This is a genomic window from Hydrogenimonas urashimensis (assembly GCF_016593255.1).
GTDB lineage: Bacteria > Campylobacterota > Campylobacteria > Campylobacterales > Hydrogenimonadaceae > Hydrogenimonas > Hydrogenimonas urashimensis.
The window spans coordinates 1,298,645-1,352,917 of record NZ_AP023212.1; the positions used below are offsets into that span (position 1 = coordinate 1,298,645).

The window sequence follows — 54,273 nt, forward strand, 5'->3', positions numbered from 1 at the left end:
CGCCTCGAAGCGGGCACCCTCGGGTATGTGAAATCCGTTTTGCGCCAACAGGTCGTTGATGGCGTAATCGGTGGCGAGCTGCCAGAGCCACCCCTGGCGGGAGAGTTTGCGGTTTTCGTGGGAGAGAACATGGTGCATGACGCTGTTGGCCAGGGCAAACTCGACACTCTCCACGGGCACTTCGGCAATCCATTCGTCGTTGTATTGCAACACCCGTCCGTCGCTCAAAAAGGCTTCCACCTCGTCGCTGGACTCCATCTTCAAGCGGCTGGCCAGCAGACCGAACCAGGGATTTCTCACCACCAGGCGCGTCTTGGCGCGGGCAATCTTCTCTTCGGGGTTCATGTCAGCAGGTAAGCGAACTTTTGTATCCACGTTTTGAAGCGGGGCGATTTCTCAAGCAGGACCCCTTTGTGCTGCAGCTCCTTGACGATCATCACCGAAAACTCCGGCGGCAGTTCCATCAGGTAGGCCAGCAGATACTCCAGCCTCTCCTTGGGCGTGTCGGCATCGATACGCTGTAGAATCATCGAAGCGAGCACATGGAGGGCGTTTGGGTCTTCGGGAATCCCGCACGTCTCCCCCTCCAGCAGCGCCTCCACGTCCGGCAGATCCTTGGCGGCGGCCCGCCAGCTCAGAAATTCCGCCGCCAGCTCCTCCCCAATACTTCCGGCAATGAGCGGCATCAGCAGTTCCGCCTCCGGCGTCGATTTCAAAATTTTGTCCACATACTCCCAGCTTCGGGGTGTGGCGAAAGAGCGATGGGACGATGTGGCATCGAACATGAAAAGGGCGTCGGGACGGGCGGCGATGAATCCGACGATGGCGGGGTCGATCCCACGTTCCGTCGCCCATCGCCGCCACTGGGCGGGATCGCTCTGCATCCGCAGATGGACGAAACGGTTGGCCAAAGGCGCGGGCATGCGGTAGACCACCCCCCGGTCGCTCTCCCTATTGCCCGCCGCCACGATGGCCCACCCTTCGGGCAGTTCGTACTCACCGATTTTTCGATCCAGTATCAGCTGGTAGGCGCTCGCCTGCACCATCGGCGCGGCGGTATTGAGCTCGTCGAGAAACAAAATCCCCTCCGCCACGCTGCCATCGGGCAGAAAGGCGGGCGGCGCCCAGACCGCCTTGTGGGCCTGCTGGTCGAAAAAGGGAATCCCCCGCAAATCGGTGGGATCGAGCAGAGAGAGCCGCAGGTCGACAAAGCCGATCCCCTTCTCTTCGGCGATTTGCCGGACGATGGAGGATTTGCCGATACCCGGTGGCCCCCAGAGAAAGAGCGGCACCCGCTCCTCCACCAGGTGGGCGACCGCCGTTTTCGCTTCATTTGGTTTCAAGAGACAATCCTTTGAATTTCGGTGATTGGTGATTGGAGAGTTGGATGAATGGCGGTCATTGCATTCCCAGGTTTTGGCGTATATAGTCTCCGAACGCTTCGTTACGCTTGAGAATCTGGTTCAGTTCGCCATCGGTCTGGTAGGCAAGCAGAATCTCGATGGGGGTGGCCGGGTTGGCGGCCAGGGCTTTCTGGATGTCTTTCTCCTTGATTTTGGAAAAGTTGCGCAAAAGCCGCTCGGGGGTGGAGGGGTTTTGGGCCAGCGCGACATAGAGCGCTTTGTCCCGTACCCGCGTAAGTCGCTCCAATAGCGCCTTGGGCGCAGAGGGGTTGCCCGCCAGGGCACGCAGGATGGATGGCATGCGTGTCCGCTCCAACCTCTCCGGCAGCTCGACGGGCAACGCCTCGTTGGAAGCCAGGGCGACGAGAACGCTTTCGATACCGCTCTCCATCAGCTTTTCGAACGCCTCTTTTTCCAGCCGCTCGTTGGAAGCCAGGGCGCACAGTATCTCCTCCTCCTTTTCATCCACCAGCCGTTGGAGCGTCTTTGCATCGAAGGGTTGATGGGTCGCCACGGATTGGCGAACCTTCGGCGGTCCGGTTTGCATCAAGGTTTCGCGCACCGCATCCGAGAGAGAGGGGTTTCTCGCCAATCCTTCCAGTACCCACACATCCTCTTCTCTCACCAGCCGCTCCTGCATCGCTTCGGGCAGGGAAGGGTGGGCCGCGAGCAATCCCCGCAGTCTGGTCTCATCTTTTTGCAAAAAGGAAAGAAGCAGCGGTTCGGGAAGGGCGGGGTTGGAAAGCAACGCTTCATGCAGCGATCTGGGCATCCAGGCATCCTGGCTTCGCTGGGTGATTTCATAGTCGGGAATCTTGGTCAGCGCCTCCAGAAGCGCCGGATTGTCAGCCTGTGCCGCCACCAGAAAGAGCCCGACGGGCGAATACTGGATATTGTGGTTTCTCTTAATGTCAGGATAGAAACGGGCCACCACACTGCCTGCGATATCGCGGTTTTCATCGCTTTCGTAAGGCCCCAGACCTTCCCAGTCGTAGCGCTTGAGAATGTCGCAGAAGAGGTCGTCGCCGATGGCCGGGTTGTGCAGCAGATTGATCATCCGCTCTCTGTTTGGAAAAAGGGTGAGGCTGGCCAGCAGCGATTCGGCGTCGATATGGGTGGCGTACCACCGCTCCAACGCTTCCAGCGTCACCACCGGTATGCCCGCTTTTTCCTGCGCGTCGCTCCACGCCTCTTCCACCGGATTGACCAGCCGTCCAAGAACGATAAGGCCAATCTCTTCGTCCTCCATCGACTTCGCTCTTTGGGCCCCCACACGATCCAAAAAGAGTTCGATATCCTCTTCGCTCATCGTCCGGGTACGCCCCAGAAACAAAACCCGCTTCCCGGCAACCTGCGCCACAGCCTCTTCCAGTCTCACCATCTCAGAAAGGGTTCTCCATCTTCGCTTCGATCCACCGGCTCGCCCGCTCTCTACGGAGCCTTTTCGCGAAATCGGCGGCCGTCCAACCGAATTCATCCTGGGCGTAAATGTCCGCCCCGTTGGCAAAAAGGAGTTCCATCATCTCGATATAGTCGAAAGAGGCGGCCAGCATTAAAACCGTCATACCACTCTTTCGGCGTGTCGTCGCCGGATCGAGCCCTTTTTCGATGAAAAGCTCCACCAGGTCCAAGCGGTTCTTCTCCACCGCCTCATCCAGCAGGCTTACCCCCTCTTCCGTCGTCCACGTCAGGTCGGCACCCCGCGCCAGGAGCAGCTCCACCATCTTTCTGGATGCGCCGCTCTTGATGGCGACTAAAAGCAGCGGCCACCCTCTCTCATCGGTCATGTTTGCGTCAGCCGCTTCCAGCAGACGTTCGACTTCGTTTAACGCATCGGCTTTCACCGCTTCGATCAATTTATTTTTATTATCATTCATAAGAAGATTATAGCAAGAACTCTGATAGCAATTTTTCTTTTTCGGTTTTTAGTTTTTAGTTTTTAGTTTTTCACTAGGAGTGGTGACCCCGGCGCGATTCGAACGCGCGGCCTTCGGATTAGGAATCCGATGCTCTATCCTGCTGAGCTACGGGGTCTGGTTTCGAGAGTTTAAAAAGATTGAGGAGGTATGGTGCCCCAATGAGGAGCAGGGAAAGAGCAGAGCGCTCTTTCCCTTCAATTCACTGTTCCCTGTTCACAGTTGACCGGAAGACCGGAGAAATCCGGTCTTTCCATCAGCCGTTGCGCTTCTTGATGATCTCTTCGGCGACATTTTTGGGAACCTCTTCGTAATGGTCGAATTCCATCGCGTAGGTTCCGCGTCCCTGTGTGGCGGAGCGCAGGTCGGTGGAGTAGCCGAACATTTCCGCCAGAGGCACGAATGCGTTGACGATCTTGTTGCCGTGGCGGTCTTCCATGCTGTTGATCTGTCCGCGGCGGCGGTTCAGGTCGCCGATGACATCCCCCATGTACTCTTCGGGCACTTCCACTTCGACTTTCATGATGGGTTCGAGAATGACGGGATTCGCCTTCTTCGCGCCCTCTTTGAAACACATGGAACCGGCCAGTTTGAAGGCCATTTCACTGGAGTCGACGTCGTGGTAGCTACCGTCGTAGAGGGTCACTTTCACATCTTCGACAGGATAGCCGGCGAGAACGCCATTTTGCATCGCTTCCTGGACCCCTTTGTCGACGGCGGGGATATATTCGCGCGGAACGACACCACCCTTGATGGCATCGACGAATTCGTAGCCGCTGCCCGGCTCCATCGGCTCCAGTTTCAAGAAGACGTGGCCATACTGACCGCGACCGCCGGACTGCTTGGCGTACTTGTACTCCTGCTCGACCGGTGTCTTGATGGTTTCGCGGTAGGCAACCTGGGGCTGACCCACTTCCGCTTCGACCTTGAATTCGCGCATCATACGGTCGACGATGATCTCCAGGTGCAGCTCACCCATACCGGAGATGATGGTCTGGCCGCTCTCTTCGTCGGTATGGACGCGGAACGAGGGATCCTCTTCGGCCAGTTTCTGCAGAGCGATGGACATCTTCTCCTGGTCCGCTTTCGTCTTGGGCTCGACGGCAACGGAGATAACCGGATCGGGGAACTCCATCCGCTCGAGGATGACCTTCTCTTTTTCGTCGCAAAGGGTATCGCCGGTCAGGGTCGATTTCAGACCGACGCAGGCGCCGATTTCCCCGGCGTAGAGCTCTTTGATCTCTTCGCGTTTGTTGGAGTGCATCTTCAGCAGTCGTCCGATGCGCTCTTTTTTGCCTTTCGTGGAGTTGTAGACGTAGCTTCCCGCATCGATGATGCCGCGGTAGACACGGATGAAGGTGAGCTGTCCGACGAAGGGGTCGGTCATAATCTTAAACGCCAGTGCGGCGAACGGGCCGTCGTCGGTGGACTGGATTTCGATAGGATTGCCTTCCATATCTTCCCCGTGAATGTTGCGAACTTCCGTCGGCGCGGGCAGGTAGTCGACAACCGCATCCAGAAGCGGCTGAACCCCTTTGTTTTTGAAGGCGGTTCCGCAGAGCATAGGAACCATGCTCATATCGAGCGTCGCGGCTTTGATACCTTTCTTGATCTCCTCTTCGCTCAGCTCCTCGCCGCCGAAATATTTCTCCATCAGCTCTTCGCTGGTTTCCGCGACCGCTTCGATCAGCTTTTCGCGATACTCGTTGGCCTGGTCGACCAGGTCGGCGGGGATATCGGTCACTTCGAACTTCTGTCCGAAGCCCTCATCTTCCCAGATGATCGCTTTCATCGTCACGAGGTCGACGACACCCTGGAAATCGTCTTCCGCGCCGATGGGAATCTGGATCGGCACGGCATTGGATTTGAGGCGCTCTTTGATCTGGCGCTCCACTTCGAAGAAGTCGGCACCGACACGGTCCATCTTGTTGACGAAAGCCATGCGGGGAACGCCGTATTTGTTGGCCTGGCGCCATACCGTTTCAGACTGGGGCTGAACGCCACCGACCGCACAGAAGACGGCGACCGCGCCGTCGAGAACCCGCATGGAGCGCTCGACTTCGATCGTGAAGTCGACGTGGCCGGGGGTGTCGATGATGTTGATCTGATGGTTTTTCCAAAAACAGGTCGTCGCAGCCGAGGTGATCGTAATACCGCGCTCCTGCTCCTGCTCCATCCAGTCCATCGTCGCCGCGCCGTCGTGGACTTCGCCGATTTTGTGCGAGAGGCCCGTATAGAAGAGAATACGTTCCGTCGTCGTCGTTTTTCCGGCATCGATGTGGGCGGCGATACCGATGTTTCGTACACGTTCAATGGGGGTTTTTCGTGCCATCTGGTTTTCCTTTTAACGTTGGTAAAATTTGGGGGATTATAGCAAACAGTCGTTTAAAAAATTCCAAACAGGCCAAGCCTGTCTGGAGCATGTAGACAAGTAAAGGTCTGAGTCGCTTACCATCGGTAGTGGGCGAACGCTTTGTTCGCTTCTGCCATCTTGTAGGTATCTTCTTTTTTCTTGTAGGCCGCGCCGCGTTTTTCGCTCGCTTCAATCAGTTCGTTGGCAAGTCGGGCCGCCATCGTGCGTTCGTTGCGTTTGCGTGCCGCGTCGATGATCCATCGGATCGCGAGTGCCTGCTGGCGAACCGGACGGACTTCGATCGGCACCTGATAGGTGGCACCGCCGACCCGGCGGCTTTTGACTTCCATCAAAGGCTTGACGTTTTCGATCGCCTCTTCAAAAATTTCGATTCCTTTTTTGCCGGTCTTCTCTTCGGCGATCTTCAAAGCACTGTACATTACTGTTTCAGCAACGGATTTCTTTCCATCCAGCATAATTCCGTTGATAAACTTGGTGACCACTTTCGAGTTGTAAATCGGGTCAGGCATCACTTCACGAACGGGTGCTCGTCGTCTTCTCATTCTGTTTTCCTCTTGTTGAACTTGTTAATTATTTGGGGCGCTTCGCACCATACTTGGAGCGTGACACACGGCGGTTTGCGACACCGGCAGTATCGAGCGCACCGCGTACGATATGGTACTTGACACCCGGAAGGTCTTTGACACGGCCGCCGCGTACGAGTACGATGGAGTGTTCTTGCAGGTTGTGTCCCTCTCCGGGGATGTAACTGATGACCTCGAAACCGCTTGTAAGACGGACCTTCGCGACTTTACGAAGCGCCGAGTTCGGTTTTTTCGGTGTCGTGGTATAGACGCGCGTGCAGACGCCGCGTCGCTGCGGACACTTGACCAGTGCCGGAGACTTCGATTTTTTGATGACCTTTTTGCGTTCCTTGGGGACCAATTGGTTAATGGTAGGCACTCAAATTCCTTTCTTGTAGATAGATTTCTCAAAATTGATGGCAAATAATAGCCAAAGAAATATTATATTTAACTTAAATTAAGTAACTTTTAATTTTTTAGGATCCCCGGTGGGCAGAAGAGGCGGTTACGCCTCTTGCGTACCCAGCTTGACGTTCTCCTGTCTGTAAAGCCCGGTTCCGACCGGAATGAGACGCCCGATGATGACATTCTCTTTCAGATCTTCCAGCGGATCGACCTTCGCGGAGATGCTCGCTTCGGTCAGAACTTTGGTCGTATCCTGGAACGATGCGGCGGAGATGAAGCTGTCGGAACTGACCGCCGCACGGGTGATACCCACCAGTACCGGTTCGGCGATGGCCGGTTCGCCGCCCAGCTTCATGATGCGTTCGTTCTCTTCGGCAAACTGACGGCGGCTCACCAGATCTCCCGCGATGAACTTGGTATTGCCACTGTCGACAATGCGCACCTGTCGCAGCATCTGCGAATAGATGATCTCGATGTGTTTGTCGGAAATGTTGACCCCCTGTCGGCGGTAAACCTGCTGGATTTCGCTGACCATGTAGTAGTGCAGCGCCTTCTCTCCGAGAATCCGCAGAATGTCGTGGCTGCTGACGGTACCGTCGGTCAGCTTTTCGCCGGCGTGGACGAACTCTCCGTTGTGGACGAGAATCTGTCGGTTCTTGTCCACCAGATACTCGCTGGTCTGTCCGTTTTCACCGGTGATGATGATACGCTCCTTGCCACGCAGCGGTTTGCCGAAGGCGACGATGCCGTCGATCTCCGCGATCAGGGCCGGATCTTTCGGACGACGCGCTTCGAAGAGTTCGGAAACGCGCGGAAGACCTCCGGTGATGTCGCGGGACTTGGCGATCGCCTTCGGAGTCTTCGCGATGATATCCGCGATATGGACTTCCTGGCCATCCTGCACGAAAATCGCCGTTTTCGGGTCCATCGTATAGCGGATGATCTCTCCGCTCTCTGTCGCCAACACAATGGCGGGCTTGTATCCCGGCGGGGTATACTCGTTGATCTCCAGACGGGTCTGGCCCGTGATCTCGTCGAACTGTTCGCTGGCCGTGATGCCGGGAATGATATCTTCGAACGTCACTTTGCCGTTCGCTTCGGCGATGATCGGATCGGTATAGGGGTCCCACTCGGCGATGACGATATGCTCCGTGCCTGCCGGTTCCGCGATCACCGTATCGGCTGTTACCTCCGCATCGTCACCGACCTTGATGATCGACCCGCGCGCGATATAGTGGCGGTTCGCCTCGCGTCCCTGGCTGTCGGCCACGACCGCGAAGAGCCCCTTCTCCTCGATCTTGTCTCCGACATGGACCCCGCTGTAGCGCTCGAGGTAGTCGCCGCGAAGCTGGAAGTACTTCAGGGTACCGTTCTCTCCCGCCCTGATCGTCTGGGTGACCGGCGCGCCGTCCTTGACCCGCAGCTCCGCCGCATAGGGAATGCGGTTGGGGACGTTCCATCCGTCTTTGATCACCTCGACAATCGAATCGTGCTCCTCCACTTTCGTGCCGCTGCCGTAAGGCAGATAGAATTTCCCTTCGATCTTTCCGCTGACGCCGGCGAGCTCGTTGGGTTTCGCCACGTCGCTTTTTCGAAGCGCATAGCGGACCTTCTCCTCTCCGTTTTTTAGCGTCAAAATCACCTCTTCGTGGATCGTCTGGACCGTCAGTTCACCGGCAAAAGGCGCCTTGATCTTCGGTTCGACCAGCAGGATACCGGCATTTCGGCGGTTCGCCACCAGCAGCTTGCCTTCGCTGTTGGTGTAGGTTTTGAGGTTGTAATACCGGATGAAACCCTCTTTGGTGGCGACTGCCTGACGCTCCGCCTTCTCGCTGGATGCCGTACCACCGATGTGGAACGTACGGAGTGTCAGCTGCGTACCGGGTTCACCGATCGACTGGGCCGCGATGATACCGATCGCCTCGCCCACCTTGACCAGTTTGCCCTCGCCCATGTTGAGGCCGTAACATTTGGCGCAGACGCCGCTGGGCGCCTTGCAGGTGATCGGCGTGCGGATCGTCACGGCACGGACGCCGGCGTCTTTGATCAGCTGCGCCTTTTCGTCGTCGATGAGCGTGCCTTCGGCTATCAGAATCTCGTTGCTGATCGGATCGATCACGTCGTCGGCGAGGACACGGCCGTGGACGCGGTCCTCAAGCGGTTCGATCATCTCGGAACCGATCGTGATGTCGGTGATCTCCACGCCTTCGTGGGTGCCGCAGTCGTCCATCGTCACTTTCACATTCTGTGACACGTCGATCAGTTTGCGGGTCAGGTAGCCGGCGTTGGCCGTCTTGAGCGCCGTATCCGCCAGACCTTTGCGGGCACCATGGGTCGAGATGAAGTACTCCAGAACGTTCAAGCCCTCTTTGAAGTTCGAAACGATAGGCGTTTCGATGATCGAGCCGTCCGGTTTGGCCATCAGGCCGCGCATACCGGCGAGCTGTCGGATCTGCGCCGCGGAACCTCTCGCACCCGAGTCGGCCATCATGAAGATGGAGTTGAATCCCTCTTTGTCTTCGCGGATCAGCTTCATCATCGCTTCGGCGACGGCGTTGTTGGTATCGGTCCAGACATCGACGATCTTGTTGTAGCGCTCCTGCTCCGTCAGCAGACCCGCGCTGTACTGCTGCTGGATCTCGCGGACACGTTTTTTCGCATCCTCGACCAGCTTGTACTTCTCCTCCGGAATCCGGATATCGTCGGCGGAGATCGAAACACCCGCCATCGTAGCGTATTTGAAACCGAGATCCTTGAGGTTGTCGAGAAATTCGGCGGAAATCTTGAGACCGCCGAATTTATAGACATAGTCGATCAGGACGCCGATATCCTTCTTCTTGAGCACCTTGTTCCACATATGCTCGGGCACGAAATCGGGCAGGATCGACTTGAGAATCAGCCGTCCGGCCGTCGTATAGACGACACGGCCGTCGACCATTGTTCGGACACGGGCGTTGATATCAAGATGCTCCCCATCGAGTGCCGTCAGAACCTCTTTGACGTTGGCGAAGAGCTTGTTGGAGCCCTTCACATCCTTGCGCTCCAGCGAAAGGTAGTACAGACCCAGAATCATATCCTGGCTCGGTACCGTGATCGCCTTGCCACTCGCGGGCAGAAGAATATTCATGGAGCTGAGCATCAACAGTTTGCACTCGGCGATCGCCTCCTGGCTCAGCGGCACGTGGACCGCCATCTGGTCCCCGTCGAAGTCGGCGTTGAAGGCGGCGCAGACCAGCGGGTGGAGCTGAATCGCCTTGCCGTCGACCAGAACCGGATGGAAGGCCTGGATCGAGAGTTTGTGCAGTGTCGGCGCACGGTTGAGCATCACCGGGTACTCGTCGACGATCTCCTGCAGGCACTCCCACACTTCGTTGGTTTTCTTCTCGATCATGTTTTTCGCCGCTTTGAGGGTCGTGGCGTACCCTTTCTCCTCCAGTTTCGCGAGCAGGTGCGGTTTGAAAAGCTCGAGGGCCATGTTTTTGGGAAGTCCGCACTGATCCATGCGCAGGTTCGGGCCGACGACAATGACGGAACGTCCCGAAAAGTCGACACGTTTACCCAGAAGGTTCTGGCGGAAGCGTCCCTGTTTTCCCTTGATCACTTCGCTCAGTGATTTCAGAGGGCGCTTGTTGGCTCCCTTGACGGCGTTGCCCCGGCGGCCGTTGTCAAAAAGCGCATCGACCGCCTCCTGAAGCATCCGCTTTTCGTTGCGGACGATGATCTCCGGCGCATCGAGCTCCATCAGGCGTTTGAGACGCTGGTTGCGGTTGATGACGCGGCGGTAGAGATCGTTGACGTCGCTGACCGCGAACTTGCCGCCATCCAGCGCCACGAGGGGACGAAGATCGGGCGGAAGGACGGGAAGGACGTCGAGCATCATCCATTCGGGGCGGTTGTTGGAATTGAGGAACGACTCGATCACCTTGAGGCGCTTGATCAGAGTTTTGCGTTTCGCTTCGCTTCCGGTTTTCTCCACCTCCTCCTTGAGGGCGTGGAAAAGCTCCATGAGGTCCAGATCGGCCAGCAGACGCTTGATGACTTCTCCGCCCATCTCGGCATGGAAGCCGCTGTCGGCGAATCGGGTATAGAGCGACTGGAACTGCTCCTCGTTGAGAATGTCGTATTTCAGAACCGGCGATTTGCCTTCGTTGTCGTAGCTCGCCTCGCCGGGATTCTCCACGATATAGGCTTCGTAGTAGAGAACCCTCTCGAGATCCTTCATTTTTACCCCAAGCAGCGTACCGATGCGGCTCGGCAGGGAGTTGACATACCAGATATGGGCGACGGGCGTCACAAGATCGATGTGCCCCATGCGGTATCGGCGCACTTTGGATGTGGTCACCTCGACGCCGCACTTTTCGCACACGACGCCCTTGTAGCGCATCTTCTTGTATTTGCCGCAAAGGCACTCGTAGTCGCGGACCGGTCCGAAGATTTTTGCACAGAAGAGTCCGTCACGTTCCGGTTTCAGTGTGCGGTAATTGATCGTTTCGGGCTTTTTGACTTCGCCAAAACTCCAGGAGAGAATCTTCTCGGGGCTTGCGAGTCGAAGCTGAATCGCCTTGATATCTTTCGGGCGATTCTCTTCCGTTACTTCGATGGGTACCAGTTTCTTCATTGCTCTTCTTCCTCTTCTTTTTCATCTAAAAGCTCGACGTCGAGTGCAAGCGACTGCAGCTCTTTGGCCAGTACGAACAGTGTTTCCGGAATTCCTGCGGGCGGCACGTTCTCGCCGCGGGTGATCGCCTTGTAGGCGCGCACACGTCCGTCGACGTCGTCCGATTTGATCGTCAGCATCTCTTTGAGGACGTTGGCGGCGCCGTAGGCTTCCAGCGCCCACACTTCCATCTCGCCGAAGCGCTGTCCGCCGAAGAGCGCCTTGCCGCCCACCGGCTGCTGGGTCACCAGACTGTAGGGGCCGGTGGAGCGGGCATGCATCTTCTCGTCGACGAGGTGGTGCAGTTTGAGCATATACATGTAGCCGACATTGACGCGCTCTTTCATGCGCTCGCCCGTCTTGCCGTCATACAGCACACATTTGCCGTCGCTGTCGATTTTCGCCATTTCGAAAAGTTTCGCGAACTCTTCGGCGTTGACGCTTTCGAAAACGGGGGTCGCGAACCGCACCCCTTTGCTCCAGTCGCGGGCGTATTTGACAAGCTCCTCGTCACTCATGCCATCGAGCATCTCTTTGGCATTCATCAGTTTCGCCACGTCGGCGATCTCCTCCATCTTCTGCCGCAGCTCTTTGACGAAATTCTCTTTCTTTTCGTCGAAAATCGCCTGAATCTGATCGCCGAGACGCTTGCCGACGAGTCCCAGGTGGACTTCCAGAATCTGCCCGATGTTCATACGCGAAGGGACACCCAGCGGATTGAGAATGATCTCGACCGGCGTACCGTCCTCGAGGTAGGGCATATCCATTTCGGGGACGATGTTGGAGACGATACCCTTGTTACCGTGGCGTCCCGCCATCTTGTCGCCCACTTTGAGTTTCCGCTTGGTGGCGATGTAGACTTTGACAAGTTTTGTGACGCCGTTGGGGAGGATGTCATCTTTTTCGAGAATATGGAGTTTCTCTTCGTGCTCCTCACGTAGTTTGCGTTTTTCTTTCTGGAAGTGGTTTTTCAGCGATTCGTATTTGTGCTGAATCTCTTCGTCGAAATGTTTGGCGATGGCGCTGAGCGCGAAGCGGTTCACCTGCTCCAGCTCCTCCTTGCCGATCTTCTCGCCCGCTTTGAATGTTTTGCCGTTGATTTCCACGTCGCTCTCAAGAACTGCATTGCCAAGAAGCGAATGGATACGGAGCATCTCCTCACGGTCGAGCATCAGCAGTTTGTCGTGGTGCTCGCGATCGAGTTCCGCCTTCTCCTCTTCGTAGGCGCGGATGGCGCGCTGATCCTTCTCGTACCCCTTTTTCGTGAAGATTTTGACATCGACGACAATTCCTTCCATCGAGGGCGGGCAGTAGAGCGATTTGTTGACGACGTGGCCCGCTTTCTCCCCGAAAATGGCACGCAGCAGACGCTCTTCGGGTGTCGGCTTGACCTCCCCTTTGGGGGAGACCTTGCCGACCATGATCATGCCCGGCTTGATATAGGTGCCGATCTTGACGATACCACTCTCGTCAAGATGCGCGATATCCTCTTCCCGCACGTTGGGAATGTCGCGGGTGATCTCCTCGATTCCGTGCTTCAGTTCACGCGCCTCGACCTCTTTCTCGTAGATATGGACCGACGTGAACGTATCCTCTCGGATAAGCTTCTCGCTGACGACGATCGCGTCCTCGAAGTTGTATCCGTTCCACGGCATGAAGGCGACCATGATGTTCTTTCCGATGGCGAGTTCGCCCTGATCCATGTTCGGCCCGTCGGCGATGACCTGGCCCGCTTCGACCTTGTCGCCTTTCCTGACGATAGGGCGCTGGGTGAAGGTGGTGTTCTGGTTGGTGCGCATATTTTTCTGCAGCGAGTAGTGGTCGATGAATGCACCCTCTTCGTCCTCGCCCATGATGTAGATGTTTTTGGAATCGATCTTCTCGACGATGCCCCCGCGCCTGGCCTTGATGCTGACCCAGGCATCCCGGGCAATCAGTTTCTCCACACCCGTGCCGACGATCGGCGCGTCGGAGACGAGCAGGGGCACGCCCTGTCGCTGCATGTTCGATCCCATCAGGGCACGGTTCGCGTCGTCGTGCTCCAGGAACGGGATGAGGCTCGCTGCCACACCGACGACCATCAGAGGACTGAGGTCGATGTAATCGACTTCGTCGCGGTCGACGAGAATGATCTCTCCGTCGCGTCGCGCTTCGATCAGGTCCTCGAGGATGTTGCCCTCCTCGTCGAGTTTCGTACTCGCCGGAGCGATCGTCAAACCCTCTTCCTGGGTCGCCGTCATATAGACCACCTCGTTGGTGACACGCCCCTGTGATACTTTTTTGTAGGGGGATTCGATGAATCCGAGATCGTTGACCTTCGCGTAGGAGGCGAGCGTGTTGATCAGACCGATGTTCTGGCCTTCCGGGGTTTCGATCGGACAGATACGGCCGTAATGGGTCGGGTGAACGTCGCGGACCTCGAAGCCCGCGCGCTCTTTGACGAGACCTCCCTCGCCCAGTGCCAAAAGACGCCGTTTGTGGGTCACTTCCGAAAGCGGGTTGGTCTGGTCCATGAACTGGCTGAGCTGTCCGCTGGTGAAGAACTCCAGGATCGTGTTGGTGATCATCTTGGAATTGATCAGGTCGTGGGGCATCAGTTCGTCCAGGTTGCCGCTCATCGTGCTCATCTTGTCGCGGATCGCCTTCTGCATCTTGATGAGGCCCGATTGCAACTCGTTGCCAAGCAGCTCGCCGATGGCCCGTATCCGGCGGTTGCCAAGGTGATCACGATCGTCGATGTGGCCGCGGCCGTTTTTCACACGGATCAGGTACTGGACCGTCTTGATAATGTCCTCGTCGGTCATGACGGTAACGTATTCGGGGACTTCGACGCCCAGTTTGTGGTTCATCTTCATGCGTCCGACACGGGTGAGGTCGTAGCGTTCCGGATCGAAGAAAAGCTGTTTGACGAAAGCTTTGGCCGCATCTTTTGTCACCGGTTCGCCCGGCCGCATCACTTTGTAGATGCGGATCGCGGAAAGGTCGTTTTCGTCTTCGATCTCTTCGGTCTGTTTCAGCAGTTTCAGGCTCTCCTGGTCGGCATGGAAGGCGTTGATGATCGACTGATCCACGCCGGTGGCCAGGTCATCCGCGATAACGAATTCGTCGACACCGTTTTCAAGAATCTTCTTGAGTTTGTTTTCGTCGAGCTGAGTCAGTGTGTCGAGCAGGACTTCACCGCTCTCCTGGTCGATGATCGGCTCGGCCAGGTGGCGCTCGATCAGGACGTCGACGGGATACTCCACCCACTCGAGTCCGTCTTCGACCAGTTTCTTCGCACGCTTGGCGGAGAGGCGCTTGCCCGCAGCGATGATCAGGTTGCCGTCTTCGTCTTTGACGTCGTATTCCAGGCGTCCCGAAAAATTCTCCGGTTTGAAAGGCATCAGGAATTTGTTGTTTTTGACACGGATACGCATCAGAGGATAGAAGAGTTTGAGAATGTCCTGCTTCGTGTACCCGAGAGCTCTGAACAGGATGGTCACGGGAATTTTCCGTCGCTTGTTGATGCGCACGTACAGGACATCTTTCGCATCGTATTCGAAGTAGAGCCACGATCCGCGATCGGGAATGATCTGCGCCGTATAGAGCAGTTTGCTGGTGCCGGTCGCCGCTTCCTCTTCCTTGAAGATGACACCGGGGCTTCGGTGCAGCTGGTTGACAACGACACGCTCGACACCGTTGATGATGAATGAAGTCCGTTCGGTCATCAGCGGGATATCACGGACAAAAATCGACTGCTCCTTGATATCTTTGACACCGGTTTTCTCACCTGTCTTGTCGTTGCGTTCCCACAGTGTCAGTCGAATCTTCATTTTCAAAGAGACGGCGTAGGTGAGTCCGCGCTCCATGCATTCCCGCACCGTGTATTTCGGCTTGGTGATCTCGCTGCCGATATATTCGAGTGTCAGGCGGTTCTGGGGATCATGGATGGGGAAGATAGATCGGAAAACATGTTCGATACCGCTGTTGGTTCGATCTTTTTCATTGATCATCAAAAAGTTGTCGTAACTGCTCTGTTGAAGTTGCAGGAGGTTGGGGACTTCGATCTCCTGGGGTGTCTTGGCAAAATCAACACGTAAGCGGTTTCCTGATTTAAGATTGTTAAGCATGGGCTAAGACCTCATTCAGTAGTGTGTTGCATAGGAAGTACCTGGATTCGGTACGAAAGTTAAGCGTAAAGCTAATAGTGTAGTGCAAAACGGATAAAGGGAAGGTTGTGCCTTCCCTTTATATATCTGTTTTAAAATGTTATTTAACTTCGACAGTCGCGCCAGCTTCTTCGAATTTGGTTTTGAGCTCTTCGGCCTCTTCTTTGCTGACACCTTCTTTGATGGTTGTCGGTGCATTGTCCACAGCCTCTTTCGCCTCTTTGAGTCCAAGACCAGTCACTTCGCGGACCACTTTGATGACGTTGATCTTCTTGGCGCCCGGGCTGGTCAGGACCACGTCGAATTCGGTCTTCTCTTCTGCCGCGCCGCCCGCTTCGCCGCCGGCCGCGCCGGCTACGACCATCGGAGTTGCGGAAACGCCGAAACGCTCTTCAAACTCTTTGACGAGCTCGTTGAGCTCGAGAACAGACAAACCTTCAATGTATTCAAACAATTCTTCTTTCGTAATTGCCATCGTTATCTCCTCTAATAGATAATATTTTCCGGCGGCCAGACCGCCGTTTTACGCTGCGATCAGGCAGCCTCTTCTTCTTTTTTCTTCGCCAGGTTGTCGAGTCCGGCCGCCAGGTTGCGCAGTGGCGCAGTCCAGACAGACAGCAGCATGCCGAGAAGCTCTTCGCGCCCCGCCAGTTTGCTGTACTCGTCGATCTTTGCCGCATCGACGGGCTGCTTGTCGATGACGCCGCTTTTGATGACGAATTTGTCGTTCTCTTTCGCGTATTTCGCGACAGCTTTGGCGGTAGCGATCGGGTCTTCTCCCCAGACAGCCATGTTCGTATCGATCAGTTCCACCCCTTCGATACCCGCATTTTTGAATGCGATGTTCGCCAGTGTGTTTTTGATGACACGCGCACCCAGTCCGGCTTCGTATCCGATTTTACGGAACTCTTCCATCTCCTTGACCGTCATCCCTTTGAAATCGACGATGACAACGCAGTTGGCCTGTCCGAACGCATCGGAAAGTTCCGCTACCAGCTGTTCTTTTTCGCTTCGGGTCATGTTTCCTCCTTTCCGACCGAGACTTCAAGAAGGGCGGCGTAATGCCGTTTAAGCTTTCGCCCCTAACTATCTCCAGTCTAAGATAAAGCGCACCGGGCGCTTACTTGATCTCCATCAGCTCGTTGGTGTCGAGTTTGACCGAGGGACTCATCGTCAGTGAGAGCGCAGCGTTTTGGATGTAGCGTCCTTTCGCTGCCGCGGGTTTTTGCCTGTTGATCGCCGCGACGAATGCTTTGAGGTTCTCGGCGAGCTTTTCGGCATCGAAGCTCGCTTTGCCGATACCGGCATGGATGTTTCCCTTCTTGTCGACGCGGAAGTTGACCTGTCCGCCTTTGGCATTTTTGACACCCTGGGCAACATCCATCGTGACGGTGCCGGTCTTGGGGTTCGGCATCAACCCTTTGGGCCCGAGGATACGGCCTATTTTACCGACCTGTCCCATCATATCGGGGGTTGCAATGACAATATCGAAATCGAGGTTGCCGTTTTGGATCTCTTCGACAAGATCCTCCGCTCCGACGACGTCGGCACCCGCCTCTTTCGCTTCGTCGGCTTTCGCACCCTTCGCGAAGACGGCGACACGGACGGTTTTGCCTGTTCCGTGGGGAAGGACGACGGCACCGCGGACCATCTGGTCCGCATGGCGGGGGTCGACGTTCAGGCGCAGTGCCAGTTCGACCGTTTCATCGAACTTCGCAGATTTGAGATCTTTGACGAGTTTTGTCGCCTCCTCGACCGAGTAGGTTTTGTTGGTATCGATTTTTTCGAGCAGTTTCTGGACTCGTTTGGAAAGTTTCTTGGACATTATCTATTCTCCGCAAATGTATTTTTTGCTACCGCATCTTTTCGATCTGGCGGTGAAGATCGTTTAGTCGACAACCTCGACACCCATGCTTCGGCAGCTTCCTTCGATAATCTTGGCGGCCGCTTCCTCATCGTGAGCGTTCAGGTCATCCATTTTCGTTTTAACGATGTTCATGATCTGTTCGCGAGTGATTTTTCCGACTTTGTTCTTCAGCGGATTGTCACTGCCCTTCTGCAGACCGATCTCTTTTTTGATCAGGTCGGTGACCGGAGGCTTCTTCGTCACGAAAGTGAAACTTCTGTCGGAATAGACGGTGATGACGACGGGGATGTTGTATCCCATCATATCTTTCGTCTTTTCGTTGAACGCTTTGCAGAACTCCATGATGTTCACACCGCGTTGTCCCAGTGCGGGTCCTACCGGAGGAGACGGGTTCGCCTTCCCGGCAGGAATCTGCAACTTGAATTCATCAACAACTTTTTTTGCCATTGCGTATCCCTTCTATATGAGTTTGATATTCAGATGATTTTTTCGACCTGCGAGTAGAGGATCTCTACCGGCGTGCTACGTCCGAAGATCGAGACGTTGAGCTTCAGCTTACCGTGTTCAAGATCGTACTCCTCCACCATTCCGGTGAAGTTGGCGAAAGGACCCTCGATGATCCGGACCATTTCGCCCGGCTCGAAAGAGATTTTCGGTTTCGGAGCCGCTCTGTTTTGAATTTTGTCCAGAATGTTTTTGACATCTTTCTCGCTCAGGGGCGTCGGTTTTTTCGACTCACCGATAAAGCGAGAAACACGCGGCAGCGACTGGATCTTGTGCCACAAGTCGGTGTCAAGATCCATTTTCGCGAAAACGTATCCCGGATAGAGCGACCGTTCGGTGATCTTCTTTTTTCCGTTTTTGACTTCGATCACATCCTCTGTCGGAACGACGATCTCTTCGATCTTGTCCTCGATGCCCAATTGCTTGGCCATCGTTTCGATAGCGTTTTTCACGCTTCTTTCGCTTCCCGCATAGGTCTGTATTGCGTACCATTTTGCTGCCATCGTGTCTCCTTAGATCAACGCAGAGAGAGATGCAGACATGATCAGATCGATCAGCGCCAGGAAAAGCGATACGACTGTCACGACGACGAAGACGGCGAAAAATGCCTGTCGAACCTGCATTTTGGTTGGAAAAATGACTTTGGATAGTTCTATTTTTGCATGGTTGACATAGTTTATCAATTTTTCCATGATTTCATTTCCTTAACGTGGCAGGGCAGGAGGGACTCGAACCCACAACCTACGGTTTTGGAGACCGTTGCTCTACCATTGGAGCTACTGCCCTAGAACAAAGCGAAACCCGCTCGGGGTTTAGCTTTTGAGTTTGACTTCTTTATGAAGTGTGTGTTTGTTGCAGCGCGGACAATATTTCTTTGTCTCGAACTTTTCCGTATGGGTCTTCGAGTTCTTCGTGGTCGTGTAGTTGATTTCACCACACTCGCTGCATTTGAGTCCTATATTGATTCTCATTGATTTTATCCTTCGGGTTGAGGGCACCCTTTCCGGGATGCCCCCATGGGTTCATTATGCGAGGATCTTGGAAACAACACCTGCACCGACAGTACGTCCACCTTCGCGGATCGCGAAGCGTGTACCTTCTTCGAGTGCGATCGGAGCGATAAGCTCAGCAGTGATCTTGACGTTGTCGCCAGGCATAACCATTTCCGTTCCCTCAGGCAGGGTGATGGCACCGGTTACGTCCGTTGTACGTACGTAGAACTGCGGGCGGTATCCGTTGAAGAACGGAGTGTGGCGTCCGCCTTCCTCTTTTGTAAGAACATAGATTTCCGCTTCGAATTTCGTATGCGGAGTGATGGAACCGGGCTTACAGAGAACCATACCGCGCTCGACTTCCTCTTTTTTCGTACCGCGAAGAAGAACACCGCAGTTGTCGCCGGCTTCACCGCAATCCATCTCTTTGCGGAACATTTCGACGCCGGTGACAGTTGTTTTCTGCGTATCGCGGATACCGACGATTTCGATCTCGTCGCCGACACAGACTTTGCCGCGCTCGATACGTCCGGTAACGACGGTACCGCGTCCGGAGATGGAGAATACGTCTTCGATCGGCATCAGGAAATCTTTGTCTGTTTCACGCTCAGGAGTCGGAATGTACTCATCGATCGCGTCCATCAGCTCAAGAATTTTTTGGCTCCATTCGCCGAGTTGGCCGCTTTTTGCCTCTTCGAGCGCTTTGAGAGCGGAACCGATAATGACCGGAGTGTCGTCACCCGGGAAATCGTACTCGTTAAGAAGTTCGCGAACTTCCATTTCAACAAGCTCAAGAAGCTCTTCATCGTCAACCATATCCGCTTTGTTCAGGAATACAACGATGTACGGAACGCCAACCTGTCGGGCAAGAAGGATGTGCTCGCGAGTCTGGGGCATCGGACCGTCCGCCGCAGAAACAACGAGGATCGCACCGTCCATCTGAGCGGCACCTGTAATCATGTTCTTGACGTAGTCGGCGTGACCCGGGCAGTCGACGTGCGCGTAGTGGCGCTTGTCGGTTTCGTACTCGACGTGGGATGTCGCGATGGTGATACCGCGCTCACGCTCTTCCGGCGCGTTGTCGATCTGATCGTAATCCATCAGTTCCGCTTCACCTTTTGTCGCGAGAACCGCAGTGATCGCTGCAGTGAGTGTAGTTTTGCCATGGTCGACGTGACCGATGGTACCGATGTTGACGTGCGGCTTGGTTCGTTCGAATTTTTCCTTAGCCATATGTTCCTCCATAAAGAATTTAAAATAGGGTACCTCTGCAAATTGGCCGACAAAGTCAATTTACAGAGGCACCCTGCCAAATGTGCGCCGTATTATACCAAAAAAACTGTCAATATGTGCTTGCACGCTCCAGCACTTTTCTTCAGGCCCGATTTCATCGGTATTAAGAAAGCGTGGAGCCCAGAAGCGGGATTGAACCGCCGACCTCTTCCTTACCAAGGAAGTGCTCTGCCACTGAGCTATCTGGGCATTTTGTACCAGGAGTTGAAGTCTACGGGGTCCGTGGTTTTCTTTTTCGCGAATTTGTCGAAAAAGTCAAATGGACCACTCTTCGATTGCAAGAATCAAAAAAATTCAGCTCCCAGAATCATGGAGCGGGAAACGGGACTCGAACCCGCGACCCTCAGCTTGGAAGGCTGATGCTCTAGCCAACTGAGCTACTCCCGCGCATTGAAAGACAAAGCCGTGGTGGTGGGAGGAGGATTCGAACCTCCGAAGGCGAAAGCCAGCAGATTTACAGTCTGCCCTCGTTGGCCACTTGAGTATCCCACCAGCTGTCTTTTCTGGTACAAACACTGACAATAAAAAGAATGGAGCCGGTGATGGGACTCGAACCCGCGACCTGCTGATTACAAATCAGCTGCTCTAGCCAACTGAGCTACACCGGCATGTAAAAATGGAGTGCAATTGTAATATCTTTTCTATCGCTTGTCAAGAGTTTTTTGAATTTTCTTCAAAAATCGTCGTCGCGGGATCGGTGGCGCTCTTTGCGGCTGTAGCTCTTTTTCCGCTTCGATTTGCGGATCTGATTGGCTTCGTGCAGCAGCAAAGCGCGTATCTCGTCACTCTCGCTCCCGCTCTCGCACAGCCGGTTGGTCTTTTCGATGAATTGCTCCAGCTTCTCGAAATAGTCGTTGTAGAGGGGAACTTTCTGAACGTGCGAGAGTTTTTCGTTCGCACTCTTGACGAAAGCGTCGAACTCGTCGGTTTTGAAAGTCTCCTTCTGCACGAAGTTGACGATGCGGTTGAGATAGCGCTCGAGTTCGCGCTTGTAACGGGTCAGAAGATACTTCTCCCTGCGCTTCTCTTCCAAGGCCGCTACCTGCTTCTGCGTTGGGATGGATGGACATGCTTCACGACGGCGATCTCCTCGGCGTGCCACAGCTTTTTGACGATGGCGTCCGAGGCTTTGGCGTACCCTTCCTTCCGTGCCACATCCATCCACGGTCTCTGGCCGAAAGCCTCGAGAATCTCTTCTGCACTCTTGCTTGGGTCCAGGTCTGCATCAAGGCCGCTCTCCCGTTTTGCCAGGAAAAAGAGCTCGATGAAACTCTCCTCGAAACGGTTGAGAACGTTGATTGTAAACGCTTCGAAATCCTCCAGGCCGCTCTTGGCGTACTCCTCGACGAGCAGCGAAACCATCCGGTTCATTTCGTCCACCGGAATCGTGCGGAAAACCACTTCGGCGGTACGCTTTCCGCCGGTATATTCGCACCCCAGAAAGATACGGGCCGATTTGTCGTTTCTGCCGAATTTGCTGTTGCGCAATCCCACGATGCCGATATCGGCGTGCTTGTGGCGCCCGCACCCTTTCATGCACCCCGAAAAACCAACTTTGATGTCATGCGCCATCAGTTGCTCCACCGGAAGGTAGTGGGCCTCCTCCTTGATGCTCCAGTAGGAGAAGGGGCAGTATTCGCTGCCGGCGCAGGCGACGACGGTGGGGGAGGTGTCGCGCTGCGGAAAAGGGGCCGCAGGCTCTTTGATGCCCAGAATATAGAGCTGCTGGTCGATGCCGATGCGCAGCTCCGCGCCCTCTTTTTGAACGAAATCGGCAATCCGCACGATTTCGTCCGATTGGATGAGGCCGTAATCGGTATGGTAGCGGTATCCCCAGCTGCCGTCTGCCAGCTCTTCCCAGTCACCGAAATGGCGCTTTTTCAGCAGGGATTCGCCGGCGCTTCGCCACGGCTTTTGGTAAAACTCCGCGATAAAAGCCTTCACCTGTTCCATCCCGTAGTGTTCTATCATATGGAAAAGGCGGCTCTTCATCCGTTTCTCCCGCAGGCCGTAACGGTTGAAGGCGGCGATGACCGCCATGGCGAAATCGACGACCTCCTCTTTGCCCACGAAGATGTCGGCGCTTTTGGAGATTTCGGTGTTCTTGCCTCCCATATAGACGTTGAACCCCTTTTCTGTCTCCTTCCGGGCCAGGCCGAAAAAGAGGTCGTTGGAAAAGAGCGGCCAGCTGTTTTCGCGCATGCCTGTCATCCCGATGGAGATACGCCGCGGCAGCATTCCGACAAGATCGGGGTGTTTCAGAAAACGCTTGTGAAGTTCGTCGATGAAGGGGAAAGCTTCGATCTCGCAGCTTTTGCCCCGCCCGTCGAAAGGGTCGGTCACCACATTGCGGACATTGTCTCCGAATGTCTGCCAGGTACTGAGCCCCTCCATGGCGTTGACCTCTTTAAACACCTCCAGGACGTTGTGCGATTCCAGCCCGTGCAGCTGCATCCCCGATCGTGCCGTCAGGATCAGAGCGAGGTCCTCGTTTTCGACGATCTCGGCGATGCGCCTAAAATGCTCAGCCCGGATGCGTCCGCCGGGCACACGCACCCGCAGCATGAAGGTCTCCTCTTCGATTTCGGAGTTGAAGATACCGTAATCCTGCAGGTAGATACGGTCGCCTACGCCCAGGTTGTCGAAATCGAGTTCGTCGATCTGGGCGAAAAAGTCATAGGGGCGGATGGCGGCCTTGTACTTTTCGTACCGCTTTTCCACCAGATGTTCGGGGGCAAGATACATACGCAATCCTAAAAACGGGAAAATTCGAGTGCTCTATCGAGGGATGCTTCGTCAACCCCCAGGCGTTGATAAACCGCATCCTTCGCGAAACGAAAATCCACCCCCCTGCTGGGCAATGAATCTTCTTGACTCGCAACTCCCTTTGATGTCCTGTTTCTTAAAGTATGCCAGAATTTCAATCTCTCCGCTGCGCAGACGCTTCTTGGGCTCTTTCGCAACGGGGCAGATGCGTGGAAATGGCGACCCGGCATAGACTTTTACTCCATGCCGAACAACTCGACGGGGACCGCTCTTTTTTCAGCGTATCGCACTCCACAAACATCTTTCTGGTCGCCTTCGTCGCAGAAATTATAACACACCCAATTTACGGCAAAAACGCCGACGGATCGACATAGACTCCATCGATCAACACCCCGAAATGAAGATGTGGTCCGGTGGCCCTGCCGGTACGGCCCACATAGCCGACCACCTCCCCTTTTTGTACCTTCTCTCCCGGTTTGACAACTATGCGTTTCAGGTGAGCATAAAGTGTCATCAGTCCCTGGCCGTGCTCAATGAAAAGCAGATTGCCGCTGAAGAAAAAATCGCCCGCATCGACTACCACACCTTCCTCGGAAGCGCGCACCGGCGCCCCTTCGGGAGCGGCAATATCAAGCCCCCGATGGGGGGCGCGGGGCTGGCCGTTAAAGAAGCGGCGCAGCCCGAAGGGACTGCTGATCTTTCCTTTCGCCGGCCAGAGGAAATCGACTTTTGGCGGCCTTTCGCTCCGAAAGGTTTTGTCCCTGCGCTTCCGGATGGCCTCTCTTTCGATCCGTCGCATATCCCGAAACTCCGGATTGACCTTGCGCCGCTCTCTTAGCACCAGATGCTGTTCGGCATAATCCTTCCGTGCGATCTCCACCGGCAGATCGACTGGTTTCGCCCTCTCCCTTTTCAGCCGTATGGCGTATCTTCCCTTCCGTGTTCCCAGCGGTACGGGAACGATCGCGTACCGCTCTTTTTCTTCAATGCAGAAGATGCCGCGATGGCCCATCAGGGAGACTTCGGTATACCTGTCCGCACCATCGAGCGGAACGACCACGATACCCCCCGGTACCGGAAGGGAGCGAGGCTCCGCCGGCAGGGAGAGGATAATCAGCATGAGCGATAAAAACGGTTTCATACGGGGATTATAGCAGTTCGCAACCGATCCCGTCCATCTTTTCAAAAAAGGCGTGCTACCATAGGAGAAACGATACGATGCAAGGAGTCCTCGTGAAAAGTCTGTCGACCGTTCTTCTTCTGCTTTCGCTCACCACATTCAGCCACGCCTCGCTGACACTCTCAGAAACTTCCGAAAAACCTGCCGAAAACCTGGCGCACTACCTTAACGGCCTGCTGGATGAGGGTATCGACCTGCAATGCATCCGGTCGGCTTCGGGTTTTCAATGTCTCAAGGAGGATTTCACCGTCGTCAAAACCGACGAAGAGAATGTCACGGCCCGCACCCATTTCGACAGACTCGAACTGCTCTTTCGAAAAGAGATCGCACCCTATTTCGAAAAAAACCGGTTCGATGCGGCGATGCGGGAATACCGACGAGCCGAAAAGGCGAGGCAAACACGGAAGCGTTCGGGTAGAGGAGCCGCCAAACCCGTTCCCACTCCCCAAAAGGACGCGATGGACAGGGCACTGTGGCGCACGCTCGACCGCATGGTTCTGAAAAACCTTCGGATAGACGTATCGCATCCGGCGACCCGGACTTTTGTGAAAGAGGTCGTTTTCGAAAACCGTATGACGAACCTGGGCGGGAAAACGGTCTATTCCGACAGAATTTTCGGCACACTGTCACTGCGCTACAGGGATTTTGTCCTCGATACCAACGCCACGTCCGATTCGGCCTACACGACGATGACAAGACGGCTGGAACGCTGGCTGGAGACGAACGATACAAAGCGGGCGGAGTATGTCGCCAAAAAACTCCGGCAGCTTTCTGCGAAACGGATGAAATCTCCCACATCGGGAAAGTTCGTTCTCAAAACCCGCTATATCGGCAACGACAGCCTCTCCCTGCGCTTTCTTGCCGCAAGCCGCGACGGCATCGGCGATCGGAGCGATTTTTCATTCGACGGCGAGGTTCACCATCTTCGCTCAATGTTCAACCCCAAAGAAAAGGAGGTGCAGGTAGGCGCTCCCGATTTTCTCTTCCTTTCGATGCATCTGCAAACCGATACGAACAATACGACCTATCGCCATCTGCTGGCCCACGACAGACGCTTTCACCGCTATATAGCGGACTACGACGATCTCATCCGTGCCCGATATGACGAAAAGATGAAAAGATACGCCAAAAATCCGGTCGTTGCGGGATGGTTGAAACAGGCGAAAAAGGCTTTCTCGAAAGTGTTGAGGGGGGAAGCGAAAAGCATTGTGCTTTCTGTGAAAAACAGAACGGGCGCGACCGCCATGCAGTTGGTCGGCGCCGTTATCGCTCAGCTCTCTGTCATGCCGCAGAAAGGCGAAAAACCCGACCGGGAGAAGCTCATCCTCGACACGGCAGCAGCGAATCTCGATGTCCGCATCGAAGCGGAATAGGAAAGGCTCATGCGCGGTCTCTTCGCTTGAATCCGCCGCCGCGGTGCGTGCCGGAAGCGTTTTTGGCCGGAGCGCCGTGATGGCTGCCGAAACTGCCGCGGCGTCGATTCCCGCCCCTTTTTTTGACCGGTTCCGCCTTGATCGAGGGATCGGGGTGGTATCCCTCCACCAGAATCTTCTCGATGCGGTTGCCCGTGAGCTTTTCGATGCGATGGAGCAGATGTTTCTCGTCGATGCAGACCAGCGAAAAAGCTTCCCCCGCATTGCCGGCGCGGCCGGTGCGGCCGATGCGGTGCACATAATCTTCCGCCACTTCCGGCAGATCGAAGTTGACCACCTGCCCCAATCTGTCGATATCGATGCCCCGCGCCGCCACATCGGTGGCGACCAGAACGCGCACGCGCCCCTCTTTGAAGGCTTTGAGCGCTTTCATCCGCGCCGCCTGGGTCTTGTTGCCGTGGATCGATGTGCTGGGCAGACCGTCCTGGCTGAGGCGTCTTGAGAGTTTGTCTGCACCGTGTTTTGTACGGGTGAACACCAGCACCTGCTGCCAGTTGTTGGCACCGATCAGATAACTAAGAAGATCCGCTTTCTTCGCTTTGTCCACCGGGTGGATGGTCTGCTTGATGCGATCGGCCGTCGTATTGTCGGCAGCCACTTTGATCATCTTCGGATCTTTGAGGATGCTCTGGCTAAGCCGTCTTATCTCGGCCGAAAAGGTGGCGGAGAAGAGGAGTGTCTGACGATGGTGCGGCGTCATGGCGATGATCTTCTTGATGTCGTGGATGAAACCCATGTCGAGCATTCTGTCGGCTTCGTCGAGCACCAGAACCTCCACGTGACCAAGATCGAGATGCCCCTGATTGATGTGATCGAGAAGTCGTCCCGGCGTGGCGACGAGAATGTCCATGCCGCTTCGCAGCGCTTTGGTCTGGGGATAGATGTTGACCCCACCGTAGATCTCGGCACTTTTTAGCTTGAGAAATTTGCCGTAGGTGCGCACCTGGGCATGCACCTGGGCCGCCAGTTCACGAGTCGGTGCGAGCACGAGGGCGCGGACATGGCGTTTGCCTTCGTGTTTGTGACGGGAGAGTTTTTCGAGCATCGGCAGAGTGAACGCCGCCGTTTTACCTGTTCCGGTCTGTGCCGCCGCCAGGAGGTCGTGGCCCGCCAGCACGGCGGGAATCGCTTCGGCCTGGATCGGCGTGGGCTCGGTGTAGCCGGTCGCGTCGACGGCTTTGAGGATGTGGTGGTTGAGTTGAAGGTCATGAAATGTCATGAAAATACTTTCTTAAGGGCCCTTTTAAAAGTGCCCTTATTGCAATCCGCACGGCAAATGGTCGCCTTCCGGTCCGGATGACAATGGGTTTGAATTTTTTGTGAGTAGAGACTAAAGGGGAAATAGGAATGTGAAGTTCTGTTTCTGTTTTAGCATTACTCGCTCCGTAGAGCACATAAAGAGAGACCGTGTCTCTAAAGATGGCCGGAGTATAGCTGAAGTCGGGGCAAAGGTCAAGGGGAACGCTGAAAGAGGAGCGGATTTGGAATTTTTGCTATGATTGCTTCCATGAAAAGCGTACCGTTTGAAAACGAAACCGTCGTCCCATCCAAAATCGTCTGTGTGGGACGCAACTATGTGGAGCACATCGAGGAGCTAGGCAACGAGGTACCCGAGAGAATGGTCCTTTTTTGCAAGCCCAACTCGGCCATCTCCGATGCGTTCGGCTATTTCACGCCCGATACCCGCTTCGAAGGGGAGATCTGCCTGCTGATGGGATCGGAAGGTATCGAAGGCATCGGTTTCGGTTTCGATCTGACCCATGCCCATATCCAGAACGAACTGAAGCGAAAGGGGCTGCCGTGGGAGCGGGCGAAAGCATTCGACGGATCGGCCGTATTCTCCGATTTTGTCCGAGCGCCCGACGATCTTTCAAGCATCGGCTTCAGGCTCCGGCGAAACGGTATCCTCGTTCAGGAGGCCCGCTACGACCATATGATCTACAAACCTGAAACCGTCATCGAAGAGATTCGGCGTTTCATGACGCTGGAGAAGGGGGATATCGTCATGACCGGCACGCCCAAAGGGGTTTCGCCCTACGCAAAAGGCGACCGTTTCCGGGTCGAACTTTTCGACGGGGATGCTATACTGCTGCAAAAAGAGTGGAGCGTGAAAGCATGATCGACAAGTCAAAACTGCCGACCGTCTCCTATGAGGGCATGAACGCCATGCACTACGAAGAGGTGGCTCGGATCAACGGCCTTCTCGAGAAACTGGACAAAGGTGCCGCCGTGTCCGAAATCACCGAAGCGGTGGAAGCGCTGCTCGAGCACATGCAGGAGCATTTCGACTACGAAGAGGGAATGCTTCAAAACAGGGGATTTGGCATGTTCGACATCCACCGAAGCGATCACAACCGCATCATGGGAGAGACCCGCATGGCCTATATGAACTGGCGAAACTTCAAGGACAGGGAGGCTTTGAAGGCGTTCATGGAAGAGGAGTTCATCGAGTGGCTGAACCTGCATATCCAGGCGATGGACAGTGTCGCCGCCGATTTTCTGAACCGATTGGAGAGAGACGATGACGATTCTTTTCGCCCCCAGTGAAGGGAAACGTCCCGGCGGAAAGCTGCCGCCGGTGGACACGTCGGCTTTTTGCTTTCCGGAGCTCTACGGCTTCCGTAAAGAGGCGATGGAGAGATACGGCACATTCGTAAAAAACGCTCCTCTCGACGCGCTTAAAAAGCTCTTCGGCATCAAAGACGAAAAGCTCATCGAACGCTACCGCACCGATCTCTTCGATGCACCGACCATGAAAGCCGTGGAGCGTTACGACGGGGTGGCCTACGACTACCTGGATTACGCCTCTTTGCCGCAAAGAGCGCAGCGATACGTCGATGAACACCTGATCATATTCAGCAATCTGCTCGGGCCCGTCTGCGCTTCGGACCGCGTTCCGGACTACAAGCTGAAGCAGGGGGAATCCATCGGCGGTTTCATCCCCGAGAAATTCTACAAAGCGCATTTCAGCCATGCGCTGGATGCCTATCTTGAAGCCAATGGCCCCATCGTGGACCTTCGGGCCGGTTTTTACGAGAAATTCTACAAAATCTCCCTTCCATACATCACGATGAAGTTTCTCAAAAACGGCAAAACGGTAAGCCACTGGGCCAAAGCGTACCGGGGCACCGTCTTGAAAGAGATGGCAAAGCATGCTATTATGGAAGAGAAGGATTTGCTGGCCATGGATGTGGAAGGATTGAACATCCTGGAGATCAAAACCCTCAACAACAAAAAAGAGATCGTTTACGACATCGTGACATGAATATAGAACAAAACAGCGAACACACCATCGACTTCTGCATGCTTGACTACCAGTGCAGCTATCTGCCGGATAGGAAGACAAGGATGTTCTACCGCTATATGCGCCATGCGAGCAAGGATCTTGTCAGCGAATTGATACGGCGCGGATGGCGGCGGTTCGGATGCTATTTCTTCCACCCCATCTGCGCCGGATGCACCGGATGCAAGAGCCTTCGTATCGACGCGCAACGGTTCACTCTCTCCAAATCGCAGAAGCGGGTCATGAAGAAAAACCGGCAGACGATGCTCTATATCCGAAAGCCGGGCATGACGCAGGAGCACCTGGATCTTTACAACCGCTTCCACAAATACAAGAGCGAGACAAGCGACTGGAAATATACCCCCGTCAACCCCCACCTCTACTACGAAAATTTCGTCGACGGGGCCCACGATTTCGGCAAAGAAGTTCTCTACTTCATCGACGACAAACTGGTGGGCGTCGATCTGATCGACATGACGACAGACGGCATCAGCTCCATCTACTTCTTCTACGACCCCGACTATGCGAAATATTCGCTGGGCACCTACTCGCTGCTGATGCAGATACATTTCGCCAAACAGATGGGATTGCGCTGGATCTACCTGGGATACTGGGTCCATGGGTGCAGAAGCTTCGCCTACAAAACCGCTTTCAAGCCCCTTGAGGTGCTCGACGGGTTTCCCCCTCTCACCGAAGAGCCGGAGTGGGTCCCTTTCGACGAGAAAAAAGCGCAGGGCAACGCTTCGTGCCGCATTGCCGCTTCATCTGCCGGTTAGGAGCATGAGCTCTGACCCATTCGTTTTCGGCTCCGGAAGCTTCGCTTTTTAAATAAGAGTATTTTTGTCCTGTTTATTAAACTTCACTATTACTTGCCCGCCTTTATCGGTTTTTTCGCTCGATTCGCTAAACTCCCTCGCAATCAAAACGAGAGGAGGAAACATTCATGAAAAAGATCATCGTTGCGGCGCTTTTTGCATTGGCGACAGCGGCTTTGGCCGAAGAGACGGTTCAGTACGACGCCACAACCTACGGCCCGTCCGATACGGTTGTTCATTACGACAACGACCGTCAACAGGACGAAAACAGAAACCAGACCAACGTCCCGAACAACGACGTCTACCCTCAGACAGACAAATAGTCTGTTTCCTTTTTCGGAGGCCTCGCCGCCTCCTCCGACTCAAACTCTCCTTCCACACCAACCAACAGAGCTGCGAAAGTTGTCAAAATCAACATCGTGCGCTGCACCCCGGTCACAGCGTGCATGCGCTTTTGATACTGTATCGGGACAACTCCTTTCCTTTCGTATCGACGACATGGACGGCACACGCCAGGCAGGGATCGAAGGAGTGGATGATGCGGAGCACTTCCAGCGGCTTTGCTGGATCGGCGAGACGAACACCTATCAGCGACTCCTCGTAGGGTCCTCTTGTCTTGCCGGCATCTTTCGGGGAGGCGTTCCAGGTCGTCGGGGCCACCACCTGATAGTTGTGTATCCTGGCATCTTCGATCCCGACAAAATGGGAGAGTACGCCACGGGGCACTTCATGGATTCCCCTCCCCTTCGCCGATTTCGGCAACGCTTCGAAATCGTATCGGCTCCAGGTCTCCTCGTCGTAATATTTGATGTTTTCGATCAGGTCGCTGCAGAAATCGAAAATGACATCGCAGCAGATCTGCGCTTCAACAGCCCGCGCGGCGTTCCTGCCCACACTCGATGAGAAGTCGATGAGCTCCATGCCCGTTTCGCTCATGAAACGCTCCACGACGGGCCGGATGATGCCCGACCCCTTCAGGTAGCCGATGATCATCCGTGCCGCGGGCCCCACCTCCATCGGCTGCCCTTTGTACCGTGGCGCCTTCACCCAGCTGTATTTGCCCTCCGTTCTCAGCGTGCCGTCCTCGTTGAGATCGGTGTATTGGGGGACGGTGGACCCTTCGTAGGGAGATTTTCCGCCACTGCGGTCATACCAGGCCCTCGACACCTCTTCGGTGATATGGCCATCGTCGAAAGGTTCGACACGGTCGAAATCGTGCCCGTAAACGACACCGCTTTCAAAAAGATCCCTGCCGTTGGCAAAACGGTAGCCTCCTGATGCCATGAAGTTGCCATGCCCGCGGCCCACCCCCTCTTTCATCTCCTCTCCGTAGGCCTCCACGAGCAGTTTCATATCGGGTATGTAGGCGCGTTCGATGAAGTCGCGGGTATCTTTGATGATGAACATGAAATCGTTCAGACGTTGGGGATTGAGCATGTCCGCGACACTCGTGACCCCGCCGACAACGAGATTCTGGGGATGGGGCGTCTTGCCCGCGAAAATGGCGATCGCCTTGCTCAGAATTCTCTGGACGCGAAGCGCCTCGAAATAGTGGTTGATGAGCACCAGATTCTCCTCCGGCGAGAGGCGGTAGGCGTCGTGCCCCCAGTATCCGTTGGCGAAGAGTCCCAGGCGCCCCGCCCTGACGAACGAAGCCAGCTTCTCCTTCAAAGAGGAGAAGTGCCCCACGGAGCTTCGGTAGGGGTAGTCGTGATACCGCTTGGCGACCTGCTCCGCCCTGGCGACATCCGCATCGAGCGCACGCACGATATCGACGTAATCGAGCGAGTGGAGGTGGTAGAAATGGATGATATGGTCCTGCACGAAAAGAGAGAGGGTGATGAGATTGCGTACAATGAGCGCGTTGGGCGGGGGTACGATGCCGTAGGCATCCTCGACGGCGGCTATCGAGGCGCGGTAATGGACATTGGTGCAGACACCGCAGATGCGCTGGGCGATGAGTCCCGCATCCCTGGGATCGCGGCCCTGAAGAATGATTTCGATTCCGCGGAAAAGCTGTCCCGACGCCCACGCTTCTGTCACCACGTTGTTTTCGTCGATTTCCACTTCGATGCGCAGATGCCCTTCGATTCGGGTGACCGGATCGATCACGATTTTTCTACCCATGATTTTCCTCCTCGCCCAAAGGCCTCTCGTTGGCATAAAGATCGAACGCCACCTTCCCCTCGCCGCATGCGATGCAGCCGTGCCCCGCCTGAACCGGCCAGCTCGTGCCTTCGTTGAACTTCACCTGGGGGCAGTTGAGATCGGCGTAGGGCCCTTTGCATCCCATTTTGAAAAGGCACCACCCCTTCTTCGCCCCCTCGTCGCCCCACTCGAGCACGAACTCTTCGAGATCGTAGTGGCCGCGACGCTCGCAGTTGTCGTGAATGCGGTAGCTGTAGGCCCATTTCGGCCGCCTCTTCTCATCGAGCTCGGGCACTTCGTCGAACATGATGTAGTAGATGAGCGTGCCTACGACATTGGCCGGATTGACGGGGCATCCGGGCAGGTTGATCACGTCATCGCGTCCCAGCGCTTCCGATACGCCGACGGCGCCCGTCGGGTTGGGTGCCGCCGCCACGACGCCGCCATCGAACGCGCACGTGCCTACGGCAAACACCGCCGCGGCGCCCTTCGCCACCCTTTTCAGGAAGTCCGCGCCGGTTTCGCCTTTGGGCCCGATGCGCAAGAACTTGCCCTCCATTGCCAGGGGTACGGCGCCCTCCACGATCAGCACGTACCCATTTTCATCCTCTTTGATGACCGATTCGAGCGCACTCTCGCTCTGCTCCCCCGCCGCCGCCATCAGCAGTTCGTGATAATCGAGCGAAATGTAGTTGAGGATCAGATCGGTGATTTTTGGCTGAGCCGTTTTGATGAATGCCGTCGAATTCCCGGTACAATCGGCCAGTTCGAGCCATACGATCGGGATCTTGTTGAGCTGCCTGAGAGCCTGGTCGACCAGCTCTTCGTGCGCGGGAGAAAGACGCATGCTCGCCGTGATCATCGAGACCCAGCGGTTGTATTCCCGGTTCATGTCGAGCGCTTTGATCGCCTCTTCGAGGTTCTCGCTCGTGATTTTGTTTCTCGGATGCAGGCGGTTGAATTTTTCGATCCGCTTACGGATCCGCTCCATTTCGGCCGCCTCCTCCGCCGCTTTTTTGGCCGCCCGGATTCTGGCCGCCTCTTTCGGATCGACCTTTGTTTGGCGTATGAGATCGACGATATCCTGTTTGCAGCGGCCGCATACCCTGCCCGCTTCGGTCAAACCCTTCAGATCAGCAAAACAGGTGACGGCGTTTTCCCTGATGATGTCGACGAGATCCTTTTCGTAGGTTCCGGTACAGCTGCATACGAGCCGGCCCCTCTCTCCGACCTTTCGGCTCTGATAGAAAAAAGCGGGATCGATCGGCTCGTTCTTCTCCATAAGCCGTTTGAGACTCATGAGATCCACATTGGAATTGAGACCGATGAAACGACGCAGAAGATCATGGTTGACGATGTACTGATCGATCCGCTTCTCTTTTTTCGACTCGATGATGATATCTTCATTCTCTTCGTCGCGCCGATCGTAGAGAGGCGACGTGACGTCGGCAAAATGGAATGACCCGACTTTCAGCCCGTCGATGGAGGGTTCGCGTTCGAACACCCTCTTTTTGAGGCCCAGCAGATTGTCGACAGCGATGTCGGCTTCCCGGGTGCACTCCCTGACCCTTCCAGGAATGAATCCGCTCTCGCGAATCTGCGCGGCCTCCCCGACGGCGTAGATGTCCGGGTCGCTGGTGCGCATCGTTTCGTCGACCAATATACCCCGGTCGGTTTCGAGTGCCTCTTTCGCGAAATCGATGTTGGGCTCGATCCCGATGCCGAAGACAAGAAAAGGATCGTCGATCGAGTGATGTTTCGTCCGTATGCGTTCCAGCCGATTTCTTGCAATCTTTTTGTCGACAATTTCGTCGTGATAGGAGATCTTCACCCTCGGGTCAGTTTCGAAGGTCTTCGCGATCCACTCCACTGCCGTGGGATTGAGCGCACGGTCGTAAAGGTGGGAGCCCCGTGAAAGAAGATAGATCCCTTTGGGATCGGGCAGTTTTATCAACGTATCCAGAAGTTCCAGTCCGATCGGCCCGACACCGACGATGACGGCATTGCGCCCTTTCAATCCCTTGGCAATCTTGAAGGCATCGTCGGCGCTGCGGAACGTCGCCGCGTTTTCAAGCGAGGTAATATCGAAAAGCTCTTTCGGTTTCGATCCGGTGGCTATGAGGAGTCTGTCGTAGCCGAAGGAGGCGTTTTTTGAAAAGACCCTCTTTCTTTTCGTATCGATGGAGACGATACGCTGATCGAGTTCGATCCTCACGCCCGGATGGATATCAAGACGGATATCCTCCACTCTCGCGCGGCCCTCCACGAGCCGGCACAGATGGATGCGGTCGTAGGGCGGGTACTTTTCCGCCGACACGATCAGAACATCGTGCCCCTTCTGCCGCTCCATGATCGCATTGGCGGCATACGCCGCCGCTATGCCGCCTCCCACGATGACGATTCGCATGACATCTGCTCCGTTTCCTTCTCAATTCCAAAAAACCTTCCGGTCTCCGCCGCATTTGCCGTTGTCGACTATTTTACCACTTTTGTGAAAAGCGACGATTAGAGTATGAACCATTATTAATGCAGATTCTTCATATCATAATCAATCGATATAATACTCCCGCAAAACACTACCATACGAAGAAGGAAAATCATGTTGAAACGAGTCATGCTGCTCAGCGCGGTCGGCGCTTCACTGCTCTGGGCCACCAACGGAGACGAGCTCATGGGTATCGGCGCCAAATCACGTGCCATGGGGGGTGTGGGTATCGCGCTGGACCTGGGTGCGGAAAACGGATTGAACAACCCGGCGTTCATCGAGACCGGCGGCAGGCAGGAATTCCTGCTGGGAGGCACCCTGTTCATGCCCGACGTCTCCTATGACGGAGGAGACGGGTACAAAAAGAGCGACGCCGATCTGAGCGTCATTCCGGCTGCCGCCCTGGCCGGTCGGATCAACGAGCGTTTCAGCTACGGTGTCGGCATGTTCGGAACCGCCGGTATGGGGGTCGACTACAGGGATGACGAAAGCGAATCGACGATGCAGATGGTCACGGCCCTGCAGATCATGAAGTTCGCCGTACCGCTCTGCTACAAATTCGGCAATTTCCGTATCGGCTACACGCCCTATGTCCAGTACAGTTCCCTGGACATCAACTACAAGGAGCCGACACTTCTTGGCCGCCACAGGGGAGCCGGTGTCGCGCAGGACCTGGGAATCGGCCATATTTTCGGCGCCGGATACGTGTTCGACGGCAAACCTGTCGGCGGGATCACGCTCGATGGCCTGAAAATCGGTCTCGTCTACAAAACGTCGGTCGATATGGATTTCAAAGACCAGCTCCAGCAGGCCACGGAACTCTTCACCCTGCTTGGATACCTGGAAGATATGGGTGATACCCTGGAGCAGCCTTCCCAGTTCGGCGCCGGTCTCTCCTACGCTTTCGGGGCCCACCATACCGTCGCTTTCGACTGGAAACATATCAACTGGAGCGATGCTAAAGGGTACAAGGTTCTCAAATGGAAGGATCAGGACGTTTTTGCGATCGGCTACGAGTATGCGGAAGAGACCTGGTCGCTGCGTGCCGGTTACAACTACGCCTCCATGCCGTTTGCGGAGAAAGACGGCACCACGGCGCAAGGCGCCACGATCAACCTCTTCAACCTGCTCGGTTTCCCGGCGACAGTCGAACAGCACTTCACGTTCGGGGGAGAGTACCGGGTGAATGAACACCTGAGTTTCAACGGCGCTTTTGTCTATGCTCCCGAGACCACGACCACTTACGATACCTCGGGGATCAATCCGGAAATTCCTCTTCTGCCCCATATCATCAACGACACGGCGAGCGTCAGACACCAGCAGTCGAGTCTGACGTTCACGCTCAATTACAGCTACTGATTCTCCAAAGAGCGATGGCTACTCTCTCATCGCTCTTTCGATCAGCGAGAAAATTTCAGACCACTCGCTTTCCGCGATTTTTCCGCTGGCGGCATAGAGTACTCTGCCATCTTTTGATACGAGGAGAAAATTGGCTTCGTCGTCGGCAACACCCCACACCCGCACCCCTTTTTTCCTCCTGTCTCTGACATAGAGGGTGTCGGGATATTTTTTCTGCTTCGATTTCAAAGCGGCGGCGATGGCGAAGTCGGGCAGCCATGTGGCCGCCATGTTGACGACGGCGACCGACCGGTATCGGCTTCGGTCGAAACGTTTCGCTTTGAGCGCTTCGGTGAAGGGTTCGTTGAGGCTCTTTTTGTCGGGATCGACATAGAAGATGACAGTCACTTTGCCATGCAGCCTCTTTGAGTCGAAGGGCGAGCCGTCCACCCGGCCGCCCTCTTTGCCCGAAAGCTGCAGTCTGGGCAGCGGTTTCCCCACTTCGGCCGCCACCAGAGGCAGTATCAGCAAAAAAGAGGCAAGGACTCTTTTCATCGTCCCAGCAGGGCTTTGACCCGCTCGACGACACTGGTAATCGTGAATCCGAAATGTTTGAAAAGATCGCCTGCCTTCCCGCTGGCACCGAATGAATGCATGCCCAGCACATCGTCCGCGAAGCGGTACCACTCGCTGCCGCTGGCCGCTTCGATCGCCAGCACTTTGGTGTCGGGGTCGATGATGGCGTCGATATACTCCCGGGGCTGTTCACACAGCAGCTCGTAACAGGGAACACTCACCACATTGGCCATGATGCCCTGCTCCTCCAGGTGGCAGCCGCTCTGCAGTGCCAGCATCACTTCGGATCCGCTGGCGATCAGGGTGACGGTGGCGTTTTCGCGGCGTTTGACGAGATATCCGCCGTTTTCGACACTGCCGTAATCGACCTTCTCCTTGAGCACTTTGAGTTTCTGGCGGCTGCAGACGAAAGCGGAAGGTTTTTGCATCTTCAGTGCGATTTTCCAGCAGGCGACGTTTTCGCTGGCATCGGCGGGGCGGAAGGTGTAGAAGTCGGGCAGCGCCCTGAACTGGCTCAGATGCTCGATGGGCTGGTGGGTGGGGCCGTCTTCGCCCACGCCGATGCTGTCGTGCGTCCAGACGAAGAAGTGGCGCAGACCGCTGAGCGCCGCGATGCGAACCGCCGGCTTCATGTAGTCGCTGAAGACGAAGAAGGTGGCGCTGAAAGGCAGCAGCGGCCCGTAGGCGGCGATGCCGTTGGTGATGGCCGCCATCGCGTGTTCGCGGATGCCGTAATGGACATTTTTCCCTAAAGGAAAATCGCCCATATCTTTCAGTTCGGTTTTGTTGGACGGGGCCAGGTCGGCGCTGCCGCCGAAAAATCCGGGTACCGCCTTGGCGATGGCGTTGAGGATTTTTCCGTTGGAATCCCGTGTCGCCACTTCGCTTCCCGGCTCGAACACGGGCCACTCGATCGTATCGAAATCGGGATTCAAAAGCCGATCGAGTGCTTCGTTCTGTTCGATATAGGGGGTCTGCTTGAGCAGATGGTTCCACTCACGCTCCGCCAGTTCGCCCTCTTCGACCGCGCACCGGAAACGCACGAGCACGTCGTCGGGAATATAGAATTTCTTCTGCGGATCGAATCCCGCCACCTCTTTGGCACGGGCGATCAGATCCTCACCCAGCGGCGCCCCGTGGCTGTTGTGGTCGCCGGCCATCTCCAGCGCGCCTTTGGCGATGATCGAATGGGCGATGATCAGAACCGGGCGGTCCGCCGTTTTCGCCAGTCGGAGCGTCTCGTCGATCTGCTGGTAGTTGTGGCCGTCGGTCTCCAGGACCTTCCAGTCCTGCGCTTCGAACCTCAGCCGCACATCCTCCGTCCACGCCAGCGAGGTGTCCCCCTCGATCGTGATGCGGTTGGAATCGTAGATCATGATGAGATTGTCCAGCTGCTGCCTGCCCGCAACGGCGCACGCTTCGTAGCTGATCCCCTCCATCAGGTCGCCGTCGCCGCAGAGGCAGTAGACCGTATGGTCGATAATCTTGGCCGTTTCGGAGTTGACGATATTGGCGCAGTATCGGCTCGCCATCGCCATGCCCACGGCATTGGCCACACCCTGGCCGAGGGGACCTGTGGTGATCTCCACACCCGGCGTATGGCCGTATTCGGGATGCCCGGGGGTTTTGCTTCCGAGCTGTCGAAAATTTTTGAGATCTTCCATCGAAAGGTCGTATCCCCACAGATGAAGGAGCGAGTAGATGAGCCCGGTGGCGTGTCCGCCGCTGAAAACCAGCCTATCGCGGTTGAGCCATTTCGGGTTTTTCGGATTGTGTTTCAAATGGTTCGACAAAACGACGGCGATGTCCGCCAGTCCCATCGCTGCGCCGGGATGCCCGCTGTTGGCCTTCTGGATCATGTCGGCCGCGAGAAAACGGATCGTATCGGCCATCTTCTTCATCATCTGGTTGTCCATAAAAAATTTCCTTTTTCTATTTGGTTTTGTGTCGTGCGAGGTAGGGTTTTAAAAGCGCTTCGAGGCTCCTGCGCAAAGGGGCATCGAAGGATGCGAGCCTTTCGCCGATCCGGGCGGCGAGCGCGTCGGCCCTTTCGCAGGAGCCTTCCAGGCCGAAATGGTTGATATAGCTGTTCTTGTCTTCGTCGTTTCCCGTCGTCTTGCCCGCCGTTTCGCTGCTCTCGGTCGCATCGATGATATCGTCTTGAATCTGGAACAAGAGTCCCACGTCGAGTCCGAAATCGAAAAGCTCCCGCTGCATTTTCTCATCGAGACCGGCGATGATCGCTCCCATCTTCAGGCTGGCGGCGATCAGCCGGCCCGTTTTGTATTCGTGGAGAAAATCGACCTGTTCGGGCGTCAGCTTCTCTCCTTCGAACCAGCAGTCGATCGCCTGGCCCAGCACCATGCCCCCGATGCCTCCGCTGTAGGCCAGCTCCTGCACCAGCGCGACCTTCGCGTCGTTGTGAAGGGGCGCATTCGCGATCAGGTAGAACGCATGGGTGTTGAGGGCATCGCCAACCAGAACCGCCGTCACCTCGTCGTAGCGTTTGTGCAGCGTCGGTTCGCCCCGCCGCAGGTCGGCATTGTCCATGACGGGCAGATCGTCGTGTACCAGCGAATAGGTATGAAACATCTCCAGTGCCATCGCCACGGGATAGGCGCTCTCTCTCAGCAACGGGGTGTAGGCATCGACAACCGCCAGAAGCAAACGGGGCCGGAAACGTTTCCCTCCCGCCAGAAGCATCGCCTGCAGGGCTTCGTTGAAGACCGGATGAAAGCTGGGCGCCTCCGGCAGGTTTGTCATCAGATACTCTTCAAATGCGTCCATGGTCCATCTTTGAAATTTTGGGAATTATATCTCAGGTAGCGGCAAAAAAAACTGAAATGCATCGCGTTCCCAAAGCATCCTTTCAGGGACGCTCTTTCCGGCGGCGTATCGGGTCAGAATCTTTCGGACATCCTCTTCGTCGCCAACCCTCTCTCCGTCGATGGCAAGCAGTCTGTCACCCCGGCGCAGCCCCCTGCGGTAGGCCGCTCCTTCGGGATCGATTTCCGTGATCACGAGGCCCTTTGCGAACCGGAGCCCGAACCTTTCGAGGAAGGTGTCGGAGACCTTCCCGCCGCCGAATCGCTCGAAACAAAGAAGGTTCTCTCTCCTCTTTCGGCCGCCGTTTTCGAAAACAAGGACCAACTTTCCGCCCGCTCGGCAGCCATCGATCGCTTCGGCGAGGCGTCTGGGTGTCGGATGTCGGGTATCGCCTACGGCGAGCACCCTCTCTTTGGGACGGACCGACAGGCCAGCGAAAGGATCGACAGCCGAGACGACCGGCACCCCCTTCCGCTTTCCAAAGCGCAGGCCGATATCGCCGTGATAGGTCTTTTTTCGAAGCAGTTTTCTTATCGCCTCGCTGTCGAACCATCGGCCTTGGGCATCCGTGATGCCTACCCATTCGCAACATTCGCCGAAAATCGCACCCTCCCGGCCGACTCCTTTCACGAGCCGGCCGGGATAGATCGCATAGGGGTAGCTGCGTATTTTCACATAGCGCATTGTGCGGGACGGGCAGAAATGAAGCGGGGGCTCGGGGTCGCCGAGATAGAAGGGATGGTTCGCGGCGTCTTCGAAAAGACAGAGCCCCTTGAGTCGGTCTTGCGCCACGATCCTTTTGCCGGCGGGGCAGCCGAATGAGACGAACCGGTCTTTCGCCACCGCATAGGCGTGATGCCCTTCGACGATTCGGTAACTTTTGGGAAAGAATTTGAAACAGGTTTCGGCAGCGAGGCCAAGGGAGGGAAGCAGAAACGTGAACAAAAAGGCGAGAAAGCGATACAGCATCAGTTCTGGCCGCTGCCTCCGGCAAAGGGGTTGACTCCGCCGAACATGCTCATCGCGGTGCTTTTCTTGTTGTCTTCCACCATTTTGATCACGTCGTTGACGGCGGAGATCAGAAGAATCTGGAGCGCCTCCTTGTCCTCCAGAAGCGAATCGTCGATATCGATATCGATGATCTCTCCCTTTCCGTTGGCGGTCACCTTCACCAGACCGCCCCCGCTTTTGGCGGTGAGTTCGACCGAGGCGCTCTTCTCTTCGAACTCTTTCGCCTTCTGCTGAACCTCTTCGAGCATTTTGCCCAGATCGCCCATGTTCAGACCTTCGAACATCCGTTACAGCTCCTCGTGGACGGCGGCGATCGTATTGCTCTGCTCGTTCATCAGTACCACGGTCGGTTTGTAGTTTTCGAGCTCCTTCTCATCGTAGGAGGCGTAGGCGACGATGATGATCTTGTCGCCCGGATGCGCCTTGCGCGCCGCCGCGCCATTGAGGCAGATATCGCCTTTTCCGCGTTCGCCCCTGATGATGTAGGTACTGAAACGTTCTCCGTTGTTGATATTGAGTATCTCGACTTTCTGCCCCACCCGCATCTTCGCAGCATCCAGCAAATCCTGGTCGATCGTGATGGAACCGACATAGTTCAGGTTCGCGTCGGTCACGGTCGCACGATGGATCTTGGAATAGAGCATTTCGATCTGCATAATCAGACGGCTCCGCTCATTTTCATCATCTGCTCGGGGCTGATGGGATCGTCCCACGCCTCTTTTTCGATCATGAACTCCTCCACCGGCTTGCCGCCGATGATATGCTCGTCGATAATCCGGTCGATCTTCTCTTTCGTCAGCTGGGCGTACATGATGTGGCCCGGCTCCACGAGCATGACCGGACCGTACTGGCAGCGGTTGAGACATCCGGTGCGGACCGGCTGGACCGTCCCGATGAGCCCCTTCTCCATCAGCCGCTGGGCCAGATGCTGGAAAAGATCCCTGTTCCCTTCACTCACGCAGCTCGGTCGCGGCATGCCCGGAGGCGAAGACTGCTCACATTTGAAAATATAGAATGCCGGTTGCGGAATACCCATTTTTCGTCCTTCCCAATTTTTGTCCAAATTATAATGTTTGTCACTTAACGTACCTTTACACTATAATTTTAGCAGAATTTACCAAAAAGAGGGATGCGTTTGACTCCTTTCCTGCCCGATGCACTTTCCGATACACTCTTTACGATCGGGGCGGAACTGCTGATCGTGCTCGCTTTTTTGCACATGATCTCCGCGCGGCGCAGCCCAAGCAGCATGATCGCCTGGACCCTTGCGATCTTCCTGGTCCCCTACGCCGCCGTCCCTTTCTATTTTCTCTTCGGCCACAGGAAGCTGATCAAACGCTACCAGAAGCTGCAGTATCTTCTCAGGCCGGTGGATCGGGGCCTCTCGCTTTGCAACCATCCCGTCGAACGGCTGCTCTACACCAACGGCATTCCCCCGGCCACCTCGCAGAACCGGTTCGGCCTCCGCGACACGCCGGAGGATGCCCGCAGGGAACTCCTCGCGCAGATCGACGGCGCGCGGCAAAGCATCGACATCTGCGTCTACGAGCTGGTCCTGGACGAGAGCACCCTTCCTTTGATGGAGCGCCTGAAGCGGCGGGCAAAAGAAGGAGTTCGCGTCCGGATCCTGATGGATTCGATCGGCTCCGCGAAACTCTATCTCCTCTCCCGGCATCTTAAAGAGTACAGAGCCTCGGGAATCGAGATCGCCTTCTTCATGCCGTTTCTGCGTTTTCCCTTCCGGAACTTCATCAACCTGCGCAACCACAGGAAGATCTACATTTTCGACCAAAAAACGGCCCTGTCGGGGGGAATGAACCTGACCGGCGAATATCTCTCGGCCGATCCGCAGGAAATTCTCTACACCGACTTTCTCTGCCTGATCGAAGGAAGAGCCGCGCACTACTACCTGCAGATATTCGAAATGGACTGGGCCTTCGCCACCCATACCCCCGCGAAACTTCCCGAAGCGGCCGACACCTCCTTCGGCACGGCCTGCATCCAGGTGGCGCCCTCGGGTCCGGACACCCCGTCCGACGGCGTCGTCGAAGCGCTCCTGAGTGCGATCTGCAACGCCTCGCGCCGCATCTGGATTTTCACCCCCTATTTCGTTCCCACGGAAGAGTTCGTCCGGGCGCTCACCATCGCCCTCCACAGAGGTGTCGAACTGAAAATCGTCATACCCGAACGCTCCGACCACCTCGTCTCCGACCTGGGACGGGGAAGCTATCTGCGGGAACTCTCCTCCAAAGGGGCCGCGATACTGCTGCATCGCGGCAAGGTGCTCCACGCCAAGGCGATGGTCTTCGACGACGACGCCGCCATTGTCGGAACGATCAACTTCGACAACAGGAGCCTCTTCTACAATTTCGAAGTGGTCAGCCTCCTCTACTCCCGAAACGAGATCGAAACGATCGTTTCGTGGGGAGAGAGGGTGATACAGGCATGCCGTCCCTACCGGCCCACCGAAACACTCTTTCAGGTCCGCATCGAAAATCTGATGCGCATGCTCTCCCCTCTGGTGTAGCCATGCGATTCTCTCTTCTTTGCTGGAATATCCAGAAGCGTTCGCTCACCCCCCGCTTCCAGTATGTTTTCGAGCATCTTCTTGAGACCTACCGAAGCGATATCGTCGCCCTCCAGGAGGTGAGACTCTCCCACGGGCACATCCCCTCCTCGTTTCGAGCCTTTACCCACGCGCTTAGCTGCAATATCGTGCGAAACAGGCACTGCTGCGGCGTCATGACCCTCTCCCGCTTCCCGCTGATCGATTCGACGCCCTATCTCTCCAAAACGAAAGAGATCGGCATCGCGACCCGCAAAAGCGGCCTGCTGACAAGACACCGGCTGCCCGACGGCGCCCCTCTTTCGCTCCTGAACCTTCATGTCATCAACTTCGTCCCCTACGGGCTCTTCGCGAAAGAGATCGAACGGATCGCGGAGCTGATCGCAGGGGTGGATGACGAGGCACTCATCGTTGCGGGAGATTTCAACACATGGAGCGGCAAAAGACAGAAACGTCTCAATGAGGTGATGGCGGAGTTCGGACTTCAAAAAGTGCTCCTGGAAAACGAGAAGAGCATCAAATCGATTCTGGGAAGTCCGCTCGACCACATCTACTGCCGCAGCCTGCGGACAAGGCACGCCCTCGTCGTCGACACCCCCGTCTCCGATCACAATCCGATCGCCGCGGAGTTCGAACTCTGATTTTTTTCAGCCGCTTTCGGCCTGACGGGCCAAAATCTGGCGGACCACTTCCCGGTCGTCAAAGGGGATTTTCCGCCCCGCGACCTCCTGCCACGTTTCATCCCCCTTGCCAAGAACAAGGAGCGCTTCACCGGGCTGCATCTCTTCGATGGCCCGGACGATCGCCTTCCGCCTGTCGACGATCTTTTCGATCTTTGTCTTGTCCTCGATTCCCGCGGCGATCTCCTCGATGATCGCCGCCGGGTCTTCGCTGCGGGGATTGTCGCTGGTGAGATAGACCTTTTTCGCGATCGAGGCGGCTGCCCGTCCCATTTTGGGGCGCTTGCTGCGGTCTCTGTCGCCACCGGCACCCAAAACGACACGAACCTCCTTCTCTTTCAGGGAATCGAGTACCTGCCTGATGCCGTCTTCGGTGTGGGCGAAATCGACGATCACGAGAGGCTTCTCGCTCACCACCTCCATGCGTCCCGCGACACCGCCGAAATTTTCCGCCGCCTCGCAAATCTCACCGAGATCCTCGTCCGTCAGTATATGCACCGCCGAGATCGCCGCCGTGATGTTGTAAAGGTTGAAATGCCCCTGCAAAGAGGTCTCGAAAGGCACGACCGTTTCAAAATGCTTCAAAACGCCGCTGACACCGCCGCCGAGGGTGTAGGCCATCACTTTGTAGGTCGCGGCGTTTTCGATGCCGTAGCTGTAGGCGTTTTTGACATTGAACTCCAAAATCTCTTCGTCGCGGTTGACAAGTTTCCTGGACTCGTCGCTGAAAAAACTGCTCTTGACGGCACGGTAGGCCTCGACGGAACCGTGGTAGTCGAGGTGGTCACTGGTGATGTTGGTATGGATTTTGAGGGAGAAATCGATCCCTTCGATCCGCTCCTGTTCGATGGCGTGGGAACTCACTTCCATGACGAAAAATTCGGCGCCGCGGCGGAAGGCTTCGAACATATGGGCGATCGTCGCAAGAGAGGGGGGTGTCGTCAGGGACTTCTCCTCCACCTTCTCGTCGTTGATGAACAGTCCCCGTGTCCCCTGCAGTGCCGCGCGGTAGCCAAGATCGAGCAGAAGCGAATAGATCGCCGCCGCCGTCGTGGTCTTTCCGTTGGTCCCGGTGATGCCGACGACCTCCAGGCCGTCCATGCCCAGGGCTTCGATCAGCTCTTTGGGCGCGATCGCTTCCGCACCCCGGTCGATCGCTTCCTTCAGATACCGCGCATTGAGTTTCGTATGCAGAAAACGCGTCCCCTTCTCTGCCGCACGACTGTCATCCGTTACACGGCCGATGCCGTTTCCAAAGTCGACCGTCACCGTTACCCTTTGATCTTGTCGATCAAATCCTGTATCTTCTCTTCACCCGGATAGGCGACGGCCGCCCCTTCGATGTAGCGCATCGCCATCTCGTTGAATCCGTTTTCGACCAACTGCTGCAGAAAGTCGAGCAGCTCCTCCTTCTCGGTGATCACGACGCGTGTGGAGAACATGATATCTTCAAAAGCGCGGCGGAAACTCCCCCGCAGCTCCACAAGCTCCTTGAAATCGCCATAGCTGATGCCGTTGACCGTCTCGTCGTTGCCGGTGAGCGATCCCTCCAGCAGATCCGATATCTTCGCAAGGGCGTCGTCGAGCGTGTCGATCATCTCTTCGATGATCCGTTCCGCCTCGTCGTTGTTTTCCTCCTTGAGCACCTGGTAGTATTCAAAAAGCGCCTGCGCCTCTTCGTCGTTTTCATGGGCCACATCGCTCAGTATCGCGCCGATACGCGCCTCGCGCAGACCGGGGTCGTCCCTCAGAAGTATGCCGTAGATCCGCATCGCTTCGTCGTATTCTCCCCGGTAAAAATGGTTTTCCGCACGTTCCAAAAATTTTTCAGTCTTTTTTCCGTTCATGGTTCCCCTGGTTTCCTAGCTGATCTTGTCCCACTGGTTTTCCATACCGACCGGGACGTTGACCACCTCGATTTCGGGATGAATATCCATCCGCATCTGCCTCTCCACCCCGTATTTGAGGGTGCTTCCGCTGCTGGCACATCCGATGCAGGCCCCCTGCAGCTGGACATACACCTTGCCGTTCTTGACGCCGAGAAGTTTGATGTCACCGCCATCCAACGCCAGCGAGGGGCGTATCTTCTCGATGACATTCTCGACGGCCGGATAGAGATCTTCATCGCTGAAAGGTATCATAACTATCGTCCTAAATCGAAGTTTGGTTATGACTCTATCATAACAAAAAAGCTATGGTTTGGCAACAGATTTTTCGGATGGAACAATGAGTTTAGAAGTTTTTAATATTGGGGGCGAAGCCCCCGGAGTTCATCGGACTCAGACCAGTTCGATGATCGCCATTTCCGCGGAGTCTCCGCGGCGCTGGCGTGTTTTGATGATACGGGTGTATCCCCCGTTGCGCTCCGCGTATTTCGGTGCGATCTCCTCAACCAGTTTCTTGGTTGCGTTCTTGTCCTGCAGTTTCGCGAAGACCGCACGGTGCGCGTTGAAATCGCCTGCTTTGGCGCGAGTGACCATCTTTTCAAAAACGCTTCGCAGCGTCTTCGCCTTGGCGAGCGTGGTTTCGATACGTCCATGCTCGATCAGGGCGATCGAAAGGTTTTTCAACAAAGCAGCGCGATGAGAAGATGTTCGGCTCAGTTTGCGATATCCATGTCGATGTCTCATCGTTGTTCCTTAATAGTTATTTTTTCGTTTCGTCGATTTTCTTTTTCAGCTGTTTCGCTGTCTCTTCGTCCAGCTCGGACCCGACGGGGAATCCCGCCTCTTCGAGTTTCGCTTTGATCTCTTCCAGCGACTTCTTGCCGAGGTTCTTGATCTCTTTGAGTTCGTTTTCTGTCATCAGTACAAGTTCACCGACATATTTGAGGCCGGCGCGCTCGAGCGAGTTGAAGCTTCTTGCACTCAGACCCAGCGTATCGAGTCCTTGCATCAGCTTCTTGACGACCGGGTTTTCCGCCGCAGGTGTCGCCGCTTCGGCTGCCACGTTGATGTCCAGAATGTTGTTGAAAACGGACATCTGGCGGTACATCACTTCGATCGTGTTTTTGAATGCCGTGACCGGATCGATCTGTCCGTCCGTTTCGATGTTGAAGACAATCTTTTCGTAATTGGGATTGTCTTCGATCAGCATGTTCTCGATCGTGTAGTTCGCCGCCCGCACAGGCGTGAAGAACGCATCGAGCCCGATGTAGCCTTCCGGCAGCGAATCCCGCAGCTCCTCGCTCGGTACGTAGCCGATCCCCTGATGGATCAGAAGCGTGAAGTTGAGCTCGGCATCCTCGTTCAGTGTCGCGAGGAAACCGTCCGGCGTCACGACTTCGACCTGCTCGTTGTTCAGGTCGGCTCCGGTGATCTCGATCGGGCCGGTGAAGCTGTAGTTCACTTCGACCTTTTTCTCGTCCCCTTTGATTTTGAAACGGAGGTTTTTGAGGTTGATGATGAAAACCGCCACATCCTCAAGCATTCCGCGTACAGAATCAAACTCGTGCGATGCCCCCTCGATTTTGACACCGATCGGAGCGTATCCGATGGTGCTGCCAAGAAGAAGACGGCGGATCGGATGCGCGAGAGAGACGGCGTATCCCGTCTCGAACGGGTAGGCCGTGATGCGCATTTTGTTCTCGCCGGTCTGCTCGATTTCGACCTCGCTCGGCATAAAGGGTGATGTTTTGATTCTTTTCATGGGCAACTCGCTTTATTATTTGCTGTAAAGCTCGACGATCAATCGCTCTTCAACAGGAATGACAACCTCTTCACGCTCGGGAATGCGTGTAAAGATCCCGAATACTTTGTCGTGATCCACATCGACCCACGGTGCGATGCCGGTCTGGCGCGTCAGCTCCATGGCGCGCTGAATCTGGGGGTTGTTTTTGCTCTTTTCGCGAATCTCGATCTTCTGTCCCGCTTTGACGCGGAAAGAAGGGATGTTGACGCGTTTGCCGTCGACCAGGACATGGCCGTGGGTGACGAGCTGGCGCGCGAACGCGCGTGTCGTGGCAAATCCCATGCGGTAGACCACATTGTCAAGGCGTCGCTCGAGAAGGGCGATCAGGTTCTCCCCCGTGTTGCCCTCCATGCGGTTCGCGTCTTTGAAAAGTCGGCGGAACTGCTTCTCCCCGACACCGTACATATATTTGGCTTTCTGCTTTTCGCGAAGCTGCAAGCCGTACTGGCTGATCTTCGTTCTGCGCTGACCGTGCTGTCCCGGTGCGTAGGGTCGCTTGTCAAGCGCGCTCTTTCCTGCAAGTCTTCGTTCGCCTTTGAGTCCGAGACTCACGCCCAGGCGACGTTCGATTTTTTCTACTGGTCCTCTATATCGTGCCATCTCGTCCCCTTATACTCGTCGTCGTTTCGGAGGTCTGCAACCGTTGTGGGGCAGCGGCGTGATGTCTTTGAACCACATCACGCGGATACCCTCGATTGCGCCTACGCTTTTGACAGCCGTCTCGCGGCCGCTGCCCGGTCCCTGTACCTTGATACCGACCTCTTTGATCCCGTGCTCCATGGCTTTCGCCATCGCATCCTCGACCGCCTGCTGTGCCGCATAAGGAGTGGACTTCTTGCTTCCCTTGAAACCAAGAGAACCCGCGCTGCTCCATGAAATCACGTTGCCCGCTTCGTCCGTTACCGTAATGACAGTGTTGTTGTATGTCGCACTGATGTAGACCACACCGCGCGCGATATTCTTTTTGACAATCTTTTTTCTTGCTGCTTTTCGTTTTGCCACTGTTTACTCCTTACTTGCTTGCCGCGCCGACAGTTTTACGCTTGCCCTTGCGTGTGCGTGCGTTTGTTTTCGTTTTCTGTCCGCGAACCGGAAGACCGCGTCGATGGCGAAGACCGCGGTAGTTGCCCAGATCCATCAGCGCTTTGATGTCCATGGCAACCTTCTTGCGAAGATCCCCTTCCACCATATAGTTTTCCTGGATCTCCTTGCGGATCGCCGCCGCTTCCTCTTCGCTGAGTTCATGCACACGCTTGTCGTAGCTGATACCGGTCGCATCGAGGATCTTTCTCGATGTGGTCAGGCCGATACCGTAGATGTATGTCAGCGCATACTCCATACGCTTCTTTTTGGGTAGATCAACACCTGCAATACGTGCCATCTTTTATCCTTGTCTCTGTTTGTGTTTTGGGTTGACACAGATGACGCGAACAATGCCTTTTCGCTTGATGATCTTGCATTTGTCGCACATCTTCTTAACCGAAGGTCTGACTTTCATTTTTGTCTCCTTGATACGTTTCGGAGGCGAAGCCCCCGAAACTACGCTAACGCTGAGTTCTCCTCAGCGGAGGGCTCACGCGCAGTTGAACCGCGCTTGGATGCCACCTTGCGTTCCCGACTTTCGCCGCGTCCGCCTTGGCAGCGGGTCCGCCACGCTGGCGTGGCTTCGCCGGCTCCCGCCGTCGGATCGCTGAAACCTTATATCGAGGCGAATGTCGATCTCAACACTCGGCACTCGACACCAAACGGACGAAGCGGGTCTCTCGCTGCGGACCCGCCATGCACTGCGACAACATTTCCGGTCTCTTCGGAAGTGTTCCCCTTGTAATATAGGTTTGGCGAGTGACGGCCAAACCGACCCTTGCATAAACAGTGCGATTTATGCAAAACTCCTTCGCGTAGATGGAAAAGGGGATGGAATAATACCTTAAGCCAACTTACAGCTTACTTATATCTGTAAGTTATGCGCCCTTTGTCCAGGCTGTAGGGTGTCAGCTCCACCTTGACCCTGTCTCCCGGAAGGATTCGGATATAGTGCATTCGCATCTTGCCTGCGATATGGCACAAAACCACATGACCGTTCTCCAGTTCGACGCGGAATGTCGCGTTCGGGAGGGCTTCGATCACCTTGCCGTCAATCTCTATGACATCATCTTTTGCCATCGTTTCTCCTTTATGGTTGCGAGAGTATCTCTGCTTTGTTTCCCACGACTGCGACCGTGTGCTCATAATGGCTGCTTCGCATGCCATCCTGACAGACCACCGACCATTTGTCGTCCAGAATTTTCGGGGTCCCGTCTTTTTGGCATATCATCGGCTCCAGACAGAAGACCATGCCGTTTTTGATTTTCGGACCGCTTTTGGGGGAGCCGTGCTCCAGGTAGTTGGGAATCTCCGGCTCCTCGTGGGGTTTGCGGCCGATGCCGTGTCCGCAGAAGTTCAGCAGAGGCGTAAATCCGCGCGATTTGATGAACTTTTCGAGTTCGTAGCTCAACTCCTTGAAACGCATCCCCGGCCGAATCATATCGATCGCATGGTAGAGGGCGTCTTTCGCGCAGGCGATGAGCCGTTCATCCGCCTCGGAAATCTTTCCGATCGGCATGGTGATGGCGGCGTCGCCGTACCACCCTTCCAGTTCCGTGCCGATGTCCAGACCGAGAATATCGCCCTCTTTCACTTTCGTGTCGTCCGGGATGCCGTGAATGATGACTTCGTTGAGGGAGGTGCAGACAGCGGCCGGAAAGCCGTAGAGGCCCTTGAAGGAGGGACGCGCGCCTTTTGAGCGCACGAAATCCTCCCCCATGGTGTCGATCTCTTTGAGTGTCATGCCGGGTTTGACATTCTCCTGCAGGTAGCGGAGTGTCTCCCCGACAATCTGGTTCGCTTTGCGTAGTTTTTCGATCTCGGCCGGCTTGCGGATCGCAATCGACATCTACAGGCCCACCGCGCTGAGCGTTTCGTACTTGCTCATATAGATCTGCGCTTCGATCTTGCGCATCGTATCGAGTGCGACCTGAACCACGATCAGAACCGCCGTACCGCCGAAATAGAAAGGCACGCCCATGCTCTTGACCAGGACCCACGGAAGGGTGGAGATGATCGCGAGATAGATGGCGCCCCAGAATGTCAGACGGCTCGCCACTTCGTTGAGGAATTCGGCCGTATGCTCACCCGGGCGCACGCCCGGGATAAATCCGCCCTGGCGCTTCAGGTTGTCGGCGATATCCTTCGCGTTGAAGACGATCGACGCATAGAAGTAGGCGAAGAAGATGACAAACAGGAACATCATGATGTTGAACGTGTAACTGTTCGGGTTCAGGAAATCGGAGATCTTCTGAACGATCGGGTTGGTGGACGCCTGCAGGATCGTGCTGGGAAACATCAGAATCGCCGAAGCGAAAATGGGCGGGATGACCCCGCTCAGGTTCACTTTGATCGGGATGTAGTTCATGACCCGCTTCTTCTGGTTCTGCATCATCACTTTGCGGGAGTAGCTGACAGGAACACGCCGCTCCCCCAGTTCCACATAGATGATGAATCCGACCGTGGCGAAGATGATCGCCAGGATCGCCAGAACCACCAGGAAGTTAAGTTCCCCGGTGTTGACCAGGTTGATCGTCCCGCTGATGGCCGTCGGTATCGAGGAGACGATGCCGGCGAAGATGATCAGCGAAATACCGTTGCCGACCCCGCGCTGCGTGATCTGTTCACCGATCCACATCAGAAGCATCGTACCCGTCAGCATCGAGAATGCCGCCATCGTCACGAATGTCGTCGTGTCGACCATGATCGCACTCTCGCCCCCTTTGCCCGTCAGGCTCTGCAGTCCGATGGAAACACCGATAGCCTGGATCAGCGTGATGGCGATCGTGGCGTAGCGGATGATCTGCATGTACTTCGTCATGCCGTCACGCTCTTTTTTCATTTTGCCGAGTTCGGGGAAAGTTGCTGCGAGAAGTTCCATGATGATGGATGCGGTGATGTAGGGCATGATGCCCAAAGAGATGATGCTCAGACGTCTGACGGCGTTGCCGCTGAACATGTTGACCATGCCGAGCGCGTTGTTGGCGTTGGAGTCGAAAAACTCTTTGATGACGTCGACGTTGACACCCGGAACCGGCACATAGGCCAGAATCCGGTATGCCAGCAAAAATCCCAACGTAATCAGGATTTTATTGACCAATGATTTGTTCATTGTTATTTTCCGCTGGTCGTGATTCGCTCGTCTTTGATTTTGGCGGCAAGCTCACGGGCCGCTTTGCCGATCAATTTAACGCGCTTGTGTTTACCTTTGATGGTATGAACACTTTGAAGTGTCTCCATGGTGATCTCCTCGAGCTCCGCGATCGCGGGAACGCGCTCGACATTGATCACGTACGGCTTTTCCACGCGGGAGCGGAAACCGATCTTCGGAAGGCGGCGCTGAATCGGCTGCTGCCCGCCCTCGAAGCCGCGTTTGCGCTTGTAGCCGGTTCGAGACTTCTGGCCCTTGTTGCCGCGTGTGGCGGTCTTTCCCATGCCGCTGCCCTGGCCGCGGCCCACACGTTTTCTGTTTTTCGTGCTTCCCTGAGCATTTGTTAAGTTGTGCAGTGACATCGCTTATCCTTTGATTCGGCTTAGCGCTTCAACAGTGGCACGAACGAGGTTGTTCGGATTGTTGGAGCCCAGTGATTTGGTCAGGATATCCTTGATACCGGCGAGCTCGATGACGGGACGTGCCGCGCCACCGGCGATGACTCCCGTACCTTCGGAGGCCGGCTTGAGCAGAATTTTGCTCGAATTGTATTTGTGCTCGATATCGTGCGCGATGGTCGAACCTTTGATATTGACCTTGACCAGGTTTTTGAACGCTTCGTCGATTCCCTTGCGGATCGCGTCCGGCACCTCTTTGGCTTTGCCCATGCCGTATCCGACCGTCCCGTTGCGGTCGCCCACAACGACAAGCGCCGTGAATCGGAAACGCCGGCCGCCCTTGACGACTTTCGTGACACGGCCGATGTTTACGATGACTTCTTCGAAATCTTCTCTGTTAATATTTTCCATCATTCTACCCTTACACCTGTATTCCGTTTTCACGCAAAGCGTCGGCGAACGCCGCGACCACACCGTGATAGATGTAACCGTTACGATCGAATACCGCCTTGTCGAGACCCTTTTCCTTCATCGCATTCGCAAGCGCTTCCGCCACTTTGACAGCCGCCTCTTTGTTCGCTTTCAATCCCATGACACGTCCGTCGGCCGCGGCGAGTGTGGCACCGGCCACATCGTCGATCGCCTGGGCGTAGAGATGCTTGTTCGAGCGGAAAATGGTAACACGCGGCTTTTCGGCCGTGCCGAAAATCTTGCCGCGTACACGGGCTTTGCGTTTTGCACGCTGTGAATTCTTTTTCAAAAGGAGTGTTCTATTCATTTTTTCAACCCTTACTTACCTGTTTTACCGGCTTTGCGGAGAATCACTTCGTCCACATATTTGACACCCTTGCCCTTGTAGGGCTCCGGCGGACGGAATGCACGGATTTCCGCGGCGACCTGTCCGACCTTCTGCTTGTCCTGGCCCTTGACGGAGATGACGTTTTTCTCGACCGCGATCTGAATCCCTTCGGGAATTTCGTAGTTGACGGGATGGGAGAATCCGAGCTGAAGCTCCAGCGTTTTGCCCTTGACGGCCGCACGGTAGCCGACCCCGTTGATCTCGAGTTTCTTCTCGAAGCCCTGTGCCAAACCGGTGATCATGTTCTGCGTCAAGGCGCGGTAGGTTCCCCAGAACGCGCTGCTGGCTTTGTCATCGCCTTTTCGGTGGAAGATGACCTGCTTGTCGGTCACCTCCACGTCGACACGGCCATGCGTATCGAGACGCTTGACATCTTTTCCTTTGGAAACGACAACTTCTGTACCCTCGACCTTGACTTCGATGCCGGCCGGGATATCAATCGGTTTCTTTCCTATACGTGACATATTCTAATTCCTTACCAGATACTGCAAAGCACTTCGCCGCCGATGCCGCGCTTGTACGCTTCATCGTTGGCAAGAACGCCCTGGGATGTGCTGACGACGATGGTGCCGTAGCCGTTTTTGAATCGCTTGATATCCTCCTTGCCCTTGTAGACGCGTCGTCCGGGCTTGGAGATACGCTTGATCTCGTTGATGACCGTGTGGCCGTTGTCGTCATATTTCAGTACGACGTTGATGCTTTTCTTGCCGTCGTTTTCGACCACTTTGTAGCTCTCGATGTAACCTTTCTCCTGAAAGATTTTCATGATCGCTTCGATCATTTTGCTGTACAGCAACGTGGTCACTTCCAAACGTCGCATTGATGCGTTTCTGATTCGTGTCAAAGAATCTGCAATCAGATCGTTCACCATGCTATCTCCTTACCAGCTTGCTTTTTTGACGCCAGGAAGCAGACCTTCGCTAGCCATTTTGCGCAGACAGATTCGGCAGATGCCGAAATCTCTGTACACAGAGTGCGGACGGCCGCAGATGCTGCAGCGCGTATAGGCACGAACTTTGAACTTGGGTTTTCGCTGTTGCTTCGCAATCATCGATTTTTTAGCCATTTTGTCGTCCTTTAGCAAAAGGCAGTCCCAGCTTCTGAAGAAGCGCGAATGCCGCTTTGTCGTTGTCGGTGGTCGTGACGATCGTGATATTCATGCCGTGCGTCTTGATGATGTTGTCATACTCGACTTCCGGGAAGATCAGCTGCTCGTCCAGACCGAAGTTGTAGTTGCCGTGTCCGTCGAATCCGTTGCGCGAAAGGCCGCGGAAGTCTTTCACGCGCGGAAGCGCGATACTGATCAGTTTGTCGAGGAAGTTGTACATCATATTGCCGCGGAGCGTCACCTTGACGCCGACGGGCATCCCCTCGCGCACCTTGAAGCCCGCGACCGATTTGCGTGCCGGAACGATGACCGCTCTTTGACCCGCGATCAGGCTGATCGTGTCGGCGATGTTCTGGATCACTTTCATGTCCTTCGCATCGTTGCCGCATCCGACGCTGATGACGATCTTCTCGAGCGCCGGGATCGTCATCGGGTTTTCGAGCCCGAGCTCCTCTTTGAGGACCGGCTTTATTTCGTTAAATTTCTCTTTGAGTCTCAACATCTTAGGCACCTTCTACTTTGCGTACGTTGGAGATGTGGATCGGCATCTCTTTGTTGACGAAACCGCCTTCGGGATTCTGCTCGGTCGGCTTGACAGCCTTTTTGACCACTTTGCATCCCGCGACGATCACGGCATCTTTGGCGGGAAGCACCTGAAGCACTTCCGCTTTCTTGCCTTTGTCATCTCCGGCGATAATTTCGACCGTATCGCCCTTTTTGATCTTGAATTTCTTAGCCATTACAGAACCTCCGGT

At 55.5% G+C, this 54,273-nt stretch carries 60 protein-coding genes and 6 tRNA genes (2 of these 66 only partly in view); 9 read left to right on the forward strand and 57 right to left on the reverse strand.

Annotation, left to right across the window (positions count from 1 at the left end; genetic code table 11):
* The 26 genes from JMG82_RS06565 to JMG82_RS06690 all read right to left on the reverse strand — a co-directional run.
* On the reverse strand, positions 1 to 345 hold the 5' end (the start) of the coding sequence (locus tag JMG82_RS06565; protein WP_201351932.1) for a vWA domain-containing protein. 831 nt of this gene lie to the left of the window's left edge; only the first 345 of its 1,176 coding nucleotides appear in the window; it begins with the start codon at positions 343 to 345; its stop codon lies beyond the left edge, outside the window.
* Complete coding sequence (locus JMG82_RS06570; protein ID WP_201351933.1) at positions 342 to 1,343, reverse strand: ATP-binding protein; 1,002 nt, start codon at positions 1,341 to 1,343, stop codon at positions 342 to 344. Before JMG82_RS06570 ends, JMG82_RS06565 begins: the two co-directional genes overlap by 4 nt.
* A 55-nt stretch (positions 1,344 to 1,398) precedes the next feature.
* Positions 1,399 to 2,784 (reverse strand): hypothetical protein, encoded by a 1,386-nt coding sequence (locus JMG82_RS06575; RefSeq protein WP_201351934.1) that lies wholly within the window; start codon positions 2,782 to 2,784, stop codon positions 1,399 to 1,401.
* Between the two features lies 1 nt (position 2,785).
* The gene (locus JMG82_RS06580) at positions 2,786 to 3,280 is read right to left on the reverse strand and encodes an ankyrin repeat domain-containing protein (RefSeq protein ID WP_201351935.1); all 495 of its coding nucleotides are present in this window, start codon (positions 3,278 to 3,280) and stop codon (positions 2,786 to 2,788) included.
* 80 nt (positions 3,281 to 3,360) lie between these two features.
* Positions 3,361 to 3,437, reverse strand: a tRNA-Arg gene (locus JMG82_RS06585).
* A gap of 138 nt (positions 3,438 to 3,575) precedes the next feature.
* Positions 3,576 to 5,651, reverse strand: a complete 2,076-nt coding sequence (fusA, locus tag JMG82_RS06590) for an elongation factor G (RefSeq protein ID WP_201351936.1) — start codon at positions 5,649 to 5,651, stop codon at positions 3,576 to 3,578.
* A 116-nt stretch (positions 5,652 to 5,767) separates the two neighbouring features.
* Entirely contained in the window at positions 5,768 to 6,235 is a 468-nt protein-coding gene (gene rpsG / locus JMG82_RS06595) for a 30S ribosomal protein S7 (protein WP_201351937.1), read from the reverse strand.
* A gap of 28 nt (positions 6,236 to 6,263) precedes the next feature.
* Positions 6,264 to 6,635, reverse strand: coding sequence for a 30S ribosomal protein S12 (gene rpsL, locus JMG82_RS06600; protein ID WP_201351938.1), 372 nt, complete (start codon positions 6,633 to 6,635; stop codon positions 6,264 to 6,266).
* Between the two features lie 126 nt (positions 6,636 to 6,761).
* Complete coding sequence (rpoC, locus tag JMG82_RS06605; RefSeq protein WP_201351939.1) at positions 6,762 to 11,279, reverse strand: DNA-directed RNA polymerase subunit beta'; 4,518 nt, start codon at positions 11,277 to 11,279, stop codon at positions 6,762 to 6,764.
* Entirely contained in the window at positions 11,276 to 15,427 is a 4,152-nt protein-coding gene (gene rpoB / locus JMG82_RS06610) for a DNA-directed RNA polymerase subunit beta (protein WP_201351940.1), read from the reverse strand. The genes rpoC and rpoB overlap by 4 nt, the downstream gene beginning before the upstream one ends.
* Positions 15,428 to 15,566: 139 nt before the next feature.
* Complete coding sequence (gene rplL / locus JMG82_RS06615) at positions 15,567 to 15,941, reverse strand: 50S ribosomal protein L7/L12 (RefSeq protein ID WP_236579110.1); 375 nt, start codon at positions 15,939 to 15,941, stop codon at positions 15,567 to 15,569.
* A gap of 59 nt (positions 15,942 to 16,000) precedes the next feature.
* Positions 16,001 to 16,486 carry a 50S ribosomal protein L10 gene (gene rplJ, locus JMG82_RS06620; RefSeq protein ID WP_201351941.1) on the reverse strand — a complete coding sequence of 162 codons (486 nt, stop codon included), beginning with the start codon at positions 16,484 to 16,486 and terminating at the stop codon, positions 16,001 to 16,003.
* Positions 16,487 to 16,586: 100 nt separating this feature from the next.
* On the reverse strand, positions 16,587 to 17,291 hold the full coding sequence (gene rplA, locus JMG82_RS06625; protein WP_201351942.1) for a 50S ribosomal protein L1: 705 nt from the start codon (positions 17,289 to 17,291) through the stop codon (positions 16,587 to 16,589).
* Between the two features lie 63 nt (positions 17,292 to 17,354).
* Positions 17,355 to 17,780, reverse strand: a complete 426-nt coding sequence (gene rplK, locus JMG82_RS06630) for a 50S ribosomal protein L11 (RefSeq protein WP_201351943.1) — start codon at positions 17,778 to 17,780, stop codon at positions 17,355 to 17,357.
* 29 nt (positions 17,781 to 17,809) lie between these two features.
* Entirely contained in the window at positions 17,810 to 18,340 is a 531-nt protein-coding gene (nusG, locus tag JMG82_RS06635) for a transcription termination/antitermination protein NusG (RefSeq protein WP_201351944.1), read from the reverse strand.
* A gap of 9 nt (positions 18,341 to 18,349) precedes the next feature.
* Entirely contained in the window at positions 18,350 to 18,529 is a 180-nt protein-coding gene (gene secE / locus JMG82_RS06640) for a preprotein translocase subunit SecE (RefSeq protein WP_201351945.1), read from the reverse strand.
* A gap of 18 nt (positions 18,530 to 18,547) precedes the next feature.
* Positions 18,548 to 18,623 (reverse strand) — tRNA-Trp (locus tag JMG82_RS06645).
* Positions 18,624 to 18,649: 26 nt separating this feature from the next.
* Complete coding sequence (gene rpmG, locus JMG82_RS06650; RefSeq protein ID WP_201351946.1) at positions 18,650 to 18,808, reverse strand: 50S ribosomal protein L33; 159 nt, start codon at positions 18,806 to 18,808, stop codon at positions 18,650 to 18,652.
* A gap of 54 nt (positions 18,809 to 18,862) precedes the next feature.
* Positions 18,863 to 20,062 (reverse strand): elongation factor Tu, encoded by a 1,200-nt coding sequence (gene tuf / locus JMG82_RS06655; RefSeq protein ID WP_201351947.1) that lies wholly within the window; start codon positions 20,060 to 20,062, stop codon positions 18,863 to 18,865.
* A 174-nt stretch (positions 20,063 to 20,236) separates the two neighbouring features.
* Positions 20,237 to 20,311, reverse strand: a tRNA-Thr gene (locus tag JMG82_RS06660).
* A 121-nt stretch (positions 20,312 to 20,432) separates the two neighbouring features.
* Positions 20,433 to 20,509, reverse strand: a tRNA-Gly gene (locus JMG82_RS06665).
* A 19-nt stretch (positions 20,510 to 20,528) separates the two neighbouring features.
* Positions 20,529 to 20,614: transfer RNA gene (locus JMG82_RS06670), tRNA-Tyr, on the reverse strand.
* 39 nt (positions 20,615 to 20,653) lie between these two features.
* A tRNA-Thr gene (locus JMG82_RS06675) sits at positions 20,654 to 20,730 on the reverse strand.
* A 65-nt stretch (positions 20,731 to 20,795) separates the two neighbouring features.
* Positions 20,796 to 21,155, reverse strand: coding sequence for a hypothetical protein (locus JMG82_RS06680; protein WP_201351948.1), 360 nt, complete (start codon positions 21,153 to 21,155; stop codon positions 20,796 to 20,798).
* A gap of 5 nt (positions 21,156 to 21,160) precedes the next feature.
* Positions 21,161 to 22,867, reverse strand: coding sequence for a nitrite/sulfite reductase (locus tag JMG82_RS06685; RefSeq protein ID WP_201351949.1), 1,707 nt, complete (start codon positions 22,865 to 22,867; stop codon positions 21,161 to 21,163).
* A gap of 364 nt (positions 22,868 to 23,231) precedes the next feature.
* Positions 23,232 to 24,029, reverse strand: coding sequence for a peptidoglycan DD-metalloendopeptidase family protein (locus JMG82_RS06690; protein WP_201351950.1), 798 nt, complete (start codon positions 24,027 to 24,029; stop codon positions 23,232 to 23,234).
* A 92-nt stretch (positions 24,030 to 24,121) separates the two neighbouring features.
* Between JMG82_RS06690 and JMG82_RS06695 the strand changes: the two genes are divergently transcribed.
* Positions 24,122 to 25,441 (forward strand): hypothetical protein, encoded by a 1,320-nt coding sequence (locus JMG82_RS06695; protein WP_201351951.1) that lies wholly within the window; start codon positions 24,122 to 24,124, stop codon positions 25,439 to 25,441.
* A 7-nt stretch (positions 25,442 to 25,448) separates the two neighbouring features.
* On the opposite strand, the gene JMG82_RS06700 is transcribed toward JMG82_RS06695, so the two are convergent.
* Positions 25,449 to 26,720, reverse strand: coding sequence for a DEAD/DEAH box helicase (locus JMG82_RS06700; RefSeq protein ID WP_201351952.1), 1,272 nt, complete (start codon positions 26,718 to 26,720; stop codon positions 25,449 to 25,451).
* Between the two features lie 288 nt (positions 26,721 to 27,008).
* On the opposite strand from JMG82_RS06700, the gene JMG82_RS06705 reads away from it, so the two are divergent.
* The 5 genes from JMG82_RS06705 (at position 27,009) to JMG82_RS06725 (ending at position 29,922) form a co-directional block, all read left to right on the forward strand.
* Positions 27,009 to 27,620, forward strand: coding sequence for a fumarylacetoacetate hydrolase family protein (locus tag JMG82_RS06705; RefSeq protein ID WP_201351953.1), 612 nt, complete (start codon positions 27,009 to 27,011; stop codon positions 27,618 to 27,620).
* Positions 27,617 to 28,048 (forward strand): bacteriohemerythrin, encoded by a 432-nt coding sequence (locus tag JMG82_RS06710; RefSeq protein WP_201351954.1) that lies wholly within the window; start codon positions 27,617 to 27,619, stop codon positions 28,046 to 28,048. The genes JMG82_RS06705 and JMG82_RS06710 overlap by 4 nt, the downstream gene beginning before the upstream one ends.
* Positions 28,023 to 28,766 (forward strand): YaaA family protein, encoded by a 744-nt coding sequence (locus JMG82_RS06715; RefSeq protein ID WP_201351955.1) that lies wholly within the window; start codon positions 28,023 to 28,025, stop codon positions 28,764 to 28,766. Before JMG82_RS06710 ends, JMG82_RS06715 begins: the two co-directional genes overlap by 26 nt.
* Positions 28,763 to 29,560: an arginyltransferase gene (locus JMG82_RS06720; protein ID WP_201351956.1), complete on the forward strand. Its 798-nt coding sequence runs from the start codon at positions 28,763 to 28,765 to the stop codon at positions 29,558 to 29,560. The genes JMG82_RS06715 and JMG82_RS06720 overlap by 4 nt, the downstream gene beginning before the upstream one ends.
* A gap of 167 nt (positions 29,561 to 29,727) precedes the next feature.
* Positions 29,728 to 29,922, forward strand: coding sequence for a hypothetical protein (locus tag JMG82_RS06725; RefSeq protein ID WP_201351957.1), 195 nt, complete (start codon positions 29,728 to 29,730; stop codon positions 29,920 to 29,922).
* 112 nt (positions 29,923 to 30,034) lie between these two features.
* Here the strand turns inward: JMG82_RS06725 and JMG82_RS06730 are convergent, their stop codons facing one another.
* Both JMG82_RS06730 and JMG82_RS06735 read right to left on the reverse strand, forming a co-directional pair.
* Positions 30,035 to 31,726, reverse strand: a complete 1,692-nt coding sequence (locus JMG82_RS06730) for a nickel-dependent hydrogenase large subunit (RefSeq protein ID WP_201351958.1) — start codon at positions 31,724 to 31,726, stop codon at positions 30,035 to 30,037.
* Positions 31,719 to 34,154 carry a hydrogenase small subunit gene (locus tag JMG82_RS06735; RefSeq protein ID WP_201351959.1) on the reverse strand — a complete coding sequence of 812 codons (2,436 nt, stop codon included), beginning with the start codon at positions 34,152 to 34,154 and terminating at the stop codon, positions 31,719 to 31,721. Before JMG82_RS06735 ends, JMG82_RS06730 begins: the two co-directional genes overlap by 8 nt.
* 192 nt (positions 34,155 to 34,346) lie before the next feature.
* Between JMG82_RS06735 and JMG82_RS06740 the strand changes: the two genes are divergently transcribed.
* Entirely contained in the window at positions 34,347 to 35,591 is a 1,245-nt protein-coding gene (locus JMG82_RS06740; protein ID WP_201351960.1) for an OmpP1/FadL family transporter, read from the forward strand.
* An 18-nt stretch (positions 35,592 to 35,609) separates the two neighbouring features.
* Here the strand turns inward: JMG82_RS06740 and JMG82_RS06745 are convergent, their stop codons facing one another.
* The 7 genes from JMG82_RS06745 to JMG82_RS06775 are packed head-to-tail and all read right to left on the reverse strand — an operon-like array spanning position 35,610 to position 41,019.
* Positions 35,610 to 36,125, reverse strand: a complete 516-nt coding sequence (locus JMG82_RS06745) for a YtfJ family protein (protein WP_201351961.1) — start codon at positions 36,123 to 36,125, stop codon at positions 35,610 to 35,612.
* Entirely contained in the window at positions 36,122 to 38,062 is a 1,941-nt protein-coding gene (gene tkt / locus JMG82_RS06750) for a transketolase (protein WP_201351962.1), read from the reverse strand. Before tkt ends, JMG82_RS06745 begins: the two co-directional genes overlap by 4 nt.
* A 16-nt stretch (positions 38,063 to 38,078) precedes the next feature.
* Positions 38,079 to 38,933 carry a polyprenyl synthetase family protein gene (locus tag JMG82_RS06755; protein WP_201351963.1) on the reverse strand — a complete coding sequence of 285 codons (855 nt, stop codon included), beginning with the start codon at positions 38,931 to 38,933 and terminating at the stop codon, positions 38,079 to 38,081.
* Positions 38,934 to 38,957: 24 nt separating this feature from the next.
* Positions 38,958 to 39,941, reverse strand: a complete 984-nt coding sequence (locus JMG82_RS06760; protein ID WP_201351964.1) for a PDZ domain-containing protein — start codon at positions 39,939 to 39,941, stop codon at positions 38,958 to 38,960.
* Positions 39,941 to 40,267 carry a YbaB/EbfC family nucleoid-associated protein gene (locus tag JMG82_RS06765; protein WP_201351965.1) on the reverse strand — a complete coding sequence of 109 codons (327 nt, stop codon included), beginning with the start codon at positions 40,265 to 40,267 and terminating at the stop codon, positions 39,941 to 39,943. Before JMG82_RS06765 ends, JMG82_RS06760 begins: the two co-directional genes overlap by 1 nt.
* Before the next feature lie 3 nt (positions 40,268 to 40,270).
* The gene (panD, locus tag JMG82_RS06770) at positions 40,271 to 40,639 is read right to left on the reverse strand and encodes an aspartate 1-decarboxylase (RefSeq protein ID WP_201351966.1); all 369 of its coding nucleotides are present in this window, start codon (positions 40,637 to 40,639) and stop codon (positions 40,271 to 40,273) included.
* Positions 40,640 to 40,641: 2 nt separating this feature from the next.
* Positions 40,642 to 41,019: a (2Fe-2S) ferredoxin domain-containing protein gene (locus JMG82_RS06775; RefSeq protein WP_201351967.1), complete on the reverse strand. Its 378-nt coding sequence runs from the start codon at positions 41,017 to 41,019 to the stop codon at positions 40,642 to 40,644.
* Between the two features lie 93 nt (positions 41,020 to 41,112).
* Here JMG82_RS06775 and JMG82_RS06780 point away from each other — a divergent pair, with 93 nt between their 5' ends.
* Together JMG82_RS06780 and JMG82_RS06785 are read left to right on the forward strand one after the other, a co-directional pair.
* Entirely contained in the window at positions 41,113 to 42,510 is a 1,398-nt protein-coding gene (locus JMG82_RS06780; protein ID WP_201351968.1) for a phospholipase D-like domain-containing protein, read from the forward strand.
* 2 nt (positions 42,511 to 42,512) lie between these two features.
* Entirely contained in the window at positions 42,513 to 43,190 is a 678-nt protein-coding gene (locus JMG82_RS06785) for an endonuclease/exonuclease/phosphatase family protein (protein WP_201351969.1), read from the forward strand.
* A gap of 6 nt (positions 43,191 to 43,196) precedes the next feature.
* Here JMG82_RS06785 and JMG82_RS06790 read toward each other — a convergent pair whose 3' ends face one another.
* The 21 genes from JMG82_RS06790 to rplN all read right to left on the reverse strand — a co-directional run.
* Positions 43,197 to 44,498: a UDP-N-acetylmuramoyl-L-alanyl-D-glutamate--2,6-diaminopimelate ligase gene (locus JMG82_RS06790; protein ID WP_201351970.1), complete on the reverse strand. Its 1,302-nt coding sequence runs from the start codon at positions 44,496 to 44,498 to the stop codon at positions 43,197 to 43,199.
* A 2-nt stretch (positions 44,499 to 44,500) separates the two neighbouring features.
* A complete protein-coding gene (locus JMG82_RS06795; protein ID WP_201351971.1) occupies positions 44,501 to 45,076 on the reverse strand; it encodes a hypothetical protein in 576 nt (191 codons plus the stop codon).
* A gap of 15 nt (positions 45,077 to 45,091) precedes the next feature.
* Positions 45,092 to 45,370, reverse strand: a complete 279-nt coding sequence (locus JMG82_RS06800) for a NifU family protein (protein ID WP_201351972.1) — start codon at positions 45,368 to 45,370, stop codon at positions 45,092 to 45,094.
* 138 nt (positions 45,371 to 45,508) lie between these two features.
* A complete protein-coding gene (gene rplQ, locus JMG82_RS06805; protein WP_201351973.1) occupies positions 45,509 to 45,859 on the reverse strand; it encodes a 50S ribosomal protein L17 in 351 nt (116 codons plus the stop codon).
* Between the two features lie 16 nt (positions 45,860 to 45,875).
* Positions 45,876 to 46,877, reverse strand: a complete 1,002-nt coding sequence (locus tag JMG82_RS06810) for a DNA-directed RNA polymerase subunit alpha (RefSeq protein WP_201351974.1) — start codon at positions 46,875 to 46,877, stop codon at positions 45,876 to 45,878.
* A 15-nt stretch (positions 46,878 to 46,892) separates the two neighbouring features.
* Positions 46,893 to 47,519: a 30S ribosomal protein S4 gene (gene rpsD / locus JMG82_RS06815; protein ID WP_201351975.1), complete on the reverse strand. Its 627-nt coding sequence runs from the start codon at positions 47,517 to 47,519 to the stop codon at positions 46,893 to 46,895.
* A 9-nt stretch (positions 47,520 to 47,528) separates the two neighbouring features.
* Positions 47,529 to 47,921, reverse strand: coding sequence for a 30S ribosomal protein S11 (rpsK, locus tag JMG82_RS06820; protein ID WP_201351976.1), 393 nt, complete (start codon positions 47,919 to 47,921; stop codon positions 47,529 to 47,531).
* A gap of 10 nt (positions 47,922 to 47,931) precedes the next feature.
* Positions 47,932 to 48,300 (reverse strand): 30S ribosomal protein S13, encoded by a 369-nt coding sequence (gene rpsM / locus JMG82_RS06825; protein ID WP_201351977.1) that lies wholly within the window; start codon positions 48,298 to 48,300, stop codon positions 47,932 to 47,934.
* 3 nt (positions 48,301 to 48,303) lie between these two features.
* Positions 48,304 to 48,417 carry a 50S ribosomal protein L36 gene (gene rpmJ, locus JMG82_RS06830; RefSeq protein ID WP_092912916.1) on the reverse strand — a complete coding sequence of 38 codons (114 nt, stop codon included), beginning with the start codon at positions 48,415 to 48,417 and terminating at the stop codon, positions 48,304 to 48,306.
* Between the two features lie 446 nt (positions 48,418 to 48,863).
* Positions 48,864 to 49,082, reverse strand: coding sequence for a translation initiation factor IF-1 (gene infA / locus JMG82_RS06835; RefSeq protein ID WP_201351978.1), 219 nt, complete (start codon positions 49,080 to 49,082; stop codon positions 48,864 to 48,866).
* 10 nt (positions 49,083 to 49,092) lie between these two features.
* Positions 49,093 to 49,851, reverse strand: a complete 759-nt coding sequence (gene map, locus JMG82_RS06840) for a type I methionyl aminopeptidase (protein ID WP_201351979.1) — start codon at positions 49,849 to 49,851, stop codon at positions 49,093 to 49,095.
* Complete coding sequence (secY, locus tag JMG82_RS06845; protein WP_201351980.1) at positions 49,852 to 51,114, reverse strand: preprotein translocase subunit SecY; 1,263 nt, start codon at positions 51,112 to 51,114, stop codon at positions 49,852 to 49,854.
* A gap of 2 nt (positions 51,115 to 51,116) precedes the next feature.
* Positions 51,117 to 51,515 carry a 50S ribosomal protein L15 gene (rplO, locus tag JMG82_RS06850; protein WP_201351981.1) on the reverse strand — a complete coding sequence of 133 codons (399 nt, stop codon included), beginning with the start codon at positions 51,513 to 51,515 and terminating at the stop codon, positions 51,117 to 51,119.
* 3 nt (positions 51,516 to 51,518) lie between these two features.
* Complete coding sequence (rpsE, locus tag JMG82_RS06855) at positions 51,519 to 51,962, reverse strand: 30S ribosomal protein S5 (RefSeq protein WP_201354266.1); 444 nt, start codon at positions 51,960 to 51,962, stop codon at positions 51,519 to 51,521.
* A gap of 10 nt (positions 51,963 to 51,972) precedes the next feature.
* The gene (gene rplR / locus JMG82_RS06860) at positions 51,973 to 52,329 is read right to left on the reverse strand and encodes a 50S ribosomal protein L18 (RefSeq protein WP_201351982.1); all 357 of its coding nucleotides are present in this window, start codon (positions 52,327 to 52,329) and stop codon (positions 51,973 to 51,975) included.
* Between the two features lie 11 nt (positions 52,330 to 52,340).
* Positions 52,341 to 52,874, reverse strand: coding sequence for a 50S ribosomal protein L6 (gene rplF / locus JMG82_RS06865; protein ID WP_201351983.1), 534 nt, complete (start codon positions 52,872 to 52,874; stop codon positions 52,341 to 52,343).
* 11 nt (positions 52,875 to 52,885) lie between these two features.
* Positions 52,886 to 53,281: a 30S ribosomal protein S8 gene (rpsH, locus tag JMG82_RS06870; protein WP_201351984.1), complete on the reverse strand. Its 396-nt coding sequence runs from the start codon at positions 53,279 to 53,281 to the stop codon at positions 52,886 to 52,888.
* 9 nt (positions 53,282 to 53,290) lie between these two features.
* On the reverse strand, positions 53,291 to 53,476 hold the full coding sequence (locus tag JMG82_RS06875; protein ID WP_201351985.1) for a type Z 30S ribosomal protein S14: 186 nt from the start codon (positions 53,474 to 53,476) through the stop codon (positions 53,291 to 53,293).
* Complete coding sequence (rplE, locus tag JMG82_RS06880; protein ID WP_201351986.1) at positions 53,469 to 54,020, reverse strand: 50S ribosomal protein L5; 552 nt, start codon at positions 54,018 to 54,020, stop codon at positions 53,469 to 53,471. Before rplE ends, JMG82_RS06875 begins: the two co-directional genes overlap by 8 nt.
* A 1-nt stretch (position 54,021) precedes the next feature.
* Positions 54,022 to 54,258, reverse strand: coding sequence for a 50S ribosomal protein L24 (rplX, locus tag JMG82_RS06885; protein ID WP_201351987.1), 237 nt, complete (start codon positions 54,256 to 54,258; stop codon positions 54,022 to 54,024).
* Positions 54,258 to 54,273 carry the final stretch of a 50S ribosomal protein L14 gene (gene rplN, locus JMG82_RS06890; protein ID WP_201351988.1) on the reverse strand. It continues 353 nt past the right edge of the window, so only the last 16 of its 369 coding nucleotides appear in the window; its start codon lies off the right edge, out of view; it ends in the stop codon at positions 54,258 to 54,260. Before rplN ends, rplX begins: the two co-directional genes overlap by 1 nt.

What these genes read in the sequence shown, in the direction of transcription:
- rplA (WP_201351942.1), bottom strand. Translation starts at nt 17,291, where the DNA reads ATGTCCAAGAAACTTTCCAAACGAGTCCAGAAACTGCTCGAAAAAATC.
- rplE (WP_201351986.1), bottom strand. Translation starts at nt 54,020, where the DNA reads ATGTTGAGACTCAAAGAGAAATTTAACGAAATAAAGCCGGTCCTCAAA.
- rplF (WP_201351983.1), bottom strand. Translation starts at nt 52,874, where the DNA reads ATGTCACGTATAGGAAAGAAACCGATTGATATCCCGGCCGGCATCGAA.
- JMG82_RS06725 (WP_201351957.1), top strand. Translation starts at nt 29,728, where the DNA reads ATGAAAAAGATCATCGTTGCGGCGCTTTTTGCATTGGCGACAGCGGCT.
- JMG82_RS06810 (WP_201351974.1), bottom strand. Translation starts at nt 46,877, where the DNA reads ATGAAAAGAATCAAAACATCACCCTTTATGCCGAGCGAGGTCGAAATC.
- rpsH (WP_201351984.1), bottom strand. Translation starts at nt 53,281, where the DNA reads ATGGTGAACGATCTGATTGCAGATTCTTTGACACGAATCAGAAACGCA.
- rplK (WP_201351943.1), bottom strand. Translation starts at nt 17,780, where the DNA reads ATGGCAAAAAAAGTTGTTGATGAATTCAAGTTGCAGATTCCTGCCGGG.
- map (WP_201351979.1), bottom strand. Translation starts at nt 49,851, where the DNA reads ATGTCGATTGCGATCCGCAAGCCGGCCGAGATCGAAAAACTACGCAAA.
- JMG82_RS06745 (WP_201351961.1), bottom strand. Translation starts at nt 36,125, where the DNA reads ATGAAAAGAGTCCTTGCCTCTTTTTTGCTGATACTGCCTCTGGTGGCG.
- rpoB (WP_201351940.1), bottom strand. Translation starts at nt 15,427, where the DNA reads ATGCTTAACAATCTTAAATCAGGAAACCGCTTACGTGTTGATTTTGCC.
- JMG82_RS06760 (WP_201351964.1), bottom strand. Translation starts at nt 39,941, where the DNA reads ATGCTGTATCGCTTTCTCGCCTTTTTGTTCACGTTTCTGCTTCCCTCC.
- JMG82_RS06580 (WP_201351935.1), bottom strand. Translation starts at nt 3,280, where the DNA reads ATGAATGATAATAAAAATAAATTGATCGAAGCGGTGAAAGCCGATGCG.
- rpmJ (WP_092912916.1), bottom strand. Translation starts at nt 48,417, where the DNA reads ATGAAAGTCAGACCTTCGGTTAAGAAGATGTGCGACAAATGCAAGATC.
- JMG82_RS06785 (WP_201351969.1), top strand. Translation starts at nt 42,513, where the DNA reads ATGCGATTCTCTCTTCTTTGCTGGAATATCCAGAAGCGTTCGCTCACC.
- secE (WP_201351945.1), bottom strand. Translation starts at nt 18,529, where the DNA reads ATGGAAAAATTGATAAACTATGTCAACCATGCAAAAATAGAACTATCC.
- rplL (WP_236579110.1), bottom strand. Translation starts at nt 15,941, where the DNA reads ATGGCAATTACGAAAGAAGAATTGTTTGAATACATTGAAGGTTTGTCT.
- rpmG (WP_201351946.1), bottom strand. Translation starts at nt 18,808, where the DNA reads ATGAGAATCAATATAGGACTCAAATGCAGCGAGTGTGGTGAAATCAAC.
- rpsG (WP_201351937.1), bottom strand. Translation starts at nt 6,235, where the DNA reads ATGAGAAGACGACGAGCACCCGTTCGTGAAGTGATGCCTGACCCGATT.
- rpsD (WP_201351975.1), bottom strand. Translation starts at nt 47,519, where the DNA reads ATGGCACGATATAGAGGACCAGTAGAAAAAATCGAACGTCGCCTGGGC.
- JMG82_RS06875 (WP_201351985.1), bottom strand. Translation starts at nt 53,476, where the DNA reads ATGGCTAAAAAATCGATGATTGCGAAGCAACAGCGAAAACCCAAGTTC.
- fusA (WP_201351936.1), bottom strand. Translation starts at nt 5,651, where the DNA reads ATGGCACGAAAAACCCCCATTGAACGTGTACGAAACATCGGTATCGCC.
- rpsE (WP_201354266.1), bottom strand. Translation starts at nt 51,962, where the DNA reads ATGGAAAATATTAACAGAGAAGATTTCGAAGAAGTCATCGTAAACATC.
- JMG82_RS06765 (WP_201351965.1), bottom strand. Translation starts at nt 40,267, where the DNA reads ATGTTCGAAGGTCTGAACATGGGCGATCTGGGCAAAATGCTCGAAGAG.
- JMG82_RS06710 (WP_201351954.1), top strand. Translation starts at nt 27,617, where the DNA reads ATGATCGACAAGTCAAAACTGCCGACCGTCTCCTATGAGGGCATGAAC.
- JMG82_RS06575 (WP_201351934.1), bottom strand. Translation starts at nt 2,784, where the DNA reads ATGGTGAGACTGGAAGAGGCTGTGGCGCAGGTTGCCGGGAAGCGGGTT.
- JMG82_RS06740 (WP_201351960.1), top strand. Translation starts at nt 34,347, where the DNA reads ATGTTGAAACGAGTCATGCTGCTCAGCGCGGTCGGCGCTTCACTGCTC.
- rplR (WP_201351982.1), bottom strand. Translation starts at nt 52,329, where the DNA reads ATGAATAGAACACTCCTTTTGAAAAAGAATTCACAGCGTGCAAAACGC.
- JMG82_RS06800 (WP_201351972.1), bottom strand. Translation starts at nt 45,370, where the DNA reads ATGATACCTTTCAGCGATGAAGATCTCTATCCGGCCGTCGAGAATGTC.
- JMG82_RS06755 (WP_201351963.1), bottom strand. Translation starts at nt 38,933, where the DNA reads ATGGACGCATTTGAAGAGTATCTGATGACAAACCTGCCGGAGGCGCCC.
- JMG82_RS06730 (WP_201351958.1), bottom strand. Translation starts at nt 31,726, where the DNA reads ATGGGTAGAAAAATCGTGATCGATCCGGTCACCCGAATCGAAGGGCAT.
- JMG82_RS06735 (WP_201351959.1), bottom strand. Translation starts at nt 34,154, where the DNA reads ATGCGAATCGTCATCGTGGGAGGCGGCATAGCGGCGGCGTATGCCGCC.
- JMG82_RS06775 (WP_201351967.1), bottom strand. Translation starts at nt 41,019, where the DNA reads ATGGGTATTCCGCAACCGGCATTCTATATTTTCAAATGTGAGCAGTCT.
- JMG82_RS06700 (WP_201351952.1), bottom strand. Translation starts at nt 26,720, where the DNA reads ATGACATTTCATGACCTTCAACTCAACCACCACATCCTCAAAGCCGTC.
- rplX (WP_201351987.1), bottom strand. Translation starts at nt 54,258, where the DNA reads ATGGCTAAGAAATTCAAGATCAAAAAGGGCGATACGGTCGAAATTATC.
- JMG82_RS06685 (WP_201351949.1), bottom strand. Translation starts at nt 22,867, where the DNA reads ATGTATCTTGCCCCCGAACATCTGGTGGAAAAGCGGTACGAAAAGTAC.
- JMG82_RS06780 (WP_201351968.1), top strand. Translation starts at nt 41,113, where the DNA reads ATGCGTTTGACTCCTTTCCTGCCCGATGCACTTTCCGATACACTCTTT.
- rplJ (WP_201351941.1), bottom strand. Translation starts at nt 16,486, where the DNA reads ATGACCCGAAGCGAAAAAGAACAGCTGGTAGCGGAACTTTCCGATGCG.
- JMG82_RS06795 (WP_201351971.1), bottom strand. Translation starts at nt 45,076, where the DNA reads ATGAACGGAAAAAAGACTGAAAAATTTTTGGAACGTGCGGAAAACCAT.
- rplQ (WP_201351973.1), bottom strand. Translation starts at nt 45,859, where the DNA reads ATGAGACATCGACATGGATATCGCAAACTGAGCCGAACATCTTCTCAT.
- rpsM (WP_201351977.1), bottom strand. Translation starts at nt 48,300, where the DNA reads ATGGCACGTATTGCAGGTGTTGATCTACCCAAAAAGAAGCGTATGGAG.
- rplO (WP_201351981.1), bottom strand. Translation starts at nt 51,515, where the DNA reads ATGTCACTGCACAACTTAACAAATGCTCAGGGAAGCACGAAAAACAGA.
- tkt (WP_201351962.1), bottom strand. Translation starts at nt 38,062, where the DNA reads ATGGACAACCAGATGATGAAGAAGATGGCCGATACGATCCGTTTTCTC.
- JMG82_RS06715 (WP_201351955.1), top strand. Translation starts at nt 28,023, where the DNA reads ATGACGATTCTTTTCGCCCCCAGTGAAGGGAAACGTCCCGGCGGAAAG.
- panD (WP_201351966.1), bottom strand. Translation starts at nt 40,639, where the DNA reads ATGCAGATCGAAATGCTCTATTCCAAGATCCATCGTGCGACCGTGACC.
- secY (WP_201351980.1), bottom strand. Translation starts at nt 51,114, where the DNA reads ATGAACAAATCATTGGTCAATAAAATCCTGATTACGTTGGGATTTTTG.
- nusG (WP_201351944.1), bottom strand. Translation starts at nt 18,340, where the DNA reads ATGGCAGCAAAATGGTACGCAATACAGACCTATGCGGGAAGCGAAAGA.
- rpoC (WP_201351939.1), bottom strand. Translation starts at nt 11,279, where the DNA reads ATGAAGAAACTGGTACCCATCGAAGTAACGGAAGAGAATCGCCCGAAA.
- JMG82_RS06720 (WP_201351956.1), top strand. Translation starts at nt 28,763, where the DNA reads ATGAATATAGAACAAAACAGCGAACACACCATCGACTTCTGCATGCTT.
- JMG82_RS06690 (WP_201351950.1), bottom strand. Translation starts at nt 24,029, where the DNA reads ATGAAACCGTTTTTATCGCTCATGCTGATTATCCTCTCCCTGCCGGCG.
- JMG82_RS06705 (WP_201351953.1), top strand. Translation starts at nt 27,009, where the DNA reads ATGAAAAGCGTACCGTTTGAAAACGAAACCGTCGTCCCATCCAAAATC.
- tuf (WP_201351947.1), bottom strand. Translation starts at nt 20,062, where the DNA reads ATGGCTAAGGAAAAATTCGAACGAACCAAGCCGCACGTCAACATCGGT.
- infA (WP_201351978.1), bottom strand. Translation starts at nt 49,082, where the DNA reads ATGGCAAAAGATGATGTCATAGAGATTGACGGCAAGGTGATCGAAGCC.